General features: G+C 60.6%; 48 protein-coding genes and 2 pseudogenes (1 of these 50 running past the window's edge). 16 read left to right on the top strand and 34 right to left on the bottom strand.

What is annotated here, in order from left to right; all coding sequences use genetic code 11:
* Positions 1 to 40 precede the first annotated feature (40 nt).
* Positions 41 to 1033: pseudogene (locus AC1D2N_RS05605) on the bottom strand (IS3 family transposase).
* A gap of 599 nt (positions 1034 to 1632) precedes the next feature.
* Between AC1D2N_RS05605 and AC1D2N_RS05600 the strand changes: the two are divergent.
* Together AC1D2N_RS05600 and AC1D2N_RS05595 are read left to right on the top strand one after the other, a co-directional pair.
* On the top strand, positions 1633 to 2160 hold the full coding sequence (locus AC1D2N_RS05600) for an Imm42 family immunity protein (RefSeq protein ID WP_165403123.1): 528 nt from the start codon (positions 1633 to 1635) through the stop codon (positions 2158 to 2160).
* 348 nt (positions 2161 to 2508) lie between these two features.
* Positions 2509 to 2895: an Imm63 family immunity protein gene (locus tag AC1D2N_RS05595; RefSeq protein WP_245484511.1), complete on the top strand. Its 387-nt coding sequence runs from the start codon at positions 2509 to 2511 to the stop codon at positions 2893 to 2895.
* A 56-nt stretch (positions 2896 to 2951) separates the two neighbouring features.
* On the opposite strand, the gene AC1D2N_RS05590 is transcribed toward AC1D2N_RS05595, so the two are convergent.
* From AC1D2N_RS05590 to AC1D2N_RS05555, 8 genes and pseudogenes are all read right to left on the bottom strand, one after another.
* Entirely contained in the window at positions 2952 to 4640 is a 1689-nt protein-coding gene (locus AC1D2N_RS05590) for an ABC transporter ATP-binding protein (protein WP_130653914.1), read from the bottom strand.
* On the bottom strand, positions 4637 to 5581 hold the full coding sequence (locus AC1D2N_RS05585) for an acetamidase/formamidase family protein (protein ID WP_130653913.1): 945 nt from the start codon (positions 5579 to 5581) through the stop codon (positions 4637 to 4639). Before AC1D2N_RS05585 ends, AC1D2N_RS05590 begins: the two co-directional genes overlap by 4 nt.
* Positions 5582 to 5643: 62 nt before the next feature.
* On the bottom strand, positions 5644 to 7263 hold the full coding sequence (locus AC1D2N_RS05580; RefSeq protein WP_018448587.1) for an ABC transporter substrate-binding protein: 1620 nt from the start codon (positions 7261 to 7263) through the stop codon (positions 5644 to 5646).
* Between the two features lie 25 nt (positions 7264 to 7288).
* Positions 7289 to 8209, bottom strand: a complete 921-nt coding sequence (locus AC1D2N_RS05575) for an ABC transporter permease (RefSeq protein WP_018246584.1) — start codon at positions 8207 to 8209, stop codon at positions 7289 to 7291.
* A complete protein-coding gene (locus tag AC1D2N_RS05570; RefSeq protein ID WP_017996436.1) occupies positions 8209 to 9057 on the bottom strand; it encodes an ABC transporter permease in 849 nt (282 codons plus the stop codon). Before AC1D2N_RS05570 ends, AC1D2N_RS05575 begins: the two co-directional genes overlap by 1 nt.
* Positions 9057 to 9638, bottom strand: a complete 582-nt coding sequence (locus AC1D2N_RS05565; RefSeq protein WP_130653912.1) for an ANTAR domain-containing response regulator — start codon at positions 9636 to 9638, stop codon at positions 9057 to 9059. Before AC1D2N_RS05565 ends, AC1D2N_RS05570 begins: the two co-directional genes overlap by 1 nt.
* Positions 9635 to 10768, bottom strand: coding sequence for a transporter substrate-binding protein (locus tag AC1D2N_RS05560; protein ID WP_130653911.1), 1134 nt, complete (start codon positions 10766 to 10768; stop codon positions 9635 to 9637). Before AC1D2N_RS05560 ends, AC1D2N_RS05565 begins: the two co-directional genes overlap by 4 nt.
* Positions 10769 to 11021: 253 nt before the next feature.
* A pseudogene (locus tag AC1D2N_RS05555) lies at positions 11022 to 11162 on the bottom strand (putative quinol monooxygenase); the annotation flags it as partial.
* A gap of 114 nt (positions 11163 to 11276) precedes the next feature.
* On the opposite strand from AC1D2N_RS05555, the gene AC1D2N_RS05550 reads away from it, so the two are divergent.
* A complete protein-coding gene (locus AC1D2N_RS05550; protein ID WP_047617950.1) occupies positions 11277 to 11528 on the top strand; it encodes a MafI family immunity protein in 252 nt (83 codons plus the stop codon).
* Between the two features lie 144 nt (positions 11529 to 11672).
* Positions 11673 to 12137, top strand: a complete 465-nt coding sequence (locus tag AC1D2N_RS05545) for a hypothetical protein (protein WP_047617951.1) — start codon at positions 11673 to 11675, stop codon at positions 12135 to 12137.
* 64 nt (positions 12138 to 12201) lie between these two features.
* Here the strand turns inward: AC1D2N_RS05545 and AC1D2N_RS05540 are convergent, their stop codons facing one another.
* Positions 12202 to 12786 (bottom strand): DUF1349 domain-containing protein, encoded by a 585-nt coding sequence (locus AC1D2N_RS05540; RefSeq protein ID WP_130653910.1) that lies wholly within the window; start codon positions 12784 to 12786, stop codon positions 12202 to 12204.
* A 228-nt stretch (positions 12787 to 13014) separates the two neighbouring features.
* Between AC1D2N_RS05540 and AC1D2N_RS05535 the strand changes: the two genes are divergently transcribed.
* The 6 genes from AC1D2N_RS05535 (at position 13015) to AC1D2N_RS05510 (ending at position 20119) form a co-directional block, all read left to right on the top strand.
* On the top strand, positions 13015 to 14541 hold the full coding sequence (locus tag AC1D2N_RS05535) for an ABC transporter substrate-binding protein (protein ID WP_130653909.1): 1527 nt from the start codon (positions 13015 to 13017) through the stop codon (positions 14539 to 14541).
* A gap of 80 nt (positions 14542 to 14621) precedes the next feature.
* Positions 14622 to 15563 carry an ABC transporter permease gene (locus tag AC1D2N_RS05530; protein WP_018246589.1) on the top strand — a complete coding sequence of 314 codons (942 nt, stop codon included), beginning with the start codon at positions 14622 to 14624 and terminating at the stop codon, positions 15561 to 15563.
* Positions 15563 to 16438, top strand: a complete 876-nt coding sequence (locus tag AC1D2N_RS05525) for an ABC transporter permease (RefSeq protein ID WP_130653908.1) — start codon at positions 15563 to 15565, stop codon at positions 16436 to 16438. Before AC1D2N_RS05530 ends, AC1D2N_RS05525 begins: the two co-directional genes overlap by 1 nt.
* 35 nt (positions 16439 to 16473) lie before the next feature.
* On the top strand, positions 16474 to 16986 hold the full coding sequence (locus AC1D2N_RS05520; protein WP_130653907.1) for a RidA family protein: 513 nt from the start codon (positions 16474 to 16476) through the stop codon (positions 16984 to 16986).
* 68 nt (positions 16987 to 17054) lie between these two features.
* A complete protein-coding gene (locus tag AC1D2N_RS05515) occupies positions 17055 to 18251 on the top strand; it encodes an aminotransferase class V-fold PLP-dependent enzyme (RefSeq protein ID WP_130653906.1) in 1197 nt (398 codons plus the stop codon).
* A 32-nt stretch (positions 18252 to 18283) separates the two neighbouring features.
* Positions 18284 to 20119, top strand: a complete 1836-nt coding sequence (locus AC1D2N_RS05510; protein ID WP_130653905.1) for an ABC transporter ATP-binding protein — start codon at positions 18284 to 18286, stop codon at positions 20117 to 20119.
* Positions 20120 to 20150: 31 nt separating this feature from the next.
* Here AC1D2N_RS05510 and AC1D2N_RS05505 read toward each other — a convergent pair whose 3' ends face one another.
* Positions 20151 to 21365, bottom strand: a complete 1215-nt coding sequence (locus AC1D2N_RS05505) for a polyhydroxyalkanoate depolymerase (protein WP_130653904.1) — start codon at positions 21363 to 21365, stop codon at positions 20151 to 20153.
* Positions 21366 to 21487: 122 nt separating this feature from the next.
* Between AC1D2N_RS05505 and AC1D2N_RS05500 the strand changes: the two genes are divergently transcribed.
* The 3 genes from AC1D2N_RS05500 to AC1D2N_RS05490 all read left to right on the top strand — a co-directional run bounded on the left by AC1D2N_RS05500 (position 21488) and on the right by AC1D2N_RS05490 (position 23627).
* The gene (locus AC1D2N_RS05500) at positions 21488 to 22141 is read left to right on the top strand and encodes a glutathione S-transferase (protein WP_130653903.1); all 654 of its coding nucleotides are present in this window, start codon (positions 21488 to 21490) and stop codon (positions 22139 to 22141) included.
* Between the two features lie 114 nt (positions 22142 to 22255).
* A complete protein-coding gene (locus tag AC1D2N_RS05495; RefSeq protein ID WP_130653902.1) occupies positions 22256 to 23074 on the top strand; it encodes a bifunctional allantoicase/(S)-ureidoglycine aminohydrolase in 819 nt (272 codons plus the stop codon).
* 19 nt (positions 23075 to 23093) lie between these two features.
* Complete coding sequence (locus tag AC1D2N_RS05490) at positions 23094 to 23627, top strand: GNAT family N-acetyltransferase (RefSeq protein WP_130653901.1); 534 nt, start codon at positions 23094 to 23096, stop codon at positions 23625 to 23627.
* A gap of 213 nt (positions 23628 to 23840) precedes the next feature.
* Here AC1D2N_RS05490 and AC1D2N_RS05485 read toward each other — a convergent pair whose 3' ends face one another.
* From AC1D2N_RS05485 to mug, 6 genes are all read right to left on the bottom strand, one after another.
* Positions 23841 to 24245 (bottom strand): type II toxin-antitoxin system VapC family toxin, encoded by a 405-nt coding sequence (locus tag AC1D2N_RS05485; RefSeq protein ID WP_130653900.1) that lies wholly within the window; start codon positions 24243 to 24245, stop codon positions 23841 to 23843.
* Positions 24242 to 24511, bottom strand: coding sequence for an antitoxin (locus AC1D2N_RS05480; protein ID WP_130653899.1), 270 nt, complete (start codon positions 24509 to 24511; stop codon positions 24242 to 24244). Before AC1D2N_RS05480 ends, AC1D2N_RS05485 begins: the two co-directional genes overlap by 4 nt.
* A gap of 224 nt (positions 24512 to 24735) precedes the next feature.
* Entirely contained in the window at positions 24736 to 24954 is a 219-nt protein-coding gene (locus AC1D2N_RS05475) for a hypothetical protein (RefSeq protein ID WP_003547964.1), read from the bottom strand.
* A gap of 60 nt (positions 24955 to 25014) precedes the next feature.
* On the bottom strand, positions 25015 to 25860 hold the full coding sequence (locus AC1D2N_RS05470) for a pirin family protein (protein WP_130653962.1): 846 nt from the start codon (positions 25858 to 25860) through the stop codon (positions 25015 to 25017).
* Between the two features lie 92 nt (positions 25861 to 25952).
* A complete protein-coding gene (locus AC1D2N_RS05465; RefSeq protein WP_130653898.1) occupies positions 25953 to 27713 on the bottom strand; it encodes an MOSC and FAD-binding oxidoreductase domain-containing protein in 1761 nt (586 codons plus the stop codon).
* A 52-nt stretch (positions 27714 to 27765) separates the two neighbouring features.
* A complete protein-coding gene (gene mug / locus AC1D2N_RS05460) occupies positions 27766 to 28323 on the bottom strand; it encodes a G/U mismatch-specific DNA glycosylase (protein ID WP_112908686.1) in 558 nt (185 codons plus the stop codon).
* Between the two features lie 149 nt (positions 28324 to 28472).
* Here mug and AC1D2N_RS05455 point away from each other — a divergent pair, with 149 nt between their 5' ends.
* Together AC1D2N_RS05455 and AC1D2N_RS05450 are read left to right on the top strand one after the other, a co-directional pair.
* Positions 28473 to 28958, top strand: a complete 486-nt coding sequence (locus AC1D2N_RS05455) for a DMT family transporter (RefSeq protein WP_112908687.1) — start codon at positions 28473 to 28475, stop codon at positions 28956 to 28958.
* The gene (locus AC1D2N_RS05450) at positions 28955 to 29395 is read left to right on the top strand and encodes a DMT family transporter (protein WP_130653897.1); all 441 of its coding nucleotides are present in this window, start codon (positions 28955 to 28957) and stop codon (positions 29393 to 29395) included. The genes AC1D2N_RS05455 and AC1D2N_RS05450 overlap by 4 nt, the downstream gene beginning before the upstream one ends.
* Before the next feature lie 110 nt (positions 29396 to 29505).
* Here the strand turns inward: AC1D2N_RS05450 and AC1D2N_RS05445 are convergent, their stop codons facing one another.
* From AC1D2N_RS05445 to AC1D2N_RS05370, 16 genes are all read right to left on the bottom strand, one after another.
* Entirely contained in the window at positions 29506 to 30666 is a 1161-nt protein-coding gene (locus tag AC1D2N_RS05445; RefSeq protein ID WP_130653896.1) for an amidase family protein, read from the bottom strand.
* Between the two features lie 13 nt (positions 30667 to 30679).
* Entirely contained in the window at positions 30680 to 31387 is a 708-nt protein-coding gene (locus AC1D2N_RS05440; RefSeq protein ID WP_130653895.1) for an ABC transporter ATP-binding protein, read from the bottom strand.
* Positions 31380 to 33137: a branched-chain amino acid ABC transporter ATP-binding protein/permease gene (locus tag AC1D2N_RS05435; RefSeq protein ID WP_245484512.1), complete on the bottom strand. Its 1758-nt coding sequence runs from the start codon at positions 33135 to 33137 to the stop codon at positions 31380 to 31382. Before AC1D2N_RS05435 ends, AC1D2N_RS05440 begins: the two co-directional genes overlap by 8 nt.
* Positions 33130 to 33963, bottom strand: a complete 834-nt coding sequence (locus AC1D2N_RS05430; protein ID WP_112908692.1) for a branched-chain amino acid ABC transporter permease — start codon at positions 33961 to 33963, stop codon at positions 33130 to 33132. The genes AC1D2N_RS05435 and AC1D2N_RS05430 overlap by 8 nt, the downstream gene beginning before the upstream one ends.
* Before the next feature lie 51 nt (positions 33964 to 34014).
* Entirely contained in the window at positions 34015 to 35163 is a 1149-nt protein-coding gene (locus AC1D2N_RS05425; protein ID WP_130653893.1) for a substrate-binding protein, read from the bottom strand.
* Positions 35164 to 35192: 29 nt separating this feature from the next.
* Positions 35193 to 36038, bottom strand: coding sequence for a nitrilase family protein (locus tag AC1D2N_RS05420; protein WP_112908694.1), 846 nt, complete (start codon positions 36036 to 36038; stop codon positions 35193 to 35195).
* 188 nt (positions 36039 to 36226) lie between these two features.
* Entirely contained in the window at positions 36227 to 36850 is a 624-nt protein-coding gene (locus AC1D2N_RS05415) for an ANTAR domain-containing response regulator (RefSeq protein WP_112908695.1), read from the bottom strand.
* 1 nt (position 36851) lies between these two features.
* Positions 36852 to 37985, bottom strand: a complete 1134-nt coding sequence (locus tag AC1D2N_RS05410; RefSeq protein ID WP_018448621.1) for a transporter substrate-binding domain-containing protein — start codon at positions 37983 to 37985, stop codon at positions 36852 to 36854.
* Positions 37986 to 38130: 145 nt separating this feature from the next.
* The gene (locus AC1D2N_RS05405; RefSeq protein ID WP_130653892.1) at positions 38131 to 39579 is read right to left on the bottom strand and encodes a M20 family metallopeptidase; all 1449 of its coding nucleotides are present in this window, start codon (positions 39577 to 39579) and stop codon (positions 38131 to 38133) included.
* A gap of 134 nt (positions 39580 to 39713) precedes the next feature.
* Positions 39714 to 41258 carry an ABC transporter substrate-binding protein gene (locus AC1D2N_RS05400; RefSeq protein ID WP_130653891.1) on the bottom strand — a complete coding sequence of 515 codons (1545 nt, stop codon included), beginning with the start codon at positions 41256 to 41258 and terminating at the stop codon, positions 39714 to 39716.
* A 24-nt stretch (positions 41259 to 41282) separates the two neighbouring features.
* On the bottom strand, positions 41283 to 42146 hold the full coding sequence (locus tag AC1D2N_RS05395; protein WP_018448624.1) for a serine hydrolase: 864 nt from the start codon (positions 42144 to 42146) through the stop codon (positions 41283 to 41285).
* A gap of 1 nt (position 42147) precedes the next feature.
* Positions 42148 to 43776 (bottom strand): ABC transporter ATP-binding protein, encoded by a 1629-nt coding sequence (locus AC1D2N_RS05390; protein ID WP_130653890.1) that lies wholly within the window; start codon positions 43774 to 43776, stop codon positions 42148 to 42150.
* Positions 43773 to 44591: an ABC transporter permease gene (locus AC1D2N_RS05385; protein WP_017992060.1), complete on the bottom strand. Its 819-nt coding sequence runs from the start codon at positions 44589 to 44591 to the stop codon at positions 43773 to 43775. The genes AC1D2N_RS05390 and AC1D2N_RS05385 overlap by 4 nt, the downstream gene beginning before the upstream one ends.
* The gene (locus AC1D2N_RS05380) at positions 44588 to 45532 is read right to left on the bottom strand and encodes an ABC transporter permease (RefSeq protein WP_477980870.1); all 945 of its coding nucleotides are present in this window, start codon (positions 45530 to 45532) and stop codon (positions 44588 to 44590) included. Before AC1D2N_RS05380 ends, AC1D2N_RS05385 begins: the two co-directional genes overlap by 4 nt.
* A 178-nt stretch (positions 45533 to 45710) precedes the next feature.
* The gene (locus AC1D2N_RS05375; protein ID WP_018246615.1) at positions 45711 to 46616 is read right to left on the bottom strand and encodes a LysR family transcriptional regulator; all 906 of its coding nucleotides are present in this window, start codon (positions 46614 to 46616) and stop codon (positions 45711 to 45713) included.
* A gap of 37 nt (positions 46617 to 46653) precedes the next feature.
* Positions 46654 to 47628: a LysR family transcriptional regulator gene (locus tag AC1D2N_RS05370; protein WP_197728297.1), complete on the bottom strand. Its 975-nt coding sequence runs from the start codon at positions 47626 to 47628 to the stop codon at positions 46654 to 46656.
* Positions 47629 to 47667: 39 nt separating this feature from the next.
* Here AC1D2N_RS05370 and AC1D2N_RS05365 point away from each other — a divergent pair, with 39 nt between their 5' ends.
* Positions 47668 to 49041, top strand: coding sequence for an MmgE/PrpD family protein (locus tag AC1D2N_RS05365; RefSeq protein ID WP_130653887.1), 1374 nt, complete (start codon positions 47668 to 47670; stop codon positions 49039 to 49041).
* Between the two features lie 69 nt (positions 49042 to 49110).
* On the opposite strand, the gene yghX is transcribed toward AC1D2N_RS05365, so the two are convergent.
* Positions 49111 to 49917 carry the 3' portion of a YghX family hydrolase gene (gene yghX, locus AC1D2N_RS05360; protein ID WP_130653886.1) on the bottom strand. 81 nt of this gene lie beyond the right edge of the window, so the window shows 807 of its 888 coding nt (coding positions 82–888); the start codon falls outside the window, past its right edge — the gene reads right to left on this strand; it ends in the stop codon at positions 49111 to 49113.

Here is a 49917-nt window from a genome sequence, read left to right as displayed (position 1 = left end):
GGGTAATCCCCCCATTCTTAACGGGGCTCAGCAGTAGAAATCACGCGGCCATTTTCAGTTTCTGTGCGGGCGTTATGCCGCCGATGCCCATATTGGGCCGTTCGTTGTTGTAGGTCCATAGCCACTGTGTGGCGAATTCCTGCGCCTCCTCGATGCTTTCAATGATGTACTGGTCAAGCCATTCATGTCGGACGGTGCGGTTGTAGCGCTCGACATAGGCATTCTGTTGCGGCTTTCCGGGCTGGATGTGGCTCAAAGCAATTCCTTGCGTTGCTGCCCATTCCATCAGTTTGCCACTGACATACTCAGGTCCGTTGTCCACACGAATGGCGAATGGTCTGCCTCGCCATTCAATGATCTGGTTCAGGCTGCGGATGACGCGTTCAGCAGGCAGCGAAAAGTCCACCTCAATGCCCAGCCCCTCGCGATTGAAGTCGTCCAGGACATTCAACAGCCGGAATTGCCTGCCGTCTTCCAAACGATCCGCCATGAAATCCATTGACCAGACCAGGTTCGGCGCATCCGGCACAGTCAGAGCGTCGGGCTTGTCCCGCTTCAAACGCTTGCGTGGCTTGATCCTGAGGTTCAACTCCAGCTCACGGTAGATGCGGTATACGCGCTTGTGGTTCCAGCGATGTCCTCGGACATTCCGCAGGTAAAGGAAGCACAGGCCAAAGCCCCAAGTCTTCTTTGCCCGCGTCAGTCCGATCAGGAGATCGGCGATCTGCTCGTTCTCGTCGTTCAGCTTGGCGCTGTAACGATAGCAGGTCTCGCTGACCTCGAAGGTGCGGCAGGCAAGCGCAATGCTCACCCCGTGCAACGCCACTGCTTTCCCGGCCATCTCTCGGCGTTGAGACGGCCGTGTTATTTTTTTCCCAAGGCTTCCTTCAGCAGTTCTGCCTGCATGCTCATCTCGGCATACATCTTCTTCAGCCGCCGGTTCTCATCCTCCAGACTCCGGCACAGGAACGCCGCCTTCTGCTTGGCGCAGGATGGCAAGGATTTGGGGTTCGCTGAATCTGCTCGTCTTCATCAAAATCTCCTCGATCATAAAGCCCGAGAAAATTCTACTTTTGAAGCCCGTTAATTTGCGGGGGGATTACCGGAGAACGGATGCATTCTGTTTTGGGAGAACCATCACTTATCACGTGCTCGTCTTGGATATGAAGAAACAGTCCGTGTTCTAGAAAAACGCTTGAACAGGAGCCATTCATCCGCTCGAAACGAGATCATGAAGCAAATAAGGATGGCAAAAAGGCACGAAGGTCCGACAATTTTTGATGATATTGTTGAGATATTTGAGAGGCACAAGCCGATCGAAGGTAATATTTATACCGTTGAATTGCGACTTCGCTAAGTTGCTGCATGCTAACCTTGGCTGGGCGGTGGCCAGTATTTAAGGGCGGCTACTCGATTGAAGATCGTCCATTGGCATCATGATTGGCTCGATCAATAGCTCCTTCAGGGGCAGGACTGTCCCTGGCGGCGCATTCCAATCGAATTTGTATACGGGCTTGTGGAGTGGTGGCTAATATAGATACTTCTCGAACAATGCTGGAACGGCACATTTCAGTGGGACGTTCTCTGCCTCGCAAGTTCAAAACAGCATTCGAAAAATTCCAGGGAATAGATATGGAGTTCGGAGATAGAGCCCGCTTCGCTATAACTGTTGAACTGAATGAAAATCATGGCGGTTTGTGGATGTACGGACGCTTTTGTTATTGGATCGCAGGCGAATCTATAGGCAATTGTGATGTAATAACTTCGTTGCGAGATATACTTTTTCGGATGCGATACCTGCATAGCGATAGAGGACAGCGCGCGTGTCCAGAGCTTATGAAGCTATCCACGGAAAAGATGTTTTCAGTTATTTCTACTGATATTAGAAATGACGATGATGAAATATATAATTATATATCTGGAGAGTTTGCATTTGCTCGATTTGACGTTGGCATTCATGTCGATGTTCTAGATAAGTACGAGATATATTTGGTAGAGAACGGCGATATATCGAAAATTTTATATTTCAACATGGAAAGAAAAGAACTGAAGTACTTTCCTTTAGATGTAGGCGAATTCGATCGAGTAGCGCTCGATGCATATGATTATCTCGATAGGATGTATGATGCTGCGGAAGAGTCGAAAGGTGAAGCAAGCTGACCTGCTCTCCAGGTGTCCGCGTTTCTCTGGTCAACTGCGCCGACCGATCGAGAATTCCGAAAAACGCACCCTCAACGTTCTGGCGTGCAGGCGGTGGAGTCGGCTTCGTATGCGCGGCCAGCGGGAAGAGCAAGGTGTAGCAGGGACCACTTTATCATCATAGTCAGTCAGGTAGCGGTTGCTGGCGCCTCACATCAGGCTGGTGATCCATGGACCGGTCCTCGCAGTGCCCTGGCGAGTGCTGTGACGCGACGATGATAATAGGGTTTGATATTTGAGATAGGCCGCAAAACCTGCCGAGGTTCCAATCGCCGCGGGACGAAACTTCCACGTCAATGGGTAAACAGCATGTCGAAAAGGGCAGAGATAGAGAACCGCTTCTTGGAGGTCGCCCATAAAATCGGGGTGCCTGCCGGAAAAACCATCGTTCAATTTCAAGGTGATGGGATGGCGACGCCATACGTCGATCTTAAAGACAGTGACGAAATATATTACGTCGTTGAAGAGCGTGGCGTTGAGCTGGAGAGAGTGAAATGCTCGTCAATCGACGATGTTTTGTATTTTCTATTTTCGGACATAACGCATGACATGGCTTCCAGCCATGCGGCCACGCATGGCAAGCCAGGCACGGAATTCAGAAGGCTTATGTTTCAGGAGCAGCTTAGGCTATTTGGAACTCGCGTCAAAGGAATGGCGGCTAAAAAGAGAATTGGAAATCGAGGAAGTCTTGCGTAAGGCGCCATACAACGACGGAATTACCTGATCTCAAATGCGATACCAAGTACCCTCAATCACGCATGCGCTTCCCTGCCGCGATAGACCTCCGGATCAGGGATCGGAACCGCGGCGATCAGCGCTCTTGAGTAATCATCCCTCGGGTTCTCGAAGATGTCCCGCCGTGTGCCGGTTTCGATGATGCGGCCGGCGCGCATGACGGCGACGTTATGGGACATGCGCTCGACCACCGCCATGTCGTGGGAGATGAACAGATAGGCGAGCCCCATCGTTTCCTGCAGTTCGAGCAGCAGTTCGAGCACGCGGGCGCGGACGGAGACGTCAAGCGCTGCGACGCTCTCATCGGCGACGATCAGCTTGGGCTCCAGCGCCAGCGCCCGGGCAATGCAGATGCGCTGGCGCTGGCCGCCTGAAAATTCGTGCGGGTAGCGCGTCGCCGCATCAGGCGTCAGGCCGACCCGGCGCAGCAGTTCTGCGACGCGGTCCTGCCGTTCGCTGTGGTTGCCGATACCGTGGATGACCATCGGTTCGCCGATCGCCTTGCCGACGGCCATGCGCGGGTCGAGCGAGGCATAGGGATCCTGGAAGATCATCTGCGCCGAGCGGCGCACGGGCCGCATCTCACGCTGGCTGAGCCCAGCGATGTCACGGCCGTCGATCAGGACGTTGCCCTTGAAGGGGATGAGACCGAGCACGGCCTTGCCCGTCGTCGATTTGCCGGAGCCGCTTTCGCCGACGAGGCCGAGCGTTTCACCCGGCAGGATATCGAAGGAAACGCTGTTCACGGCTGCAACCGGCGGCTTGCCCTTGAAAAACCGGCTTGCGGCAGTGCCATAGGTGACGGTGAGGTCGCGCACGTTCAGAACCGGCGTGCGGTCCGGATGCAGCGTCTCGACGGCGCGCTGGGTGATGCGCGGCGGACGGTCGGTGCCGGCAAGTGCGCCGAGCCGCGGGACGGCGGCGAGCAATTGCTGCGTATAGGCCTCCTTCGGCCGCTGGAAGACGGCGAGCGCCGTTCCCTGCTCGACGATCCTGCCATTCTGCATGATGACGACGCGGTCGGCCATTTCGGCGACAACGCCCATGTCGTGGGTGATCAGGATGATCGAGGCGCCGAATTCGCGCTTCAACTCGCGCATCAGCCGGAGGATCTGCGCCTGAACGGTGACGTCGAGTGCGGTCGTCGGCTCATCGGCGATCAGCACCTTCGGCCGGCAGGAGAGCGCCATCGCGATCATCACCCGCTGGCGCATGCCGCCGGAAAGCTCGTGCGGATATTGCTTCAGCCGCCGGGCCGGCTCGGTGATCTGCACGGCATCGAGCATCTTCAGCGCCACCGCCTCGGCGTTCTCGCTGCCCTGGTGCGCGCGGATTGCCTCGGTCAGCTGGTTGCCGACCGACATGACCGGGTTGAGCGAGGTCATCGGCTCCTGGAACACCATGGCGATATCGCCGCCGCGCACGCTGCGCATCGCCCGATCGGAAAGCTTAAGCAGGTCGCGCTCGCCAAGCAGCACGCTGCCGGAGGCGACCCGCAGCGAGGCTTTCGGCAACAGCCCCATGATCGACAGCGAGGTGACCGACTTGCCGGAGCCGGATTCGCCGGCGATGCAGAGCGTTTCGCCGCTTGCAAGCGCGAAGCTGACATCCTGGAGCACCGGCCTGCGGCCTTCGGGTGTGCGGGCATCGACGCTCAGATTGCGAAGGCTGAGCACCGGCGCTGCGGCTGGCATGGCTTCGTTCACGCGAACACGATCCTCGGGAAGTAGAAGGAAACCACCCAGTTCGGCTGGTCGACGATCTCGCTGATCCGGAGATCGCCGCAGACCGAGCTGAGCAGATAGGCATCGATGGCGCTCATGCCGTGTTCGGCGCCGAGAAGATCGATCATGCGCATGACGCTTTCGCGCGCCCCGGTCATCAGATCAGGGCCGATGCCTGTCGTGACTTCGTAGCCGGCGCCGTCGAGATGGCGGGTCACCGGTTCGGTTGTGGTGAAGCGCGGCGTCTGCAGCTTGGCGTCCTTGACGAGCTCGATCGTCGCTTCGACGTTCATCTGGCTCTCGATCGCCGTGCCGCAGACTTCGCCGTCGCCCTGGGCGGCATGGGTATCACCGATCGAAAACAGCGCACCGTCGACCTCGACGGGCAGATAGAGCGTCACCCCTGCCGTCAGGTCGCGGATATCCATGTTGCCGCCGACGCGACGTGGGGGAACGACGGAATGGGTGCCGGGCTCGGCGGGTGCGACGCCGATCGTGCCGGCGAAGGGCTTCAGCGGCACACGGCCGCCCGGGCCGTAAAGGGCAGGCACCATGCTGTTGGCGTCATAGGACCAGACATGCAGCGCCGGAACCTTGAACTGATCGGCAAGCAGGCCGAAGCCTGGGATATTGGCCGTCCAGCCGACGCCCGAGGGAATGAACTTGCGCAGCGTCACCTTCAGCGCATCGCCGGGCTTGGCGCCTTCGACATAGACCGGGCCGGAGACCGGGTTGATCTTGCCGAAATCGAGCGCGTTCAGCGTTTCCAGCGTGGCGTCGCTTCGGAGTTGGCCACCTGATGAATCCATACATTCGAAGTGGATCGTCTCGCCGGGCTTGGCGACGACGGCGGGGGCGAAATCCTTGTTCCAGCCGAAATTATGCTGGGCGCGGTGAATGGTGTGGGTGCAGGCGATGCACATGTCATGTCTCCCTGAAATTTATGGCCTTCCCGGTTAGCGCCGGGAAGGTTCGATCCTTGGGTCTATTGCTTGACGTAGATCGCGTCGTAATTGATGACGCGGGTCGGATCGATGTAGATGTTGTCAGCGCCGCCCATGCGCAGCGACTTGGCGACGACGCGGCGTTCGTTGATGACAGGGATCCACGGCGCATCGGCCATGATGTCGGTAAAGATCTTGCCCCAGGCGGCGGTGCGCTCGGTCGCCTTTGCCGGATCGGACATGGAGTCGGCGGCAACGGCGCGCTTGTCGAGATCGGCATTGCAGTACCATGACCAGTTCCAGCCGCCCGGAACCGCGCCGGCGCAGCCGAGGATCGGGCCGTAGAAGTTGGACGGATCCGGGAAGTCGGCGATCCAGGCCATGCCGCCCGACCAGATCATCGGCGCTTCGCCTTCGGTGCCGCCGGCCGAGATGACGTTTGCCTGGGCCAGCGCCCGGACTTCGGCCTTGACGCCAACGGCGGCCAGATCCTGCTGGATCGCCTGGGCGATACGCGGCTGCGGATCGGTGTTGGTGGAGTAGAGCACGGTCTCGAAGCCATCGGGATAGCCGGCTTCGGCCAGCAGCGCCTTGGCTTTCGCCACGTCATAGGCATAGCCGGTGAAGGACTTGTCGTAGCCCGGCATCAGCGGCGGCAGCGGCTGGTTGGCAGGCGTTGCGCGACCGTTGAGGATGCGGGTGATGCGGTCCTTGTTGATCGCCATGTTCAGCGCCTGGCGAACCTTGACGTTGTCGAAGGGCTTCACCTTGGTGTTCAGCGTGATGTAGCCGGTGTGCAGTTGTTCGCCGTCGACGATCATCTGCGCGCCGTCGGCCGAATTCTTGATTTCGAGGAATTTTGCCGGCGGAATGCCGTCGCCGGCAATATCGACCTCGCCCTTCTGCAGGCGCAAGAGCGCCACCAGCGGCTCCTGGCCGACTTCGACCTTAAAGCTGTCGATATAGGGAACGCCCTTGACGAAATAATCCTTGTTGCGCTCGAAAACGAGCTGCTGGCCGATCGTCCAATCCTTCAGGATGAAGGTGCCGGAGCCGACCGGCTTCTTGCCGAAGTCGCCGGCGGCCGCCTCGACGGCTTCCTTCGGCACGACTGAGGCGAAGTTGATCGCAAGCACGTGCAGGAAGGTGGCGTCGGGACGCGAGAGGTTGAAGATGACGGTGCTATCATCCGGGGTCTCGATGCCGGAGAGCGTCGTCGTCTTGCCGCCGGTTTCATCCTCGAAGCCCTTGATGGCGCCGAAGAAGCCGGCGCCGGGGCCTTGCGTCTTCGGATCGACGGCGCGTTCGATCGAATATTTCACGTCGGAGGCGACGACCTCACGGCCGTTCGAGAACTTCACACCCTTGTGCAGCTTGAAGGTATAGGTCAAGCCATCGGGCGAAACGGTGAAGCTTTCGGCAAGCGAGGGAACCGGGTTCGGCGTGCCGGGCGCATAGTCCATCAGGCGGGAATAGAGGCTCTTGATCATCGACCAGTTGACCCAGTCGTAGCCGATCGCCGGGTCGAGCGTGGTGATGTCGTCCTTGTAGGTGACGACGATATCGCCGCCCTGCTTGGGCGTTTCCTCGGCCATGACGGACAATGGGGCGAGCGCCACCATCGTTGCCATGGTCGTCTGTTGCAGCCAGCGTTTGAACATCTTGGTTCCCCTTCTTTGGTTGCTGTCAGCGTGTGCGGATGCGCGGATCGATGACCGGCGCGACGAGGTCGGCAAGCAGATTGCCGATGATGATGGCGAGCGCCGACGTCAGCGTGACGCCCATGATGATCGGGATGTCGACCTGCTGGATCGCCTGCCAGGCGAGCTGGCCGATGCCGGGCCAGCCGTAGACCGCTTCGACCACGACCACGCCGCCCATGAACTGGCCGATATCGATGCCGATCATGGCGATGATCGGCAGCACGGCATTGGGCAGTGCATGCCGCAGGATGACGCGCTTCGAGGAAAGGCCCTTGGCGCGCGCCGTGCGGACATAATCCTGGTTCAGCACGTCGATCATCGATGAGCGCACCATGCGGGCGTACCAGCCGGCGCCGCATATGCCGAGTGTGACGGCCGGCAGGACGAGATGCGAGAAGCTGCCGTAGCCGCTCATCGGAAACCAGCCGAGCGTTGCCGCCAGCAGGTAGAGCAGCAGCAGGGCAACAAGGAACTGCGGCGCCGAGGTGCCGACAAAGGAGGCCATCATCACCAGCCGGTCGACGAAGCCGCCGCGGCGCACCGCGGCGATGGTGCCGAGCGTCAGGCCGAGCACCACCTCGACGACGATGCCGGCAAGCATCAGTGTCAGCGTCGCCGGCAGGCGGGCGGCAATCAGCGTCCAGACATCGGTCTTCTGCGCATAGGAGCGGCCGAGATTGCCGTGCAGCAGATTGCCGAGATAGGTGCCGAACTGGACCAGCAGCGGCTGGTCGAGGCCGAGCTCATGGCGGATGTTGGCGACCGTCTGGGCCGTAGCGCTGCGGCCGGCGATCATGCGGGCAGGATCGGCCGGAAGGGCGTAGAGCAGCACGAAGGTGATGGCCGCGACGCCGAGCAGGATGAGAGCCGCCTGCGCCAACCGGCGCAGCATGAGGGACGCCATCAGCCCCTCCCGCGCTGGGTCGGGTCGAGAATGTCGCGCAGCGCGTCGCCCACCAGATTGAAGGAAAGCGCCGTCAGAAGGATGATCGCGCCGGGAATGAAGACCAGCCAGGGGGCGGCCTGGAAATAGCTTTGGCTCTCGAAGATGATATTGCCCCAGGAGGGCTGCGGCGGCTGGACGCCGACGCCGAGGAAGGAGAGTGTGGCCTCGAGCAGCACGGTGGTGGCGATGCCGAGTGTTCCCCAGACGATTGCCGTCGGCACGAGATGCGGCAGGATATGCATGAAGAGCACGCGCATATGGCCGGCGCCGAGCGAGCGCTCGGCCATGATGAAGTCGCGCTCCACCAGGCCGCGCGTCTCGGTATAGACGATGCGGGCGACCTGCACCCAGTTGACGAGCGCGATCACCATGGCGACGATCCACAGGCTCGGCTTCAGCAATGCCGCGAGCACGATGGCGAGCAGCAGCGCCGGAAAGGCCATCATCAGATCGGTGAAGCGCATCAGGATGTTGCCCGGCAGCCCGCGGAGATAACCGGCAACGATGCCAACGAAGAGGCCGATCGCCACCGCGATGCCATTGGCGACAAGGCCGATGATCAGCGAGGTGCGGGCACCGAAGAGCAGGCGGGAGAAGAGGTCGCGGCCGAGCGTGTCGGTGCCGAGCAGATAGGGACCGCCCGGCGGCAGCGGCGCGCCTTCGAGCGAGAGGCCGTCAAACATCTGCTCGTCGGGGCTGAACGGCGCGATCCACGGCGCTGCGATGGCGAGCCCGATGACGAGTGTAACGACGATCAGGCCGAAGAGGGCCGTCGGCTGGCGGATCATCTGTTTCAGCACATGCATCAGCCCGCCTCCGGCAGAGGTTCGGCACCCGCCAGAATGAAGGCTGCTATCTGCTCCATCGGCAGGCGGCGGCGCATGGCGCAGTTGCGCAGGATTGCGTAAGCGCTCTCCTCGTCGATGCCGCGTGCGGCCTGAAGCTTTTCGACGGCGGCGTGCACGAGCGGCCGCAGCCGGACGCGCTCCTCGAGATATTGCAGCTTTTCCGCAGTCGCTTTGCGCTCCTGATGAATGGAGACGGCCATGACAAGCGCCGGATAGACGGCCGATGTGGCAATCGGCTTGGCGATGATCGCGCCGGCACCCTGTGCGAGCGCCCAGGCGATGCGGCCGGGCGCTTCCGAACCAAGCAAGGCGACGACGGGGCAGGCAGGCGTTTCGCCGTTCCAGGGCAGCAGATCGTCCCAGCCCTGGTCGGCATCGACGATGACGAGATCGGGCAGTGCCGCGGCCGAAAGCGGCGCCCATTGCAGCATTGCATGGATGCCGAGTAGGCGAAGCTGGCGGATCAGCTTGTCGGTGTTGCCGTCCTCGCGATGCAGGACCATCGCCTGCCAGCCGGTAAAATTGGGTGTCTCTCTCATGACACCACCCTTAGCCGCGGCAAGGCCTGTCGGTTGCGGCCGGTCAGATAGGGGTCGGCGGCGAGCGGCGGCCGCGAGGCGACGACATCGAAGCCGTTGTCGGCGTTGATCCGGCCGAGATGGAAGGGCAGGGCGGCATGATTGGTCTCGCGGTCGATCGAAAGCGCGCCGAACAGCGTCGGCCAGGATCTATTGTAGAGCTCGCGCCGGACGGCGTCGGGATCGTCACCGCCGGCAGCGACGATCGCGTCGACGCAGAGCCGGACGGCCGTATAGGCGCTGGCAAAGACGCTGGAGACACGCCGCTCCGCGCCGTGACGCTCAGTGACACGGGCCTTGAAGGCGGCATTCTCTAGGGTCGCGATACTGTCGAAATAGGAAGCGGCGCAAAGCTGGCCAGCGGCCGCGCCGGCGGCAATATCGTCGAGCTCGCATTCCATCAGGTCGCAGCTCACCACCGGGCAGTTTTCCGCACGGAAGGCCGGGTCGCGATCACCGAGGGCCTTGATCGCCTCCAGGAAGGCATAGCTCGACGGGCCGATCAGATTGTTGAGGATGAAGCTCGGGCGGCGCTGCGCGATCTCGGCGACGATGCGTTCGACGGCGGTTTCCTCGAGCGGAAGATAGCGTTCGCCAAGCACCTCGCCGCCGGCATTGGTAATGAGTTCGCGGGCGAGCCGGTTCATCTCCCAGCCCCAGACATAGTTGGCGCCGACGAGATAGGGTCTTGCACCGTAACGCGGGATCAGGTGCTCGAAAAGCGGCAGCAGATGCTGGTTCGGGCAGCCGCCGACATAGATGACGTTCTCGTTGGCCTCGAAACCTTCATAGGGGCACATGTACCAGAGCAGGCTGTCATGTTTCTCGACGAGCGGGATGACCTCCTTGCGCGCCGCCGAGGTAATCGTGCCGACGATGTGGCGGCAGCCGGCGCGCAGAAGATGGCGCGCGCCGTCGAGATAGGCGGCAAGATCGGCATGCGGATCGAAGAAGACCGGTTCGATTGCCAGACCTTCGACGCCGGCATATTCGGCCATCGCGAAATCGGCGCCGTCGCGCGCGTCGCGGCCCATCGAACCGTAGGGGCCGGTGGTCGAAAAGAGGATGCCGATTTTCAGCGCGTCGTTCATCAAGTGACCACATCAAAAAACCCCACGACGCTGGTCCCATCGAGCGATGAGGCGTCATGGGGCGAAACTGCCCAGAGACTATCGGAGTCATGTCAACGCGGCAGGCCGTCTGCCTATTCCGCAGGCTTGAGTAAAATACAGGCAGCTTATCTTTGTCAAGTGTGCTGCGATGCACTCGCAGTCATTTGATCTTGTTCTTGCGGTAGGGCCGCGAAAGGACGCTCTATCTTGAACAAATGTTAGATCACTTCGAGACATCCCAGCGCAGATTGTCGGGCTCAGCTCGGCAAAGCGGTGCCATACCCACAAGCAATGTTCGTAGCTCTGCAGCCTTGCCAAGGTGGGCAGTGAGGATGGCAGTGATTTTCGAAGCGAGGGGTTTGACAGCGGGGATCGCCGGCTATTCAATTCGCCGAGACTCTAAACCCGGTAGGTGAAGGTTCAGTGATAGGTAACCGGATATTGTTATGGCGCCGCTTCGTTACCCACACTCTTGAGGTGCGGATGGATGGAAATCGAGAAGCGACTAATTGATTTGATCAGTGATTTTAACGGGCGGTTAGCGGGGGAAGATATTCGCGAGTACATATCCCTTGCGGAGCATAATGAGTGTGTGGTTGCGTTGGAAAATCTATGCACGCAGTTGCGCGAGTATGATGTGGTGCTGGCTCCGGAGGAACTGGCGAACATTCAGGCGCTGGCAAATGAGATGAATCTAAAAGCAGATACCTGGGCGTTTCTCAAGTACCCCAAATCTTGATGCTCATACTGCGTGTGCCTACCTGGTGCATGGAGTGCTAAAGCGCTGAAGCGGTTGCCGCACCCGAGTTGATGAGCTTGATGACAAATCCTCATTTTTCCAACGAAATGCCTCACGACGAGAGGAAGTATTCTGGGTCTGGATATGGCTAAGCGCATAAAGATTGGTAACGTAATTCAGATTCTAACGTCGAGAGGCGTTTGCTACGCCCAAGTGACTCATAAGCATTTTCGCTACGGATACCTGCTTCGCGTGTTTGATGGTTTTCACAGCGACAGGCCCAATAATTTCGGCGAAGTGGTCACCTCTCCCCTGTTATTTTCTGCCTTTTTCCCCGTCCAAAAAGCAGTTGGCGAAGGCCTAGTGGCAAATGTCGGAAACAGTAGCGTCACCGATGCAAATTCCGTCTTTCCCACCTTTCGGACCAGTGCCCGGGATAGGGACGGGCGGCGGGGGCCTTGGTGGTTGTGGAATGGCGAAACGGAAGTGATGCTGACTCGAGGCCTTTCTGATGAGGAAAAGAGATATCCGGTCCTCGGTATCATCAGCGCACCCTTGCTGGTTGAGCGAATTGAGAAGAGTTATCGAGCAGAGACTCATGATTTGTAGTTTTGCGTCGTCGGGTTATATTGTTGGGGCTTCTAAATGCGACCTGAGCGCATTCCGGAACCCCCTAACTCAAGTCATGCAACTCCGTCGTAATCGCCGCCCCAATCGAAAACTCTGAAAAGCGCACGCTCAGTCCGCTGCGCTCCGGCGTGCAGGCGGCCGGCCCAACCTCGTAGTGCGCGGCGGCGGGGAAGGGCGCTAACCGCAGCAGCGGCCAGCGGCTGCCGTCGCGTGAGGCCTGGATACGCATCGCCCCGTTGGCGACGGTCACGCGGATGCGGAAATCCTCCAATTCCTTGAAAGGCTGCGCCACAGACCAGTCGGACTTGCCATCGGTGACGACGGTGCTGAGGAAGGCTTCGCCGTCGGTGAATTCGACGCCTGTTTTCACCCAGCGTTTCTCGTCGATGCGCACCATCAGGCCGGCCTGGTCGTAGAGGGTGCGGAATTCGCCCTGGACGCGGATTTGGGCGGTGAAGCTATCGGCCGTGGCAAAGGCGAGGAAATGGCCGCTGTCGCGGGTGAAGCCGTAATGGGTCTCCCGCCAGAAATCGGTCTTTTCATCGGTCGTCAGGGTGAGGCCGGCTTCGTTCGCGAGCCAGTGTGGCGGCTCGTTCAGCCACTTGCCGTCGTTGAAATCGATGCTCATCCTGTTCTCCCGTTCCGTTAAAGCCTCACTGCAGGGCGATTGACCCACCTTGGCATAATGCGCGGTCTTGGTGCAGGCGGGCGCAGCCGAAGATTGTGTGTTTTTCCGGCGTCCCAGCATCCGCCGCGAGCATAATCTGTCGCCCGTGCTTGACAGGATCGATCCATCTCCTATTCTGTTACAAAAAGATGAATTACATAATTGTGGAACTAAATCGGGAGCCCTCACATGAAAACATTGGTCGCATTCCTTCTCGGCACTGCGCTCGTCGCCCTGCCTTCGACGCTCTTTGCCCAGGAAAAGGGCGGCGTCATCAACGTTGCGACGATCGGTGAGCCGCCGACGCTCGATCCGATGTCGTCGACGGCCGATCTCGTCGGCATCGTCACGCAGCACATTTTCGAAACACTCTACACCTTCGACAAGAGCTGGAACGTCACGCCGCTTCTGGCCGAAAGCCTGCCTGAGATCAGCGCCGACGGCAAAACCTATACGATCAAGCTCAGGACCGGCATCAAGTTCCACGACAATACCGACATGACCTCGGAAGATGTCGTCGCCTCGCTCGGCCGCTGGATGAAGATCGCCTCGCGCGGCAAGCAGGTGGCCGGTTTCATCGACAAAGTCACCGCAGTCGATCCGGCGACCGTCACCATCACGCTGAAGCAGCCTTATGCGCCGCTGACCTCGCTGCTCGCCTTCAACAATTCGGCGGCGATCATCATCCCGTCAGAAAAGCAGGACGAGCCGATGAAGGAATTCATCGGCACCGGTCCCTATATGCTGAAGGAGCGCAAGGCCGACCAGTATATCCAGCTCGTTCGCTTCGACGGCTACAAGTCCCGCGAAGGCGACAGCAATGGTTATGGCGGCGCCCGCCATCAATATCTCGATGAGATCCGCTTCGTGCCGGTGCCCGATCCGAACACCCGCGTCGAGGCCGCTATTTCCGGCCAGTACGACTATGTCGACTCGATCCCTGTGGAATCCTACGACAAGCTGAAGGCCTCCACCGCCTCGCAGCCGATCATCCTGAAGCCCTTCGGTTATCCGGTCTTCGTCTTCAACACGGCCGATGGTATCAACAAGAATGTCGAGGTCCGCAAGGCGATCCGCCAGGCGCTCAGCATGGAAGACATGCTGGCCGCGGCTTTCGGCAGCAAGGATTTCTACGCGCTCGACGGCGCCATCTATCCGAAGACTTTTGCCTGGTCGACGGATGCCGGCGTCGAGGGCGCCTATAACGTCGCCGATCCGGAAGGGGCGGCGGCTGCCGCCAAGAAGGCCGGTTACAACGGCGAACCGATCCGCATCCTGACCAGCCGCCAATACGAGTTCCATTACAAGATGGCGCAGGTCGCCGCCGAATATCTGAAGCTTGCCGGCTTCACCGTCGATATGCAGGTTGTGGACTGGGCGACGCTGACGCAGCGCCGCACCGATCCGAAGCTCTGGGATATCTACATCACCCATAGCCCGTTCCTGCCGGAGCCGGCCCTCATCGGCTCGCTTTCGACCAGCTCGCCGGGCTGGTGGGATACGCCGGCCCGCAAGGCCGCCGTCGATGCCTTTACCTCGGAAGTCGATCCGAAGAAGCGTGTGGCGCTCTGGGCCGATGTCCAGAAGGCCGTCTATGCCGACGCACCCTTCATGAAGATCGGTGACTTCAACGCCGTTTCGGCAGAATCGACCAAGCTCGAAGGCGTCGATCCGGCTCCATGGCCGTATTTCTGGAATGCGTCGATCAAGAAGTAAGCATCGCCATCGGTACCGGCCATTCCTGACCGGTACCGGTCTTCTTTTTCGCAGCATCTGCAAAGGTTTGCTAGGCATTCATGATACGCTACATCCTCCAGCGCCTGTTCGGCATGATCGTCGTGATGTTTCTCGTCGTCACGATCGTCTTCGTCATCGTGCGCGTGACGCCGGGAGATCCGGCCGCCGTCATGCTCGGGCCGGATGCGACGCCGCAGGATATTGCCGACCTCAGATCCCGGCTCGGCCTCGATCAGTCTCTCGGCCTGCAATATGTCTATTATATCGGCCAGTTGCTGAAGGGCGATCTCGGCCAGTCAATCTTCCTCAACATGCCTGTCACCTCGGCCTTGCTCGACCGGGCCGAGCCGACCTTCTTCCTGACGCTGTTTTCGCTTGCTATTGCCAGCATCATCGCCTTGCCGATCGGCATCTATGCCGCCTATCGGCGCGGCTCCTTCGTCGACCAGGCGGCAACGACTCTTGCGATGTTTGCCGCCAGCATTCCAAGCTTTTGGCTCGGTCTTATCCTGATGCAGTTTTTCGCCGTCAGGCTCAATCTTTTCCCGGTTTCAGGCTATGGCGGTCCCGGCTCGACCTTCTTCGAGCGGATGTATCACCTGACGCTGCCCGCCTTTGCGCTCGGCATCGTCTCTTCGGCGCTGATCCTGCGATTCACTCGCGCCTCGATGCTCGATGTGCTTGGCGACGATTATATCCGCACGGCCCGCGCCAAGGGGCTGATCGAGCGCCGGGTGATCCTCAAGCACGCGCTGAAGAATGCGCTGATCCCGATCCTGACGGTGATCGGCCTGACGGCAGCGGTACTGATTTCGGGCGCCGTCGTCACCGAAACCGTCTTCGGCCTGCCGGGCGTCGGCAATCTCGTCGTCTCGGCGGTTCTGCGCCGCGATTATCCCGTCATCCAGGGGGCTCTGCTCGTCATCGCCGCGCTCTACGTGCTGATCAATTTTGCGATCGACATGCTTTATCTGCTGATCGATCCGAGGGTGCGCTACTGATGGCCGATATTGCAATCAAACCAGCCGAAGGCGAGGGCGAGGGCAGCAAATTCGCTAAGCGCCTGCTGAAGCGCAAGACGGTCGCCTGCGGCCTGGTGATCCTGACGATCTTCGTGCTTCTGGCGGTCTTCGCGCCTGTTGTCGCGCCCTATTCGCCGTCCAAGCTTTCCATCGTCAACCGGCTGAAGCCGCCGAGCGGCACCTTTTTCTTTGGCACCGACGAGTTCGGCCGAGACGTCTTCTCACGTACGATCTTCGCCGGCCGCCTGTCGCTGCTCGTCGGTGTTGCGGTCGTGACGCTCTCGGCCATCATCGGCGTGACGCTCGGCCTGCTTGCCGGCTTCTTCCAGAAGCTCGATACGCCGATCGCCCGGCTGATCGACGCGATGATGGCGTTTCCGGATATTCTGCTGGCGATCGCGCTCGTCGCCGCCCTCGGCCCATCGCTCACGACTGTTATCATCGCGCTGTCGATCGTCTATGCGCCGCGCCTTGCCCGCATCGTCCGCGCGTCGACACTGGTCATTCGCGAACTGCCCTATGTCGAGGCGGCAAGGGCGCTCGGCATTTCCACCTTCCATATCATGACGCGGCATGTGCTGCGCAATCTGCTGTCGCCGATCCTGGTGCAGGCGACCTTCCTCTTCGCCAGCGCGATGCTCGCCGAAGCCGGCCTGTCTTTCCTCGGCCTCGGCGTCAGCCCCGAAATCCCGACCTGGGGAACGATGATCGCCGCCGGCCGCCAGTATATCGGCCAGGCCGACTGGATGACGCTGTTTCCTGGCGTCGCCATCATTCTCTCCGTGCTGTCGCTGCAGATGGTCGGTGACGGCCTCAGGGACATGCTCGATCCAAGACTTCGCAAGGATCTTTAATCTGCCGACCAAGCGTCGGCCCAATCGAAATTCGCATGACAGGAGTTTGCGTGAATCAGTTTCCTACCGCCGCCGGCAAGGTCGAGAACTCGCCTTACGAACGGCTTGCCGCCCTCGGCATTACGCTTCCGCCGCCACCGCCGCCGATCGCCAATTTCGTGACGCACGTAGTCGAAGGCAACATGCTCTACCTCTCCGGTCAAGGACCGCGCGAGGCCGACGGCTTCATGCATGCCGGCAAGGTCGGCGCCGGCGTCAGTGTCGAAGCGGCCTACGGTCATGCGCGGCTGACCGGTATCAACCTGCTTGCAGTCATGCATGACGCGCTCGGCGATCTCACCCGGGTCAAGCGGGTGGTGAAACTGCTCGGCATGGTCAATGCCGTGCCTGAGTTCGAGGATCATCCGAGCGTCATCAACGGCTGCTCGGATCTGCTGATCGCAGTCTTCGGTCCGGCCGGCGAACATGCCCGCTCGGCCGTCGGCTTCGGCTCGCTGCCCGGCAACATCACCGTCGAGATCGAGGCGATCGTCGCCTTGCACGGCTGACGGGAGCTCGACACACTTGATCGACCGCCCCATGTTTCGTTTTTCGACCCAGAATCCTGGAGATCTCCATGTCCACTGATATCCGCCCGTCGCTCGGCCTGCGCCCTGTCATCAATGTATCGGGCACGATGACCAGCCTCGGCGCATCGATCGTCGTTCCCGAAGCGATCGAGGCGATGGCATCGATCCTGCCTCACTTCGTCGAGATCAACGATCTGCAGCGCAAAGCAAGTGGCGTCATCGCCCGCCTGACCGGCGGCGAGGCGGGCTTCGTCACCGCCTCCTGCTCGGCCGGCATTTCGCTCGCCGTCGCCGGCGCGATCACCGGCAACAATCTGCTGGCGATCGAGAGGTTGCCGGATGTCGTGCCGGAGAAGAACGAAGTGCTGGTGCAGATGGGCCATGTCGTCAGTTACGGCGCCCCGGTCGACCAGGCGATCCGGCTTGCCGGCGGCAAGGTCGTGCTTGTGGGGCAGGCGACCTCGACGCATCGCTTCCACATGGAAAACTCCATCACCGACAAGACCGCAGCCGCCGTCTATGTCGTCTCCCACCATGTCGTCGACTACGGCCTGTTGAACCTCAAGGAATTCGTCGAGATCGCCCATGCCAAGGGCGTGCCCGTGATCGTCGATGCGGCCTCGGAATATGACCTGCGGATCTTCCTGGAGCAGGGGGCCGATATCGCGCTCTACTCTGGCCACAAATTCCTCGGCGGCCCGACCTCGGGCATCGTTGCCGGCAGGAAGGAGCTGGTGCGCCACGCCTTCGTGCAGAACATGGGCATCGGTCGCGGCATGAAGGTCGGCAAGGAGAGCATCTTCGGCGTCATGGCAGCGCTCGAAGCCTGGGAAAACCGCGACCATGCCGGCATCCGGGAACGCGAGACCAGCTATCTCAACCTGTGGAAGCGCACGCTCGACGGCCGCCCGGGCCTCACCGCGCTGATCGAGCCCGATCCGACCCACAATCCGCTCGATCGGCTGCGCCTGATCGTCGATCCCGAGCAGGCGCATATCACCGCCTGGGATCTGGCCGATGCGCTTGCCAAGGGCAGCCCGCCGATCATCGTGCGCGATCACGAGGTGGAGCACCGCTATTTCTACCTCGACCCGTGCAATCTGCATCCGGGCGAGGAGACAATCGTCGCGGAGCGCCTGGCGCAGGAACTCGACAAGGCGCGCGCCTCCAACGAGATCATCGCAACGCCGATCGAAAACCGCAGCAGGCACCGCTTCGACGGTGTTCTGCGCTGGCCGGATTGATCCGCCGCTTACCCGTCGCAAGAGGAACCGCCATGGCCAGTGCCCAAACGCAACCGATCCAGACGACGACCGACGTTCTTTCCGTCGAAAGGCTGACGACGTCCTTCCTGGTGGACGGCGTCTGGAAGCCGGTCGTGCGCGACGTTTCCTTCACGGTGGCGCCAGCCGAGACGGTGGCGATCGTCGGCGAATCCGGCTCGGGCAAGAGCGTCACCTCTCTCTCGATCATGCGGCTGCTGCAGGCGGATACGAGCCGTGTCGAGGGCCGCGTCATGCTCGGCGGACGCGACCTTCTGGCGTTGCCGGAAAATGCCATGCGGCAGGTGCGCGGCAACGAGGTGGCGATGATCTTCCAGGAGCCGATGACATCGCTCAATCCGCTGTTCACCATCGGTGATCAGATTTCCGAAGCGCTGCTCTGCCATTCAGACATGAGCAGGGCCGATGCCAAAGCCGAGACGATAAGGCTGCTGGAAAAGGTCCGCATCCCCTCGGCCGCTTCGCGCTTCGGCGAATATCCGCATCGTTTCTCCGGCGGCATGCGCCAGCGGGTGATGATCGCCATGGCGCTCGCCAGCCGGCCGAAGCTGTTGATTGCCGACGAGCCGACAACGGCGCTCGACGTGACCATCCAGGGCCAGATCCTCGATCTCATCAAGATGCTGCAGGACGAGGAGGGGACCTCCGTTCTCTTCATCACCCATGATATGGGCGTCGTTGCCGAGATCGCCGACAGGACGGTGGTGATGTATCGCGGCGAACAGGTGGAAAGCGGCGCCACCGCCGATATCTTCCACCGTGGCAAACATCCCTATACCAGGGCGTTACTATCAGCCGTGCCGGTGCTCGGCTCGATGCAGGGCCGGCAACGGCCGCTGCGCTTCCCCGTGGTCAATACCGCGACGGGTGAATCCGACATTCCCGCCGAGGCCGCCGATACCGTCGCTGCGACGCCGGTCCTGCAGGTGAAGAACCTTACGAAGCGCTTCGACATTCATTCCGGTCTCTTCGGCCGGCTGACCAGCCGCGTGCACGCGGTCGAAAACGTCTCCTTCGATCTTCATGCCGGCGAGACGCTGTCGCTGGTCGGTGAATCCGGCTGCGGCAAATCGACGACCGGCCGCGCCATCATGCGGCTGATCGAACCGCAGGCCGGTTCCGTTCTCGTCGAGGGCAGGGAGGTGCTCGGCCTCGACAGGAAGGATCTGCGCGAGATGCGCAAATCCGTGCAGATGATCTTCCAGGATCCCTTTGCCAGCCTCAATCCGCGCATGACGGTCGGCGCTGCGATCGCCGAACCCTATCTCGAACACAGGATGGGCAATCCAAAACAGGCAAAAGACGTCGTCGCCGACCTGCTGGTGAAGGTCGGTCTATCGGCGGATATGGCCGCGCGTTATCCGCATGAATTTTCCGGCGGCCAGCGCCAGCGCATCTGCATTGCCCGCGCGCTTGCCTTGCGGCCGAAGGTCATCGTCGCCGATGAAAGCGTCTCGGCGCTCGACGTTTCGATCAAGGCACAGGTCATCAACCTGATGCTGGACCTGCAGCAGAGCCTCAACCTCGCCTTCCTGTTCATCTCGCACGACATGGCGGTCGTCGAGCGCGTCAGCCATCGTGTGGCGGTGATGTATCTCGGCGAGATCGTCGAGATCGGCCCACGGGCCGCGGTCTTCGAAAATCCGCAGCACCCCTATACGAAGAAACTCATTGCGGCAGTGCCCGTGCCCGATCCCGACCGTCGCCACGAAAAGCGGATGGTGGCAAACGACGAGATCAAGAGCCCGATGCGATCAGTCGACTATCAGCCCGCGAGCACTTCTTATCGCGAAGTCGGGCCGGGCCATCTGGTGATGGCCGATCGGTAAACTTGCCATCGCGTTTCGGATTTGGCGGGCACTATTCCATGGCCAGGATCATGTTGCGCACGACGGGGTAGATTTCCCCCTCCCAGCGGCGGCCATTGAAGACGCCGTAATGTCCGACATTGGCCTGAAGATGATGGCGCTTCAGATGCGGGCGCAGCGCCCGACAGAGATCGTGCGCGGCCGAGGTCTGGCCGAGGGCGCAGATATCGTCGCGCCCGCCCTCGACGGTCAAAAGCGCGGTGTTGCGGATCTGGCCCGGATCGACCTTGCGGCCATGGTGGGTCAAGTCGCCGGTTGCGAGTTCCGCTTTCTGGAAGACGCGTTCGATGGTCTCGATGTAGAATTCCTCGGTGAGGTCGAGCACGGCGAAATATTCGTCATAGAAATTCTTGATCTTGCCGGCCTCGGCGGTCTCACCCTTCGCCAGATGGTCGTAAAGCTTGCGATGAGCGTCCTGGTGGCGCTCCATGTTCATCGACATGAAGGCGACGAGCTGGAGGAAGCCGGGATAGACGCGCCGTCCGGCGCCCCGATAGCGCCAGGGAACAGCTGCGATCAACGAATTCTCGAACCAGGCGAGCGACTTCGACACCGCGAGTTCGTTGACTTTCGTCGGGCTTTCGCGCGGATCGATCGGCCCGGCCATCAGCGTCATGGTGCGTGGGGTGGCGGGATGCCGCTCTTCCGACATCACGGCAACGGCGGCCAGCGCCTGCACGCAGGGTTGGCAGACGGCGAGGATATGAGCACCCGGACCGATCTCCTCCAGGAAGCGGATGATATAGTCCACATAATCGTCCATGCCGAAACGCCCTGCCGACAGCGGCACGTCGCGGGCATTGGCCCAGTCGGTGATATAGACGTCGTGATCGCGCAGCAGGGTCTGCACGGTGCCGCGCAGGAGTGTGGCGAAATGACCGGAGAGCGGCGCGACGACCAGCACCCGCGGTCGCGGCGCGTCTGTTTCCGCCGCAAAGCGCAGCAGCGTGCCGAAGGGCATGTCGAGCACGGTCTCGACGGTGACGGGCGCTATGCGGTTGCCGATCATCGCCGAGGTGATGGCGAAGTCTGGACGTTCGTGGGTGATCTCGAAGCGTGAGATCATCTCCAGCGCAGCAGTGAAGTGCCGGCCCATACTGCCGACAGGTTCCCAGAACGCTGTCGCGGAGAAGATCTGCAGGCGCCGTGCCAGATCGCGCAGGGGCGCGATGAGATCATCCTGGAACTGATAGGCCTGATAGAGCATGGCCGAAATCTCCCGCACTGCCGCATCGATGCGGCGGTGCAAAAAATGCTAGTGGAATATGTCCTGCCATGCGAGAAGATTATCGAGGAAGAAGCAACATTGTCCGACAAGGATAGAGCCCGATGTCGCAAGCGGCACTGACGATTTCCTCGAAGAACTACTCCTCATGGTCTCTGCGCGGCTGGCTGCTGTGCCGGATGGCGGGGCTGGACTTCGCCGAAGTCCTTGTGGAGCTGGATGACGAGGCGCGCCAGGAACTGCTTCTGCTTTCACCGTCGGTTCTGGTGCCGAGGCTGACCCATGACGACGTGACGGTCTGGGACACGCTGGCTATCGCGGAATATCTCCACGAAGTGGCGCCCACAGCCGGGCTCTGGCCCGCCGAGCGCGCGGCGCGCGCCCGCTGCCGGTCGGTCTCGGGCGAGATGCATTCGGGTTTCCACAATCTGCGCTCGGCATTGCCGATGAACCTCAAGGCGCGGCATGCAAGCTTCAAGATATTCTCGGGCGCGCGGCCCGATGTCGAGCGCGTCAAGGCGATCTGGACCGAATGCCTCGAGGCAAACGGCGGGCCCTGGCTGTTCGGGACCGCGCCGACCGTGGCCGATGCGATGTACGCGCCGGTCTGCACCCGCTTTCGCACCTATGCGGTGGAGTTGGAGCCGCGGCTTGCAGCCTATGTCGAGACGGTGCTTTCCTGGCCGCTGATGGGCGAATGGACCGAAGGGGCGTTGGTCGAGCCGGACGAGATCGTCGAGCTGGAAGTCGAGTTCTGACGGAAACGGGGCCGGTCGGCTCCGCATCGATTTTCACGGTCGAATTAAGAGTTGCCTGGAAGGTGAGCGGCGCATAAAGCAGATGCAGTGCCAAATGCCGCGAAGCCTGGACCGATGAACAGAGATTATTATTCCAAACTCGGCGGATTGCCGCCGCAAACCGAACTGCTTTCCAGCAAGGCCGTTTTCACCACCGCCTATGCGGTCATCCCGCGCAGCGTCATGACCGACATCGTCACCAGCGTCCTTCCGCATTGGACGGGGACACGGGCATGGGTTCTCTCCAGGCCGCTCTCCGGTTTTTCCGAGACCTTCTCGCAATATGTGATGGAAGTTCAGCCAGGCGGCGGAAGCGATCGGCCGGAGCCTGACAAGCGGGCCGAAGCGGTTCTGTTCGTCGTCGAAGGCGAGATGGCCGTGGAACTCGACGGCGTCAGCCATGCGCTTCGCGCCGGTTCATTCGCCTATATTCCGGCGGGTTCGGTCTGGCGCCTGAAAAACGGCGGCTCGACTGCAGCAAAATTCCACTGGATTCGAAAGGCCTTTCAGGAGGTCGAAGGGCTGGAGCCACCACCGGCGATCGTCACGCATGAGGACGAACACGCCATCTCGGCGATGCCCGACACCGATGGACGCTGGGGGACGACCCGGTTCATCGATCCGGCCGATGTCCGCTACGACATGCATGTGAATATCGTGACTTTGGAGCCGGGCGCCGTGATCCCCTTCATGGAAACCCATGTCATGGAGCATGGTCTTTATGTACTGGAAGGCAAGGCCGTCTATCGGCTGAACCAGGATTGGGTCGAAGTCGAAGCCGGAGACTTCATGTGGCTGCGTTCTTTCTGCCCGCAGGCATGTTATGCCGGCGGCCCCGGCCGGTTCCGCTACCTGCTCTACAAGGACGTCAACCGTCACATGACGCTCTGGTAGGATCTATCGCAGAGGGACGATGAGGCTCGAAAGCGAACGTCTGATTTTGAGACCCTGGCGACCGCAGGATCGCAAACCCTTTGCCGCGATCAATGCCGAACCCGATGTCGTCAGATATCTCAATCATATGACCGACGAACAGTCGAATGCGATGCTCGACCGCATCGACCTTCACTTCGAGGATCATGGCTGGGGGTTCTGGGCGCTGGAGGAGAAGGCAAGCGGCGCGTTGATCGGCCTCTGCGGCCTCAACAATGTTTCGCCGGCTTTGCCGTTTGCCCCTGCAGTCGAAATCGGTTGGCGGCTTTCAGCGTCTCGCCACGGCGCCGGATACGCGCGCGAGGCCGCGGAACGGTCTCTCGACTTTGCGTTCAACGATCTGAAGCTTGACCGCATAGTCAGTTTCACTGTGCCCGCAAACAGCAATTCCTGGGGTTTGATGAGACGGCTGGGGATGAGCCAGATCGGTGAGTTCGATCATCCCAATTTGGCCGAAGGACATCCGTTGCGCCATCACGTGCTCTACGAACTGCGATCATCAAACGGTATTTGACCAACCCACGCGTCGACATCAACCGCGGGGATCGCGCTCATAATTACGCAACTTATAATTGTAAAAGTGGCGTAATCTATCTTATGGAACTTCTGCTTGGTTCGGGGTTGTACGTGACCAATGATCCTTTTCGTTGGTCCGGATTCCAAGGACGGATCCAGAAAGAAGGATGCGGCAGGACAAAGCGACATTAGAAAATGGCCTTTCGCCCTTTCAAATCAACCAGTTTTCGACCTGCAAAGCGCGGATACGCATGAACTTGCCCATGTTCGCCGTCACCAGAACTGCTCCGAGGGCAGAGGCGTGGGCGGCAATGAATAAGTCATTTGGACCGATAAGCTTGCCAGCAGCCTCCAGTTCACACCGGATGCCACCGTATTCAGCATCGGCGGGCAGATCCAGCGCAAGCACCGGTATGCTGCCAAGGATGGCTTCGATCTGTGCTAGAAGTTTCGGTGATCCCTTCTTGGCGCACCCGTAGCGCAACTCCGACGCCGTGATAATGCTGACGCAAATTGCATCGGGCCCAACCTCGGCGATGCGTCGGGTGATTGTGCCCATCGGGTTTCGAGCAAGCTCCGAGACGATATTGGTGTCCAGCATATAAAGCCTGCTCACAGGTCGATTTCCTTCACAGGAAGCAGGGTATCGTCGACATCAGGAAACTGATCTTCAGGACCAAGCGGCTCCAAACCAGCCAGAACTTCCAGGAGGTTCTTCCGGTGCACAGGCTCTATAATGAGCCGATCGCCGTCGCGGTGGATCATCACTCGGTCACCGGGTAGCTCAAAGTCAGCCGGGATTCGTACAGCCTGACTCTTGTTGTTTCTGAAAAGCTTGGCCTCCCGCTGGGGAATTGGCTCTTTATGTCGGGAATTGACCACGTCGGACTCCTATGTATATACACATGCATATACATAGCATCGGCGAAGATTTCAAGTAGGATCGAGGTCTTGTGACCTCCGCTGCTTTTGAAAAGGCTTGGCGCGGTTCGTGGTTGAGATTAGAAATCATCGAGTGAAATGGGATAACATCTCACAGAATCTATCTGAGGCCCGGAAGGTGCTGTGCTAACCACGTAACCCGATCTTTGCCGGAGTTTTATCGGTCAGGCCGTTCGTCCAAGGGTGGAAAGCGCATCCTGCAGTCTAAGCGCCGCCAGCGCCTCGGTTGCCTCATCCGAAGACCATCCCGCTTCCAGCGCCGCAGACAGGACCAGCGATTCCGTTTGAAGCTCAAGCTTCTCATAAAGCGGCTCGATGGCTTCGCGCGCTGTTACCACGTGCTGGTCTGGTGGGGTGATGGGTGTGGCGGCAACCGTAGGCATGAAATGCTCCTCCTATTGAACGCTAAGGTTCGAAACCCGTTCGGGGCATCCTTGTTCCATTCATATCGCCTTTTCGGTCTTCGAGCGGCGATGCGAAAGATGACGACGCCACATATGGCGAAATTTCCTCCATCGCAGGAACGCGCGAATGATGATTGTCGGCGGAATCTTCTTGTGGTCGCCGACAGTCCCCTGCCTGGTGATAGATGCGTTCGGGTCGAGCAGAAACGCGACCAACGTGCTTGCACTCTGCGCCTCTAGTTCGAGCTTGTCATCAGATAAATGCAGCCCCTGCTCGCCTTCGGCGAAGGTCTGCTGATCGACGACAATGGATCCGCCAAAGACATAGAAATAGAGGTCTCGGCCTTGTTTCTGCGGGAATTCCACCCGTACGCCCGCGTCCAGCCGCATGTCGAAGACGTCGATTGCGCTGCGGACATAGAAGGGGGCGCCCTCTCCTTCCGGCCCGACCAGGTGACGCCAGGCGTTTGCCGCGGCAGCTGGCATCGGCCCGTGCTGGATCTTCGGCTCCAGATCAACCGCATAAGGGCGAACGAGGATCTGCAGCATTCGCAGAGGCGGGTCGGATGCCAGCGTCTCTTCGGAATGCCAAAAGCTTGCTCCGGCATTCATCACCATCAGATGGTCACGGTCGATCACCAGCCGGCCAGCGGCTTTGTCGTCGTGACGCATGACGCCTTCGGGCACCCAGGAAATAATCTCGTCGTTGCTGTGCTCGTGCATGGCGATCAGGCGGCCAGGATCGAGGATCGATTCAACGACCATGGCGAGAGGGCCTTGGCCGTGATCGGTCGGCTTGGGCTTCAACCACCCCGGCATGTTGATGTGCGCGACGAAGCCTCCCATATTCCGCACCACGAATGTTCGTTCGCCCTTGAGCAGCATCGCATCCTCCATGCTTGCAAGGCAGTGACGCTGGGCCATTACCGCGCCGTGCGTCGTCAGCACGAGTCACGATCGGCGCGTTCGTCCAGGCATTACAAATCAATCACGATGTCGCCCTCAGGTTTTGCGCAGCAAATCAGCACATTGCCATCCGCCGGAGCATCGACGGGGTAAGGCCGGTAGCCGATATTTCCCTCCACAAGTCCGGTCTCGCAAGTGTGACAGACGCCGGTTCGGCACGACCATCGCACAGGCACATCGCAGGCCTCGGCCAGTTCGAGCAAGCTCTGGAATGTCGGCTCCCAGCGCACGTTGAGACCGGTGCGGGCAAATGACACCAGCGGCCCCGAGCCTGGGAGCCCGGCCGGCAAATGTGGCGGCCGGCGAGATGAAGCAGCTATACCGGGGGTCATCGCAGGACCGGCGCCAAACATCTCGGTGTGGATGCAATCAGGCGCGATGCCCAAGGCTGCAAGGCCGACGGTCAGATCGCTCATGAAGGTCGACGGTCCGCAGACATAGACGTCACAATCGCGCGGCAGGTTGAGCGACTTGAGCGCTTGCGCATCCAGATGGCCGCGAGCGTCGAAATCTACATCGGGCCGATCCTTGGGGTCGGGAGAGCTGTAGCAAATATGGCTGTGATGGTGAGCGAGCGCCTTCAGCAGCCCGCGCGCCTCCTCGGCAAACGGATGTTCCCGGCCATTGCGGGTTCCATATAACCACCAGACTTCCCGCCTCGATGCTTCGGCCGCCAAAACATGAAGCATCGCCAGCACCGGCGTCACTCCGATCCCGGCACTCATCAGAACAACCGGCCTATCGCCTGGCCGCAATATGAAACTGCCGCGTGCGGCACTTGCCTGCACGATGTCGCCAACCTGCAGCTCGTCGTCGATGTAGCCGCTGGCAGCGCCATGGGCCTCCCGCTTGATGCTGACGCGGTAGCGGGTGGCGCTGGGCTCGCCCGACAGTGAATAGCTGCGCATCAGCGCTGGCGCAGAAGCCCCTCCGAGCCGCAGCACTACGAACTGCCCGGGGAGTGCGGCGGCAACAGGTTGGCCATCCGCCGGTTCGAGCACGAGGGAAACCACGCTGCCGCTTTCGCGCACCTTGCGCGACACACGCAGCGGGCGGAACCCGCGCCATGCCGGAGGTGGGGCGGATGCGGCGGTCAGCCCGGCATTTCCTGTCGGCGCGCCCTGCTTCCGCTCCTGCTTGATCAGCGCCTGGAAAGAACGACGCCAGCCTGGGCTCAGCGCCGGGATGCGCAGCGCGCGCTCCAACTGATCGCGGGGGTGGCCCGGCATATAAAGCAGCGCGTTGATCTCGAAAACGCTCATGCCTTCAGGCCCGGACGCCACTTTCGTGATCTCGTTGCCGGCCTGCACTTCCCCTTCCTCCAGCACACGGAAATAGAAACCGGGTCGACCGTGTTTGACCACCAGCGCGGCCATCTCCGGCTCGTCCATGCGTATGCCGAGCCGGTAGCAGGTGACGCGCGGTTGCGTCACTTCGAACAAAGCGCCGCCGATCCGAAAACGGTCTCCAATGCAGACCTCTGCGTCGGGCAGGCCATCGACGGTGAAATTCTCGCCGAACTGCCCGTAGACGAAGTCGTCTCGGCGCAATTGCTCCTGCCAGTACCGATAGGAAACGATTTGATAGACAAAGACTGCGCGGCGTTCGCCGCCGTGGCCAGCCAGGTCGCCTTGTCCATCGCCGTCAACGTTCAGGCGCCGCACCATACGCGGGCCGTCGACCGGCGTCTTCCAAATGGCCGTGTTGACAATCTTGCCTTGCCACGTGACGTCGCGCGGCAGGCCCACATTGACCGAAAGCAAGTGTACCATGACATTTCTCCCGAATGATGCTCACCGCAATTTCGAGATCGACGGAGGATGGCTACAGCGTCAATCTCAGCTCGAGATAGTGTTCGGTCAACGTCGTCAAGGTGAAGGCTCTGTTGAGGCCGCTCGGATTTGGCAACAGCCAGACGGCGGCGCCGGCAAATGTCTCGGGTTGCCGACCCCATTCAACATCGGCTCGAAGACTGATCGCCGCGTATGCCGCCTTTCCGAGAAAGGCCAGATTGGCCGGCGCAAACTTTCGTATCTTGTTTTCCAGGACAGGCGCGGCGCTCAGATAATCCTGCCTCTTGAGCTCGCTTGCGCTTTTCGTCGGACGTGAAACCGCCGATGTCAGACCACAGCCATATTGCAGCAGCTCGCGCTCTTCATCCGCCCGCAGCAGACGCGGTGTAAATCCAGCCAGATGCAACACGCGCCAAAAACGGTTGCTCGGGTTCGAGAAATTATGCCCGTCGCGAACGGCCGACAGAGCCGGATTCAATCCGCAGAAAACCGCGGAAAGGCCAGGTACGAGGATTTCCGACAATCCGGCTTTCGGCATCGTAGAGGCATCTGGACCATCGAGATCCGCGGACGCGGCATCATCTTGCATTGTAGGACGTCGCTCGAATTTAGTCTGTCAAATACACCAACCATGTGTCGATCGGACGGTGCTAATCATCTTGCTGAAAATGTCGATGAATGGCCTTAGTTGCAATTTGAAAAATATCGGGCGCAATCGATTCTTTGACAGGATCCGTAATGACCACCGAAGCAGCGCGTAATTCGCATCCCATCTACTTCATCGGAGCTTTTGCCACGGGTGGGCTCCTGACTTTCATGGTGCACCTCAATGGGGAATTGGCCCGTTATGGGAATCCCCTGTTCTCATCTTGGACCGCACACGGCACGGGCATCATCGCAGCCGTCATTCTTCTCCTGGTGGTCCACCGCCGGCGCAGGCCGAGGGTAGAAAAAGCCCCCAACGCGCCTTGGTGGGCTTACTTCGGTGGGATATCCGGTGCGGCAACGGTCATTCTGACCTCGACTGCGGTCAACTCACCGCTCGGGCTCTCCGGCACCTTGGCTTTGGGTTTGGCAGGCCAGGTCGCCTTCAGCGTCGCGGCCGACAGCTGGGGACTGTTCGGTCTGCCAAAGCGGCATCCAGATAGACGAGACATCGCCGCGCTCGGCTTGGTCGTCATGGGTGCTGCACTCATCATCCTGTTTGGGCGAGGTGCGGCGTGACGGTGTTCATTCTCCTGGCTTGCCTGGGCGGTGTGCTCGTTGGCCTCAGTCGTCAGCTCAATGGGCGGTTGAGCATATCCACCACGCCGTTGATCGCATCCTTCTGGAATCATGCCATAGGCTTTGCTGCCCTCACCTGCCTTGGTCTCTTTGTCGGAGGTCTGCTTCCTGCGGGCGCTGCCGAGGCGCCTTGGTACGCCTATCTGGGTGGTTCCATCGGCGTTATTTTCGTGGCGGCGGGCAGTTGGGTCATTGCTCGAATAGGTGCGGTTAATTCAGCTCTGCTGATCATCGGTGGCCAGATGGTAACAGGGGTGGCGTTTGATTATATCAGCGCCGTTCCAGCGTCATTTTGGGCGAACGCGACCGGAATTATTCTCATCGTCGGCGGAATGATGGGCAGCCGGCGACGACGCAAAGTCGACGGCTCGCAATAGCCAAGCGCTGCGCTGCCATTCGGGTGCCATCGCCGTCCGGGCAATTTCATCAGCCGGTCGCAAGCCACGGGGACGGACGGCGGAAACGGCTCCCCGCCGCATCTGCTCTTTCATTCAGCCCTTAGTCGCCGGGCCACATTCATAAGCATCCTGTCGGCGCTCCTTGCGCCGAACAAGGAAAGCGAAACGTTTCCCGTGCAATTGACAATTGGAAAAGCCAATTGCGGGCAGCCGCTAAGGCCCGAGAGACACAGAAGCTTGATGCAGGCGGCACGAAATGCGGCGAAGCTTTCCGGTTCGGCATCGCGCGTGGGCGGGTTCATGGCCAAGGTCGGAAGAGCGACAATCACATTTTCGCACAGCAATCGGTCGATCTGCCGGGAAAAGAGCGCGGCGATCCTGCGTGCCTCGCGCACCTCCTCGTCGTCCAGGCGAGATCCTGACAGAAGACGCGCAGCAATATCGGGCGCAATGGCTTCAGGGCTCCGCTCGAAGAGTAGTTGATTGCTTTCCCAGGCTTCCCTTTGGAGGATGGTGATGAACGCCAAAGCAAGATCGGCGAGGCTGAACGAGGCGATAGTATCGGTCCTGCGAATAGGCATGTCCGCTGATCGAAGGCTGGCGATCATCTCGTCGGCGACCGCGTCGTCAATGGTTTGGAAGATATCCTCGGGAATGAGAATAGATGATGGTTGGTCATTTGCCGCGGGCACGCCGACGGCGCTCATCACCGTGGCCATTGGGTCCAGGCTTCTCGTCATGAAGCCCGGCACATCGAAGTTTGGCGCCAGCGGACGCAGTGCCCCGTTGTCGAGGCTTCCGTGTGTCGGCCGCCAGCCAATGAGGCCGTTGACGGCGGCGGGCAGCCGGATGGAGCCGGACGTGTCTGTTCCAAGCCCGATATCCGCGAGGCCAGCGGCAACCGCAACGGCTGAGCCAGATGACGATCCGCCGGGAATGAGATTGGGATCGCGCGGATTGATAGGCATGCCGAAATGGATGTTGCCGCCGATCAGGGAATAGGCGAGCTCATCCGTATTGGTTTTGCCGACGAAGCAGACGCCGGCATCGAGCAGCGTTTGGACCAGAGGTGCAGTCGATGGCTTGATGCCGGAGGCCGCGAGTACCGTGGCATTGCCGGCCGCTGTGGGATAGCCGGCAACGTCGAAAAGGTCCTTGACCGCCAGGCGAAGGCCGGAAAGCGGACCGATGGCCGCGTGCCCGACATCTGCATCCGGATAGGGCATGAATGCATTCCACCGATCCTGCATTTGCCGCGGCGCCCTAGATCTTCAAATGTTGCAGCACACGGCCGCGGCTATCTGGACCATTGAGGCTTTCGTCTTCGATCGCCCCGAGTTTGAGAATGGCCCAGCGGTCGGCCACCGAAAGGGCGAAATCCAGGTTCTGTTCGACCAGCAGGATGGTCGTGCCGCGCTTTTCGCGATCGTCCCTTAATGCTTTGGCGATGTTCTGAACGACGGAGGGCTGCAGGCCTTCGGAGATTTCGTCGATCAGCAGCAGTTTTGGCCGCAGCATCAACGCCCGCGCCAGGATCAGCATTTTCTGCTCCCCGCCCGACAGGGTGCCGGCCTTCTGCGCCAGCCGGTCCTTCAGGAAAGGGAAATAACCGTAGACCCGCTCCAGGGCGGATGCCAGATCCCGGTCGCCTTTGAGCGCGAGGCGCAGATTGTCGCGGATGGAGAGATCCTGAAACAACGGCAATTCCTGCGGGGCATAGCCGATTCCGGAAGCGATCAGCTCTGCGGGTTTCCTGTCGGTGATAACAGCGCCGTCGACCTCGACCATGCCTTTGCCGACACGCAGGAAGCCAAGGATCGTCTTCAGCAGTGTCGTTTTGCCCATGCCGTTCTTGCCCATGAGGGCGAAGATCTCGCCCGGCCGGATGGCGAGCGACACGCCATTGACGACATCGACCGCGCCATATCCGCTCGATACGCCACTGAGCTTGAGTTTGAACGCGTCAGCCATGGGCGCCTCCTGCGTAGATGGTGCGAACCGTTTCGGAATTGACCACGTCATTCACCGTGCCGTCGAGAACGAGCTTGCCCTGGTGGAGAACCACGATGCGGCTCGATATGTCGCGCACGAAATCCAGGTCGTGTTCGACCAGGATGGCCGCGAAACCCATCTCGTCCGTCAGTTTCTTGAGGATGGTGCCGATGGTCATGCGCTCGGTCTTGGTAAGACCCGCAGTCGGCTCGTCGAGAAGAATGATGCGTGGTTCCAGAGCGACGACCATTGCCAGTTCGAGGGCCTGCCTTTGACCGTGCGACAGCAGCGACACCGGCTTGTCCAGCATGTCAGCCATGCCGGTGAGCGTCAGGATCTCGGCCGCAGCGGCCGGCAGCATGATCTCGGTGAGCGATCGCATCGGGTCGGGTTTCTCGCGGCTGAAACGCGCCATCTTCAGGCATTCGCCGATGGTCATGCTGTCGAAGATGCTGGCGACCTGGAATTTTCGGCCGACGCCGAGGGCGACGATCCGTTCGGGTGCACGACCGGCGATATTCGTGCCGATGATGTCCACTTGACCTTCGATCTGCTGGGTACCGTCCGACAGACAACGCATCAGCGTGGTCTTGCCGGCGCCGTTGGGGCCGACCAGGCTGACGAGTTCTCCGGCGCCGATTTCAAGGTCGATGCCCTTGAGGACGGAGAAGCTGCCATAGGACTTGCCGAGACCGCGGATCGACAGAAGGCTTTTGCTTGCCAACGCACCATCCTTTGCGACGATGCGCGTCGGCAAGGATTTCAGAGTGCTGTTTGAGTTTGTGGATTGCAGGAAACGCGTCACCAGGGAGGCGAGGCCGCCCGGCAAAAGGATGATCATGGCGACGAAGAGCGCGCCGATGATCAGTTGCCACAGGAAGGGCAGATCGCCCGAAAGGCTGGCGCTCAGATAATCGATGCCAATTGCGCCGAACAAGGGTCCGATAATCGTTCCCCGGCCACCGAGCGCCGTCCAGACGACGAGTTCGGTTCCGAATACGAAGCCGGTGTTCTCAGGCGCGACGACACCGGACGCATTGGCGTAGAGGAATCCCGCCAAGCCGCATACGCCAGCCAGAACGCCCGTCAGGACAATCTTCAGCCGAGCTGGGTTCATGCCAAGATAAGCGATGCGCGCTTCGTTGTCGCGGATTGCCCCGAGCAGACGGCCGGCGTCCGACCGGACAAAGATTATTGCAAGAACGGCCAAGACCAGCAGGCACGCGCCCGACAAGCGGAAATAGCCGGGAAGCCCGAGCGGGAGAGTTTCGTAACCGACGAGGCCGCTCGAGGAACCGGTCCAGGTGCCGCCCGAAAAGATGAGCTGTGTGACGACGATCGGCACGACGAGCGAGATCACGGTGGCATAGAGCGGTGTTGATCCGTGATAGAACGACAGCCAGCCGACCGCGAGGCCAAGCACGAGCGGAACGAGCACGGCGGCGACAAGGGCGATGACGAAAAGCGCCGGGCTTGAACCGATATGAGTGAGAACCATGGCGGTGGCATAGGCGCCTACGCCAAAGAATGCCGCCTGCCCGAAGGTGAGAACACCCGTATAGCCCCACAGCAAGTCGACGGTGATCGCCAGCATGGCGTAGATCATCGAACGCGTCAGTACGTTGAGGCTGAAGCGGCCGAGAAACATAGGTCCGAAGACGATCAGCAGGAGGGCTGCGAGAGCCAGCGCCAGAAGAAGGACAAGCCGGAGTTTTTGTCTATTAGGCACGGGCAAATCCTTTCGGACGGATGCGCAATGTGATTGCGCAGAGGACGGCCACGGTGATGCCGCCGAGGATCGGACTGAAATAGGTGCTGACGAGCACCTGAGCGGCCCCGAAGATGAGGCAGGCGACAGCAAGCGCGGTGAAAGAAGAGCCTGCGACCATCACCAGCATGAAGGCGCCCGTCAGCCAGGCGACCCCCATATTGGGATCGACGCTGGTCAGCGGTGCGAGCAGCACGCCGGCAAGGGCGGCAAGGCCGGTGCCAATCATGAAGGTCGCAAGACGCACCTTTTCGGTATCGATACCGAGTCCGCGCGCCAGCGTTTCGTTCATGATGACTGCGCGGGCGGAAAGACCAAGCCTTGTCCCATCGAGTAGCAAGGTGAAGCCGAGACCGAGACCGATCGCCGCGACAATGGCGAAAAGACGGTAGGCCGAGTAGCCGGTGCCGAAGAGATCGAAGGTGCCGGGCAGCAGCGCTGGCGTGAACTGCACGTCGCGGCCAAACCAGAGCGTGATCAGCTGGCCGATGACGATGCCAAGGCCCCAGGTTGCAAGAATGGCGTCGAGCGGGCGGCGGTAGAGAGGCCGCACGATGAACCGTTCGGCAACACCGCCGAGGACCGCGCCAACCAGAAACGCGAAGGGAATGGCAAGCCACGGATTGAGGCCGAACCCGCTGACGACGACAGCGCAGTAAGCCCCGATGGTCAGCCATGCGCCATGCGCGAAATTGATGATCTTCAGCACACCGAAGATCGCAAGCAGCCCGGCGGCAACAATGAAGAGAATGGCCGCAGTGCTGACGATATCGAGAGAGAGCGTCATTTCTAGAACTCCGATGCTTGAGGCGGGGCGCCCTGCCCCGCCACGCTGGTTTCAGAGATTCGGGCACTGATCGCCTGGATCGACGTCCTTGAAGCTATCGACGACTGCAACGCTGCCGTCGTCCTTTACCTGGCCAAGATACATCGTCAGCGGTGCGTGGTGCTGCTTGTTCATGGAGATCTTGCCGCGCGGACCGGTGAAGGATACGTCAGGAAGGGCTTTGAGCACGTCCGCCGTATCGGTGCTGCCGGCCTTCTCGACGGCTGCCTTGTAAAGGTAGATCGCTTCATATTGCGGCACGGAAAGATCGTTCGGCGTGCGCAGTTCCTTGCCGAACTTCTTGTCCATGGCCGAGAGAAAAGCCTTGTTTTCCGGGCTGTCGATGCCGGTGACGTAGGATGCGGAAAGGAAGATGTCCTTGGCGTCAGCGCCCATGCTCTTGGCGGTGCCTTCGTCGACCGCGAGGTTGCCGTAAGGCAGGGTGACGCCAGACGAGCGCAATTGCTTGGTCAAGGTCACGTTCGGTGCGCCGCCGGCCGTCGAGGTGATGATGGCGTCGGCGCCGGAGGACTTGACCTTGGAGATGATGGCCGTCCAGTCGCTGCCGTCCATTGGCAGATATTCCTCGCCGACGATCTGAGCGCCGGCTTTTTCGATATAGCCCTTGGCGAAGGTCAGCATGCCGCGTCCAAAGGCATAATCCGAACCGATCAGGAGGAACTTCCTTGCGCCCTGTTTGCTGATGAAATTGTCGACGACGGGCGGCACCTGCTGTTCCGGAACCCAGGCATCGACGAAAAGATTGGCGTTGCAGGATTTGCCTTCGTAGAAGGATGTGTAGATGTATGGCACGTCACCCTTGGAAATGATCGGCAGGCCGGCATTGCGCGCAGCACTCGTCTCCATGGAGATGATAACGTTCACCTCCTTCTGGAAAACCAGGGAGTCGAAGGCCTTTTGGGCGCCGGCCGCCCCTGATGCATCGTCGGCGATCTCAAGCTCCAACGGCCGCCCGAGCACGCCGCCTTTGGCATTGATTTCTTCGACGGCGAGCTCCGCAGCTTGGACGACGGACGGCGCGACCACGCTGTTTGCGCCTGACAGCCCCACCGGCACGCCGATCTTGATCGGATCCTCGGCGAAAGCTGCGGTGGCGAATGCGGCAGATGCCAGCGTAAGGATTATGGTTTTCATTTGCATTTTGTTCCCCTTTCTTGAGTGGGTTGATATTACCCGTAGACATCGGCTCGGCGGTCGCCGAGCAGATGATTGAAGCTGTTGAGCGTGCGGGTTTCCGTCACGCTCGACAGATCGATTTGCGCAAGGAGGATTTCCTCGCGATCGGCACTGGCCGGACCAGATATCGGCCAGCCCTGCGGGCCGACGATAAGGCTGCGGCCGATGAAGGACTGGCCGCGCTCGACGCCAATCCGGTCGGCGCAGGCGATGTAGAGACCATTGGTGTGGGCGGCCGCCTTATGGAGGATATTGGCCATCGGCTCGGGAACGCTTTCCGCACCGGCCATCGGGACCCAGTTGGTGGGCACGCAGATCAGCTCGGCGCCGGCTAGCGCCAACTGACGAAACGTTTCCGGAAACCAGCCGTCGTAGCAGATGGCGATGCCGATACGGCCGAAAGGCAGGTCGAATACCGGCAGTCCGAGATCGCCTTTTCTGAAAAGACGGTTTTCGTTGTTCCACAGATGAAGCTTGCGGTATTTGCCGATATATCCCTCGGGACCGCAAAGAAGAGCGCTGTTGTAAAACCGGTCGCCATCCTGCTCGGCAACGCCGCTGACGATGTAAAGGCCAAGCTCCTCGGCAAGGCGGCAGAGCATCTCGGCACTCGCGCCGCCGGGTACCGGGCCGGCCAATGCGGCAACCTCGTCGCCGTCACGGAAGGTATAGCCGCTATCGGCGAGTTCCGGCAGAACGACGATCTCCGCGCCTTGGGCCTTCGCCGCCTTCGCCAGCCGCTCGATAGCCGCGAGATTACCGGCGCGATCACCGACGATCGGTTCGAACTGGACGGTTGCGACGGTTACCGTCCGTGCGGTTGAGGTCTTGACGTTCAATCTTGTCTCCAAACGCAAAGAACCTCTGGCACGGAATTCAATCCGTGAACCAGAGGCTACATAGCCATGATGTGAATGCGGCAGCCCTGCCGCTGAGCAAACCTGCTCGTTGTCTTTAGGCTTGCACGAAAGAATGTGACCGTCAAGCTGCTTCAGCAGGCATTTTCAGGGGTGCAAGGGTTGGCGACCTAAGGTTGAGTTTTTGCGCCGATGGAAAGTCCGAGGCTTTTCATGGTGTCTTGTGCGGCAATAATGGATTCGGCGATCGTCGCCATCGGAACGCGCTTTGACGTCGCCTGATCTCGCAAGAGTTTATAGGCTGCCGCCTCGTCGAGACCATTCATGACCCGCAGCGCCGAAACGGCTTTTTCGACCAGCCGGCGACTTTTCAAGGTTTCCTCGAGTTTCTGCACCTTGCCGGCGAGCCTTTTTTCGTAGCTCTGCCGATAGCGTGCAAGCGCAAATTGCGTCAGGATGCCAAGCGGCCGCAGCGGTTTGCTGATAACGCCGTGGGCGTTGAGATCGATGATCGCCTGGAGGGCTGTCGGGCTCTCATATGTGACGATGGCGATGATCGCCGTTTGCTGGAGGTCGATGATCTCAAGCGCGTGCTCGACATGCACATCCTCGACATGCAGGAAGACGGTGTCTACGTCGGGAGGCAGGGCTGGCGGAAGCGGCCATGTCGCCCGGACCTCGCAGCCAAGGCGTTTAAGGTGGGCGATCAGCACGTCGCCGTCCTCGTCGCGCGGATGGACGACCAGAACGCGTGCACGCCGCAGATCCTGAACGATCCTGCTCGGTCCCGCCATATCAGGCCTCCAACCAAACGTCTTCGAACCGCGACGCCGTCAGGTAGGGGTCCGGCCGGATCGGGCCAGGCGCTTGCCAGGCAATGTCGAAAAGTCCATCGGCGCGCGCCACGCCGATACGGGGATGCAGCCAGAGATGACGGGTATCGGCGTCGAAGTTGATCCGGCCCTCCGGAGCAAGAAAATCTTCCTGGAGAATTTCTTCGGAAATGCGATGGGTCTCGAGCGAGCCGGCCCGGGCAAGCGCGCGGGCAAAAAGGTGCACCTGCGCATAGGCCGGCTGCGACCAGACGCTCGTGGTGAACTCCTGGCCGAAACGGGCCTTGAATGCTCCCACGAAACGCTCATTCGCCTCGTTCTCGACCGTCTGGAAATAGGTCGCCGAGAGAATATGGCCGGTGCAGGCATCTGCTCCGATCTCGCGAATCTCGCTCTCGGCCATGGTCAGGCTGGCAATCGGAACCCGCCTGCGATCGATTCCGGTCTCGGCATACATGCGATAAAATCGCTGCGCCGGCCGGCCGATGATCGTCGAGAAGATGGCATCGGGCTTGAGACGGACGATATCGGAAATAACCGAACGCAAGGTCTGTTCGTCGGCATGAAGAGGTAGATATCGCTCGCTGACGACTTCACCGCCCTTTGCCTCTACCACATCCCGCATGACCCGATTGGATTCGCGCGGATAAATATAATCCGCGCCGACGAACAGGATGCGGCGTCCGTGGTGGCGGAGAAGGTATTCCGCGAGCGCGAAGGTGTTCTGGTTGAGGGTGGCGCCGGTATAGACCACATTCTCCGAATATTCGAAACCTTCATACATCGACGGATAAAACAGCAGTCCGTTGTGCCGCTCGACGATCGGCAGCACCGCCTTTCGGCTGGCCGACATCGAGGCACCGAAGATGATGTTGACGTCGTCATCGGCCAGCAGGCGCCGTGCCAGATTGCGATAGGCGGTTTGATCCCCGCCCGGGTCATAGGCGATCGGAACGATGGGCTTGCCAAGCACGCCGCCCGCCGCATTGACTTCCTCGATCGCAAGTGCGGTGCCAAGAAAGTGCTCGGTTTCCGTAATTTCGCTAATTCCGCTTCTGGAAAACAGCACTCCCACCCGCCATTCGGAGCTTGTCATCTTTGCCTTTTCCGACGTGTTGGAGGTTCGAAAGCGGTGAATGCCTCAGTTCCGCGCTTTCGACTTCCATACCCTTAGTGCTTTTTCATGGGATCCTGCAAGCGGGTGCGATGCAGGTCGTTCTCACAGCAGACCGAGACGGGAACTACCGGCTGTGAACCGTTGCGGGCATCACATTGTCGGGGATCGGGCATACATAGGCTTTACCGCTGGTCTTTTCTCGCCACTCGGCCGTCGCGGCTGCCAGGAGGTCGGATGACGACATCAATGCGAGCCCTGTTGTCGCAAGCGTCTTGGCCGCATGCGCCATGGCCTTGTGCGCGGCCGGGCTTTTTCCCTGCGCGACGACCTGCCAGGTATGGGGATTGGTGCCGATCGCCCAGGCTGGCGCCCAGCATTGCGCGGTCGGCGTCACCCAGCTGACGTCGCCGACATCGGTCGATCCGGCCCGGAAATGCGATAGTCCCTCGAAATCGCGCAGACCGGTGTGCAGGGGCGTCGAGCCATCGACCTTGGCATTGGAGAACACATCGCCCTTCATCTGATAGAGGCGGATGCTGCTCCTGATCGCTTCCTCAGTGAAGGTATCCTGGATTTCCCTGGCGAAGGCGATGTCGGCCTCGTCGAAGGCTATTGGCCCGAGCGCGACCATGTTCTCGTGCATTGCCGTTTCAAGCGTAATGTTGGGAAGAAGGTTCGTCGAGGCGGTATCGAACACGATCTCGACTTCGGTTTCGGTCATCATCGCGGCACCTCGTGCAACTTTCTCGACGCGCCCGGCAAGCTCAAGCGCCTGCGGCATGTCGGGCGCCCTGATCAGATAGAGAACCTCGGCGCTGGCCTGCACGACATTGGCGGCCCTGCCGCCGGTGTCGGTGATCGCGTAATGAACGCGACAATCCTGCGGCATGTGTTCGCGCAGAAAATTGACGCCGACATTCATGAGTTCGACCGCATCCAGCGCCGAACGGCCGAGATGGGCGCTGTTGGCAGCATGTGCCGCGACACCCCTGAAGCGATAGTAATATTCGAGAACGGCAAGATTGTTCGTTGAACGTACACCGTTGAACGGGGCCGGATGCCAGGTCAGGGCGGCATCGACGTCATCGAATGCGCCGGCGCGAACCATGAAGGTCTTGCCGGAACCGCCCTCCTCACCCGGGCAGCCGTAATAGCGCACTGTTCCGGGCAGGTTGTTCTCCTTGAGGTGGCGGGCAAGCGCAACCGCCGCCATCAGCGACCCGACGCCAAGCAGATTGTGCCCGCAGCCGTGACCGGTTGCTCCCGCCGCTTGGGGACGAGGCTCGGCCACGTCGGCGGTCTGGCTCATTCCGGCCAGGGCATCGAATTCGCCGAGGAAGGCAATCACCGGCTTGCCGCTGCCGGATTCGCCGATGAAGGCCGTTTCCATGTCTGCGACGCCGTGGCGCACGGTAAAGCCGTTTTCCTCGAGTGTCCTTGCCAGCAATTGCGACGAGCGCCGCTCCTCGAACTTCAACTCCGCGAAATCCCAGATACTGTCGCTGAGAGCGACATAATCCGGCTTCATCTTTTCGATCGTCGCGGCAATAGAGCTGATCGCGTCAAGATTCATGGCATTTCCTCGCTGTCTGTCCTGCCGCCACAGGGACGTGTTGCACCGGATCCGGCAGGACTGCCTGCCGGATCTCCTATTGACTGTCGAAGTGGGATGGCGGCGCCCGATCCACCGGGCGCGGCAATTCGGGCTCAATTGTCGAGCGAAACTTCCCAAAGACGGGCATTCGATTGCCAGACGGGCTGACCCTTCAGCTTCTTGGTCGCGCCCCAGACATCGACCATGTCGTAGAGGAAGATGCCCGGCATTTCCTTGAGCATCAGCGTGTGAAACTCGTCGAAGATCGCCTGACGCTTCGTCTGGTCGGACTCCGCATAGGCGGCCTTCATCAACTCGACGGCTTTCGGGTCATCCCACATCAAAGAAGCGTTCTTGTCCTTGTTGCCGACATAGAAGCCGTACATCAGCGCCGGATCGAGCCGCGGCGCGACCGATTGCGAGATGATCTGGTAGTTGCCGGAGCGGCGACGATCGACCTGCGTCGCATAGTCGAGCACCTCGATCTGCACATTGAGACCTGCCTGCTGCATCATGGCCTGCGCCATCACCGCGGCCGGGAAGCTTGGCACGTTGCTGCGCTTGTTGGCGATGATGGTGATCGGCTCGCCCTTGTAGCCGGCCGCCGCAAGCTCCTTCTTCGCGGCCTCTAGGTCGTAGGGCAGACGCGTCTTCTGGACATCGTCGAAATAGAGCGAGTCTTCCGAAACCATGGAGCCGTTGGCTGCGCCGGTGCCATTGGAGGCGGCCTCGACGAGCTGGTCGAGATCGAGTGCCATCGCCATGGCGCGGCGCACGCCGGGATTGCTCAGAACCTTGTCGCGCGTCTGAATGTAGAAGAGGTTTTTGCCGTTGTTGCGAGCCACGATCAGTTGCATCGTGTCGCTCGTCTTGAATTCGGGAATGAGATCCGGCGAAATCTCCGCGGTATCGAGTACGCCGGACTGAAGGCCGGCCTTTACGGTCGAAGCATCGGGAATGACCATGAACTTGATGCCATCGACGAGAGGGCGTTTGGAGCCGACCATGCCGTCGGGCTTGCCGTCGTTCTGGGGCGACACATAATCGTCGAACTTGGCAAGGTGGATATACTCGCCCTTCTTCCATTCATCCCATTTGAAGGGACCGGTGCCGATCGGCTTGATGAAGCTTCCGTCCGCACCGACCGATTCCGGGGAAATCATCCCGGTGTAACCGCATTCGGGGCGCGACATCAGGCCAAGGAAAACTGCGGATGGCTTTTCCAGCGTGATGGTGACTGTGGAAGCATCGACTGCCTTGACCCCCGTAACATGCACGCTGCCGCTGCCGTCGAAATCAGGAAGGCAGGTCCATTTCGTTTCGGGCTTGAGATAGCGGTTCCAGTTCCACACGACGTCATCGGCGGTCAATGTCTTGCCGTTGTGAAATTTGACGTCATCACGCAGTTTGAAGCTGTAGGTCAGCCCATCCGCCGAGACTTCGAAGCTCTTTGCCAGCAGCGGCTTGACCTCGCCGTTATTGGCATAGCCGACGAGCCCTTCGACGATGTGCAGGATGACGCCATCGGTATTGCCGTCGCGATTGACGCCTGGATTGGCGCTGCGCAGATCGGAACTTTGAGCCACGACGATGTCGCGGGCGTCGACCACGCCGGTCATCGCCATCAACATGGTCCCTGCAAGAAGAAGCTTATGCATTGTTCTACCCTCTTTTATGGATTGTTAGGATCGGAGTTCATCCCAGCAGGCGCGTGAAAGCCTGCCGATGGTTTCAAGCGCGACCGTGTAGCCAGGGGTACCGTCCGGCATTTCCTGCGGCACGTCGTCGGTATAGGCGGCGATGATGTAGAAGGGGGACCCGTCGCGATAGACGATACCGGCATTCATGCGGCCGCGCTTTCCCGTGCCGCCCTTGTGGGCGACGAGCACGCCGAAGGGCAGCCGGGAGGGAATGGCATAACGCAGGATCTGGTTCTTCAGGGTTTGAAGCGCATAGGCGCACAGCGCCTGCGAGCAGCCGAGCCGGTCCGCGGCTTCCCGCGAATCCTGCGCATCCAGGATGGTCTGCAGCAGATAGACCTGATCCCGCGCCGTCGTCGTGGTAACGGCCTTCAAAGAATGATCGGGCGACAGCGCCAAGGGAGGGATGAGGAAGCGATGGTTGGTGCCTGACATGCCGATCGACTTGCAATAACCGTCGACCTCTTCGAGCGTCAGCCTTTCGAAGACCATCTTGGTGCAGACATTGTCGCTCAGCACCATCATGCCGGTGATGGCGTCGCGCAGCGATATGACGATACCTGGCGTCAGATAGCGGAACATGCCGCTCGCCACTTCCTCGGCGAAACGTTTTTCGTATGTGATCCGTTCGTCCAGATCCAGGCGGCCTTCATGCGCGGCCTTCAAGGCTGCCATCATGATCGAGGTCTTTCGGGTGCTGGCGGAGGGCGTTTCCTCGTCCGCGCCTCTGCCGATCGTTTCGCCGCTGCCAAGCGCACGCACCATGAAGCGCGTCACGAAAGGCTGGGCATCGCAGATCGCGTTCAATCGCTCCGCGAGCTTTGCGGATTCAATCATCGTCGTCATGTCAGTTCTCCAGGCGCCATTTGAGGATCACGCCGCCCTGAGCATTGTGGTCCAGAGCGGGGATGGCCGAGAGAAGCCGTTGCGTATAGGCCTCCTTCGGGCTGTCGAAAACCATATCGCGGTCGCCCTCCTCGATGATCCGGCCGTCCTGCATGACGACGACGCGATCGGCCACCTGTTCGACCACGCCGAGATCGTGGCTGATGAACAGGCAGGAGAAGCCGTAGCGTTTCTGCAAATCGGACAGGAGTTCGAGGACCTGCGCCCGGACCGTCACGTCAAGCGCCGATACCGGTTCGTCGGCGATCAGGAATTTCGGCCGGCGCGCAATGGCGCGGGCAATCGCCACGCGCTGCCGCTGGCCGCCCGAAAGCTCATGCGGGTAGCGCTCGGCATAGTCGGCCCCAAGGCCGACTTCCTCCAGCGTCTCCAGGGCGCGCTTGCGCTTTGCCGCAGCGTCGAGATCGGGAACGAGCCGCAGCGCTTCTTCCACAAGCGCGACGATGGTCATGCGCGGATCGAGCGAGGAATAAGGATCCTGAAAAACCATCTGGCAATTCAGCCGATAGTCCATCCAGTCGTCGTCGCGGCTGCGTCCCTTGAACCGGATATCGCCTTCGCTCTCCCGGACCAGTCCGGCAATGGTGCGGCCGAGCGTGGTTTTGCCGGAACCCGAACCGCCGACCAGGGCCACGACTTCGCCCTCGTGGATATCGATGCTGACGCCATGCAGCGCCCGTTTGGGCGTTGCCTTATTCATCAGCGACCGCCGGCCTGCATAGTCGACGACGATATCCCGCGCCGAGACCATCGGCGCCTTGGTCTTGTCGATCGTCCGCGTCTCTCCGCGAAACGGCAGGGAGGAAAGCAGTTTCTTGGTATAGGCACGCTGCGGTGCGTCGAGCAGATCGGCGGTGCGTCCTTCTTCGACGATCACCCCCTTTTCCATGACGACAATGCGGTTCGTGTAACGGGCAACCATCGGCAGATCGTGACTGATCAGCAGCACGGCGGTGCCTTCCGCCTGTGTCAGTTCCACCATCAATTCCATGACGTCGCGCTGGATCACGGCATCGAGCGCCGTCGTCGGCTCGTCGGCGATCAAGAGCGCCGGTTTCAGCAGCATGACGGATGCCAGCATGATGCGCTGGCGCATGCCGCCCGAGAATTCATGCGGATAGGAAGTAAGCGCTCCGGCGGGATCGCGGATCCCGACCCTGTTCAGCATGTCGAGGATCCGGCTGCGCCGCTCTTCCCGCGAAAGTTTCGTATGCAGTTGCAACCCTTCTTCGAGCTGGCGGCCGACGGTCATCGAGGGATTGAGCGAGGTCATCGGTTCCTGGAAGACGACACCGATTTCCGCACCGCGCAATTGGCGCAATTGCGCAGCGCTCATCGCAAGCACGTCGCGTCCCTTGTAGGCAACGGAGCCGCCGATCACCTTGATCGGCGCCGGCAGCAGCGAGATCAGGGCGCGTGTTGCCAGCGTCTTGCCCGATCCGCTTTCTCCGACAATGCCGAAGATCTCGCCTGGCGCGATGTCGAAGCTCACGTTCTTGACGACCTGCACACCGGTTCCGGCGACCTGAAGCGACAGGTTGCGGACACTCAAAAGCGTTTCATTGGTCATTTCAGTCCCCTCATCCGCGGATCAAGCTTGTCCCGAAGTGCGTCGCCCAGAAGATTGATGCCGAGGAGCGTCAGGGCGATCGCCAGGCCCGGGAACAGACCCAGCCAGACCGCCTGCTCGATGAATGGTCGGCCGGCAGCCAGCATGTTGCCCCAGGTCGGCGCCGGTGGTGGAACGCCGAGACCGAGAAAGCTCAGCGCGCTTTCTGAAAGGATCGCCCAGCCGAACATCGAGGTCGCAAGCACGGTGATCGGGGCGATGCAATTGGGGAGAATATGGCGGAACATGGTGTAGAGCTCGCCATTGCCCATCACCTTGGACGCCTCGATGAACTCCCGCTCGCGCAGCGACAGGACTGCACCCCGGACAACGCGGGCCATCGAGGGCGAATAGGCAATGCCCAGCGCGAAGATGATGCCATATTGATTGGCGCCGAAGACCGCGAGCAATCCAAGCGCCAGAAGGATGCCCGGAAAGGCGAGAAGCGCATTGTTGACGGCCATGATGACGGCGTCGATCCAACCGCGGGCGTAACCGCTGACGAGACCGATCAGCGTGCCGCAGACTGTTGCGAATGTGACCGTCAAGGTGCCGATCCAGACGCTCGCCCGGGCGCCTACGATCAGGCGGCTGAGCACGTCGCGGCCAAATTCATCGGTTCCGAGCCAGTGGGCGCTGCTTGGCGCCGCCAGCCGTGCGGTGAAGCCCAGCTTCATCGGATCGTAGGGGGTCCAGAAAAGGCCGATCGCAGCGGAGATGAGCAATGCGGCAATCAGAATGCTGCCGATGAAGCCGTTGAACGTGACGTTTTTCATTCGGCGACTACCCGCGGATCGAACAAGGGATAGAGCAGGTCGACGACCAAATTGACCAGCACATAGGAAAGCGAGACGAACAGCAGGCAACCCTGGATAACGGGGTAATCGCGGGCAAAAATGCTGTCGACCATCAGTCGGCCGAGCCCCGGAATGGTGAAGACCGTCTCGATGACGGCAATGCCGCCGAGCAGATTGCCGAGGATCAGACCGATGACTGTCCAGGTTGGGCCGAAGGCATTCTTGAAGGCGTGCCGCCAAAGGACGGCGCTTTCGGAAAGGCCCTTGGCCCGGGCGTGGGTGATATAGTCGAGACGCAGCACTTCCAGCGTCGAGGCACGTGCCATACGGATCAACACACCCATCTCGTGAATGACCAGGGTCATGATCGGCAGCACGAGGTAGAGCAGTCCGCCGGTAACGTTGCTGCCGATCGAGACATAGCCGAGGACCGGTAACCAACCGAGTTTCAAGCCGAAGAAAAGCAGAAGCAGAAGTCCGAGCCAGAATGTCGGTATCGACAGCAGGATCGTGGCCGTGCCGACCAGCGCCAGGTCCGTCAGACTGTTTTGCCGCCAGGCGGCGATGACGCCCGCCGGCACGGCAATGAGGCTCGCCAGAAGAACGGCGACGACGACGATTTCGGCGCTGACCAGAAAGCGTGATGCGACGAGCGGCAGAACCGCCTCGTTATTGACGATCGAACGGCCGAAGTCACCCTGCACGACGTTGGCGGTCCAGATCAGGAACTGTTGCGGCAGCGATTTGTCGAGGCCGAGTTCCGAGCGCATCGCCGCGATCTGAGCCGGCTCAGCCATAGCACCCAGCATCAGTGCCGCCGGATCGCCGGGTATGAAGCGGATCAGCGTGAAGACTGTCACCGAAACGAGGACGATCGTCGGCAATGCCATCAACAGGCGGTTCAGGACGAATTTCAGCATTTTTGTTCCCCGCGATGGGCGACGGACAGTGCCCGGCGTCATCGGTTTCGTTGCCGCAGACTATGATCGAATGAGGAAATATCCGCAATATTATGCGATTCTGTCATAAGTCTATGCGGAATACGACCGCAACCAAAACGGCTGCCTTCGTGTAAGGGATCACGCTAAAAATTTGATTTCAAATGTCTTTTTGAGAAAGCTTGATCTGTCGCTTCAAGGCGTCGCTCAGGGCGTGGGCGGCAATCGAGAGTGGCGTACCGACCGCCCTCGCCAATCCGAATTCCTGGGTCGCGCGTGGCACAAAAGGACGGTGAACCACCGGCAGGTGGCGATAGAGATTCGCATAAAAGCTGCTGATGATCGTGACCCCAAGACCATGCGCGACGTAGGAACAGGCGGAACTGTTGGTATGCGTCTCGATCTTGACGATCTGCTTGACGCCGGCCCGCCGGAAGGTCTGGTCGAGCGCCATGCGGTTCGGCCGTTGGCGCCCAATCAGAATGAGGGGCACGTCGCGCAAATTCCTGACCGTGATTTCCTCCAGTTTCGCAAGAGGATGATCCTTCGGAACGACGCAGACGCTTTCGCCGGTGGCGACGCGCTCCACCTCGATGCCCGGTCCGCTCTCGCCCTCCATGCGCAGAAAGCCGAAATCGATCACTCTCTGCTCGACGAGCTTGTTGATCGCGGTCGTCGTCTCGAAGAAGGTTTCGATCCGCACACCGGGGAAATCGCTGATGTAGTCGGCCAGCATTGCCGGCGCGAAATGCTCCCACATGCTGCTCGGCAGGCCGATGCGGACGATCTCCGGGCCGGCGGCGCCGCTTCTTAAGTCCTCCGCATGACCCGACATTCGATCGACCGCGAGCAAGATGGTCTCGGCATCGCGGGCAAGAAGCAGAGCCTCGGGGGTGGGGACGAGACGGCCTTTGTCGCGGACGAAAAGCGACATCGAAAGGTCCGCCTCGAGCTGCTGCAGGAGGCGGCTGACGCCGGACTGGCTGAGACCCATCGTCTTTGCCGTGGCAATCGTCGACCCCGTCGCCAGAAGCGTGCGCAGGACTTCCAGTTGCTTGATATTCATGCGTTTGCGATCCCCCGGGACGGTTCAAGCACCGTCATCATGCCCAGTCCGAAATGCTTTGAAGGAAGAGGCTGGCTGCCTTGGGCATCGGAAATTTCTCTCCGCTGATCAGCGCGTAGGCAACCGGCAGTTCCGGTTCGAGCGGAATGAACTGCAGCGGCAGCGTCGCAAATTCGCGGGCGATGATCTCGCCGACCAGCGCAATGCCGAGCCCCTGCGCGGCCAGCGCGCAGGCACTCGCCACCGAATGCGCCTCGAGCAGGGGGCGTTGGCGGATGCCGGCCTTGTAGAACAACGCCTCCAGCTCATGACGAACCGGTCGCTCCCTATTCAGCATGATCAGATCCTGCCCCTTCAGCTCGCCGACCGACAATAGGCGGCTGCCGGCCTTGGGATGATCATTGTGCAGGGCGCAAATGATCCGCGACGACAGGATCTTCTCCTGTTTCAATCCCGGGCTCATCAGCGGCAGACGCGCGAAACCGAGATCGGCCTCGCCGTCGGCCACCATCCGTTCAATTGCGAGATAGCTGCCGGATGCGACTTCGACGCGCATCGGACCATTCGCGGCGAGAAAGCTCTTCACCAGCTTCGGAATGCGCGTCGAGGAGAGGCTGGCGGGAAAGGCGAGCCGCAGCATGATCTCGCGCGATCGACCGCTCTCGAGCTCCATCGCCGCCGTTTTCAAGGCGCGTAGCCGGTCGGAAATGGCGCGGATTTCCGGGCCGAGCTGCAGCCCCTCGCGGGTCGGTTGAAGCCGGTTCTTTTCCCGGTCGAAAAGCCGGACGCCGAGATAGTCTTCCAGTTGCTGCAACAAGCGACTGGCGTTCGATTGCGAGATGCCAAGCTCGACAGAAGCGGCGATCGTCGAGCCCGTCGCGGCGATGGCGTCATAGGCCTCGATATGCTTCAGGCTGATCGCCGCACTCGTGTCTCGCGCCATTGTATCTCCAATGTCGATAGCCCTACCCGCAAACCGCATAAGATTGCGGACCAGCGGAAAGTTGAACATTTTCCGCTGAGAACCAAACTCACGGAAAGACTTTCGTCAATGGCCACCATTCTCCGGAAGATCGCGGAACAGGTCCTGTCGCGAACGGCGTTCTCAAACCTCGCCATCGACCGGGCAAGAGATGCAGCGGTGGACACCATCGGCTGCATGATTGCAGGCAGAGGCGATGAAAGCGTTGCCGCGCTCACTCGCGCTTTCGATGAGGAAATCGCCGGAGGCGGCGAAGCGCGGCTCGTCACCGGCGGCTCCGCCTCGCCCTCGCTCGCCGCACTCATCAATGCAACGGCGGCTCATGCGCTCGATTTCGATGACAATTTCCATCCGGCCAGGGCGCATGCTTCCGCGGTGCTGGTGCCGGCGCTGCTGGCGGTTCTGGCGCGCGGCAAGGTGACAAGCGGAAAGCGGTTTCTCGAGGCCTACCTGGCCGGGCTGGAAGCGCAGGCGTCGGTCGGCTTCGGCGTCAATCCCTCTCATTACAACAGAGGCTGGCACGCAACGGCGACGGTCGGCAGCATCGGGGCTGCGGCTGGCGTGGCACGGCTTCTCGGCGCTGACGAAAACGGCCTGGTCGCGGCGATGAGCCTCGCGACGAGCTTCGCCTGCGGCCCGAAAGGGCAATTCGGCACGACCGCCAAGCCGCTTCATGCCGGCATTGCCGCGCGCAATGCCGTGGATGCGGCGCGCATGGCGCTTGCGGGCATGAGCGGGCGGCCGGATATCCTCGAGCGGCCGCAAGGCTTCCTCGACCTTTTCGGAGGCGATGATGCCAAGGGCTGGGAAGGCCTGACATTTGACGAAGAGCATATCATCGAAAGCCGGGGTGTGGTGACCAAGCGCCATCCCTGCTGCGCCTCGACCCATCGCGCAATCGACGCGCTTCTGGATCTGAAGCAGGAGCATGGACTTTTGGCGGGCGACATTGCCAGGATCGAGACGAAAGTCGGCATATCCGCTGTTCGCAACCTCGCTTATCCCGACCCCGCCGACGAGATGCAGGCCCGCTTCTCGATGCAATATTGCCTGGCGACAGCTTTCCTCAAAGGCGCTCTTAGCCTTTCGGACTTTACACGGCAGAAGATCGGACGGCCGGAAATCCGGGAATTCATGCCGCGCATCGAAATGCGGTCCTATTCGGCTGATGAGGAAAAAGGCGTGGAGCGCCTCCCGCATGTCGTCACGGTCACGATGCGCGACGGGCGCATTTTGAACAAGTCCCGCTTGCATGCGAAGGGATCGCTCGAAGCGTCGATGAGTGTGCATGAACGCGAAGTCAAATTCATGGACTGCTTGCGCTGGGGAAATCGGAATGTGTCCGGCGCCTCTTTCCTGCAGCTTCGCAAGCTTGCCGATTTGGAAAATCTGTCCGGCGACGATCGCTTCTGGAGCCTGATCACAGACAGTCCATCGCCTTGACAAGCCGCCGGGACGAATGGACGGCCGAGAACGCCTCCCCGCCGCCGCATCGTTTAAGCCACGGCCTTCTCAGGCGAGGTATTTCGTAAACCAGTCGACCGTTCGCTGCCAGGCGAGCTTGGCTGCTGCTTCGTCATAGCGGGGCGTGGAATCATTGTGGAAGCCGTGATTGACGTCAGGATAGATATAGGCCTCGAATGTTTTTCCTGATGACTTCAGCGCAGCTTCATAGGCCGGCCAGCCTTCGTTGATGCCCTTGTCCAGCCCGGCATAATGGAGAAGCAACGGCGCCTTGATCTTCGGCACGTCTTCGGCGCGCGGCTGTCGGCCGTAAAAGGGCACGGCGGCGGCAAGTTCCGGATAGGCAACCGCCGTAGCGTTGGCAACGCCGCCGCCATAGCAGAAGCCGGTGATGCCGACCTTGCCGGTGGTGAGATCGCTGTGCATCAAAAATTCGACCGCCGCGAAGAAGTCGTTCATCAGTTTTTCCGGGTCGACCTTCTGCTGGAGTTCCCGCCCCTTTTCGTCATTGCCGGGGTAGCCTCCGACCGACGTGAGGCCATCCGGCGCAAGTGCTACGAAACCCGCCTTTGCCACGCGCCGCGCTACATCCTCGATATAGGGGTTCAGGCCCCTGTTCTCGTGAACGACCACCACGGCCGCGATTTTGCCGGTCGCGCTTTTGGGGCGGACGAGATAGGCGCGGACATCTCCATTTCCCTTTGGCGAGGGATAGGTGATGTATTCGGCTGATATATCGGGATCGGTGAACTCGACCTGGGTCGCCAGCGCATAGTCAGGGCTCAGCGATGCAAGAATGGCGGCTGCCGTGACGCCGCCCACGGCGAATTTGCCGGCGCGGTCGAGAAACTCGCG

It is taken from the genome of Rhizobium sp. P1_B8, from assembly GCF_056406515.1.
This window is presented reverse-complemented; position numbering and strand designations above follow the sequence as displayed.

Coding starts and splice junctions, on each gene's coding strand:
- AC1D2N_RS05575 (WP_018246584.1), bottom strand. CDS start 8,209: ATGGCGTCCCTCATGCTGCGCCGGTTGGCGCAGGCGGCTCTCATCCTG.
- AC1D2N_RS05380 (WP_477980870.1), bottom strand. CDS start 45,532: ATGCTGAAATTCGTCCTGAACCGCCTGTTGATGGCATTGCCGACGATC.
- AC1D2N_RS05585 (WP_130653913.1), bottom strand. CDS start 5,581: ATGTGCATCGCCTGCACCCACACCATTCACCGCGCCCAGCATAATTTC.
- AC1D2N_RS05455 (WP_112908687.1), top strand. CDS start 28,473: ATGACCACCGAAGCAGCGCGTAATTCGCATCCCATCTACTTCATCGGA.
- AC1D2N_RS05515 (WP_130653906.1), top strand. CDS start 17,055: ATGTCCACTGATATCCGCCCGTCGCTCGGCCTGCGCCCTGTCATCAAT.
- AC1D2N_RS05465 (WP_130653898.1), bottom strand. CDS start 27,713: ATGGTACACTTGCTTTCGGTCAATGTGGGCCTGCCGCGCGACGTCACG.
- AC1D2N_RS05530 (WP_018246589.1), top strand. CDS start 14,622: ATGATACGCTACATCCTCCAGCGCCTGTTCGGCATGATCGTCGTGATG.
- AC1D2N_RS05560 (WP_130653911.1), bottom strand. CDS start 10,768: ATGAACGACGCGCTGAAAATCGGCATCCTCTTTTCGACCACCGGCCCC.
- AC1D2N_RS05410 (WP_018448621.1), bottom strand. CDS start 37,985: ATGACAAGCTCCGAATGGCGGGTGGGAGTGCTGTTTTCCAGAAGCGGA.
- AC1D2N_RS05520 (WP_130653907.1), top strand. CDS start 16,474: ATGACAGGAGTTTGCGTGAATCAGTTTCCTACCGCCGCCGGCAAGGTC.
- AC1D2N_RS05405 (WP_130653892.1), bottom strand. CDS start 39,579: ATGAATCTTGACGCGATCAGCTCTATTGCCGCGACGATCGAAAAGATG.
- AC1D2N_RS05570 (WP_017996436.1), bottom strand. CDS start 9,057: ATGCATGTGCTGAAACAGATGATCCGCCAGCCGACGGCCCTCTTCGGC.
- AC1D2N_RS05550 (WP_047617950.1), top strand. CDS start 11,277: ATGGAAATCGAGAAGCGACTAATTGATTTGATCAGTGATTTTAACGGG.
- AC1D2N_RS05490 (WP_130653901.1), top strand. CDS start 23,094: ATGAGGCTCGAAAGCGAACGTCTGATTTTGAGACCCTGGCGACCGCAG.
- AC1D2N_RS05395 (WP_018448624.1), bottom strand. CDS start 42,146: ATGACGACGATGATTGAATCCGCAAAGCTCGCGGAGCGATTGAACGCG.
- AC1D2N_RS05445 (WP_130653896.1), bottom strand. CDS start 30,666: ATGCAGGATCGGTGGAATGCATTCATGCCCTATCCGGATGCAGATGTC.
- AC1D2N_RS05400 (WP_130653891.1), bottom strand. CDS start 41,258: ATGCATAAGCTTCTTCTTGCAGGGACCATGTTGATGGCGATGACCGGC.
- AC1D2N_RS05540 (WP_130653910.1), bottom strand. CDS start 12,786: ATGAGCATCGATTTCAACGACGGCAAGTGGCTGAACGAGCCGCCACAC.
- AC1D2N_RS05535 (WP_130653909.1), top strand. CDS start 13,015: ATGAAAACATTGGTCGCATTCCTTCTCGGCACTGCGCTCGTCGCCCTG.
- AC1D2N_RS05600 (WP_165403123.1), top strand. CDS start 1,633: ATGGAGTTCGGAGATAGAGCCCGCTTCGCTATAACTGTTGAACTGAAT.
- AC1D2N_RS05390 (WP_130653890.1), bottom strand. CDS start 43,776: ATGACCAATGAAACGCTTTTGAGTGTCCGCAACCTGTCGCTTCAGGTC.
- AC1D2N_RS05370 (WP_197728297.1), bottom strand. CDS start 47,628: ATGTTCAACTTTCCGCTGGTCCGCAATCTTATGCGGTTTGCGGGTAGG.
- mug (WP_112908686.1), bottom strand. CDS start 28,323: ATGCAAGATGATGCCGCGTCCGCGGATCTCGATGGTCCAGATGCCTCT.
- AC1D2N_RS05510 (WP_130653905.1), top strand. CDS start 18,284: ATGGCCAGTGCCCAAACGCAACCGATCCAGACGACGACCGACGTTCTT.
- AC1D2N_RS05525 (WP_130653908.1), top strand. CDS start 15,563: ATGGCCGATATTGCAATCAAACCAGCCGAAGGCGAGGGCGAGGGCAGC.
- AC1D2N_RS05425 (WP_130653893.1), bottom strand. CDS start 35,163: ATGCAAATGAAAACCATAATCCTTACGCTGGCATCTGCCGCATTCGCC.
- AC1D2N_RS05505 (WP_130653904.1), bottom strand. CDS start 21,365: ATGCTCTATCAGGCCTATCAGTTCCAGGATGATCTCATCGCGCCCCTG.
- AC1D2N_RS05580 (WP_018448587.1), bottom strand. CDS start 7,263: ATGTTCAAACGCTGGCTGCAACAGACGACCATGGCAACGATGGTGGCG.
- AC1D2N_RS05440 (WP_130653895.1), bottom strand. CDS start 31,387: ATGGCTGACGCGTTCAAACTCAAGCTCAGTGGCGTATCGAGCGGATAT.
- AC1D2N_RS05375 (WP_018246615.1), bottom strand. CDS start 46,616: ATGAATATCAAGCAACTGGAAGTCCTGCGCACGCTTCTGGCGACGGGG.
- AC1D2N_RS05595 (WP_245484511.1), top strand. CDS start 2,509: ATGTCGAAAAGGGCAGAGATAGAGAACCGCTTCTTGGAGGTCGCCCAT.
- AC1D2N_RS05545 (WP_047617951.1), top strand. CDS start 11,673: ATGGCTAAGCGCATAAAGATTGGTAACGTAATTCAGATTCTAACGTCG.
- AC1D2N_RS05470 (WP_130653962.1), bottom strand. CDS start 25,860: ATGCTGCTCAAGGGCGAACGAACATTCGTGGTGCGGAATATGGGAGGC.
- AC1D2N_RS05365 (WP_130653887.1), top strand. CDS start 47,668: ATGGCCACCATTCTCCGGAAGATCGCGGAACAGGTCCTGTCGCGAACG.
- AC1D2N_RS05430 (WP_112908692.1), bottom strand. CDS start 33,963: ATGACGCTCTCTCTCGATATCGTCAGCACTGCGGCCATTCTCTTCATT.
- AC1D2N_RS05475 (WP_003547964.1), bottom strand. CDS start 24,954: ATGCCTACGGTTGCCGCCACACCCATCACCCCACCAGACCAGCACGTG.
- AC1D2N_RS05385 (WP_017992060.1), bottom strand. CDS start 44,591: ATGAAAAACGTCACGTTCAACGGCTTCATCGGCAGCATTCTGATTGCC.
- AC1D2N_RS05415 (WP_112908695.1), bottom strand. CDS start 36,850: ATGGCGGGACCGAGCAGGATCGTTCAGGATCTGCGGCGTGCACGCGTT.
- AC1D2N_RS05565 (WP_130653912.1), bottom strand. CDS start 9,638: ATGAGAGAGACACCCAATTTTACCGGCTGGCAGGCGATGGTCCTGCAT.
- AC1D2N_RS05495 (WP_130653902.1), top strand. CDS start 22,256: ATGAACAGAGATTATTATTCCAAACTCGGCGGATTGCCGCCGCAAACC.
- AC1D2N_RS05500 (WP_130653903.1), top strand. CDS start 21,488: ATGTCGCAAGCGGCACTGACGATTTCCTCGAAGAACTACTCCTCATGG.